Origin of the sequence: Peribacillus simplex (genome assembly GCF_001542915.1) — a bacterium.
Classification (GTDB): domain Bacteria; phylum Bacillota; class Bacilli; order Bacillales; family DSM-1321; genus Peribacillus; species Peribacillus simplex_B.
The window spans coordinates 292,053-348,632 of sequence record NZ_LNNH01000010.1 but is presented as its reverse complement, the minus strand read 5'-3'; the positions used below and the strand labels follow the sequence as shown (position 1 = coordinate 348,632).

The 56,580-nt window shown below is 39.7% G+C and carries 69 protein-coding genes and 3 pseudogenes (1 of these 72 cut by a window edge); 51 read left to right on the top strand and 21 right to left on the bottom strand.

Features of this window, described 5'->3' with window-relative positions:
- Positions 1-499 precede the first annotated feature (499 nt).
- The 8 genes and pseudogenes from AS888_RS04280 (at position 500) to AS888_RS04245 (ending at position 5,643) form a co-directional block, all read left to right on the top strand.
- Positions 500-913, top strand: a complete 414-nt coding sequence (locus AS888_RS04280) for a DUF4279 domain-containing protein (protein WP_061140932.1) — start codon at positions 500-502, stop codon at positions 911-913.
- 134 nt (positions 914-1,047) lie between these two features.
- A pseudogene (locus AS888_RS04275) lies at positions 1,048-1,457 on the top strand (hypothetical protein).
- Between the two features lie 287 nt (positions 1,458-1,744).
- Positions 1,745-2,155, top strand: a complete 411-nt coding sequence (locus AS888_RS04270) for a GNAT family N-acetyltransferase (RefSeq protein ID WP_061140931.1) — start codon at positions 1,745-1,747, stop codon at positions 2,153-2,155.
- Positions 2,156-2,416: 261 nt separating this feature from the next.
- On the top strand, positions 2,417-2,983 hold the full coding sequence (locus tag AS888_RS04265) for a tubby C-terminal domain-like protein (protein ID WP_155645378.1): 567 nt from the start codon (positions 2,417-2,419) through the stop codon (positions 2,981-2,983).
- A gap of 281 nt (positions 2,984-3,264) precedes the next feature.
- Complete coding sequence (locus AS888_RS04260) at positions 3,265-3,753, top strand: RNA polymerase sigma factor (protein WP_061140929.1); 489 nt, start codon at positions 3,265-3,267, stop codon at positions 3,751-3,753.
- A gap of 10 nt (positions 3,754-3,763) precedes the next feature.
- Positions 3,764-4,618: a zf-HC2 domain-containing protein gene (locus tag AS888_RS04255; RefSeq protein ID WP_221408562.1), complete on the top strand. Its 855-nt coding sequence runs from the start codon at positions 3,764-3,766 to the stop codon at positions 4,616-4,618.
- A 151-nt stretch (positions 4,619-4,769) separates the two neighbouring features.
- On the top strand, positions 4,770-4,970 hold the full coding sequence (locus AS888_RS26310) for a chromo domain-containing protein (RefSeq protein WP_061140927.1): 201 nt from the start codon (positions 4,770-4,772) through the stop codon (positions 4,968-4,970).
- Between the two features lie 151 nt (positions 4,971-5,121).
- Positions 5,122-5,643, top strand: coding sequence for an SMI1/KNR4 family protein (locus AS888_RS04245; RefSeq protein WP_061140926.1), 522 nt, complete (start codon positions 5,122-5,124; stop codon positions 5,641-5,643).
- Between the two features lie 245 nt (positions 5,644-5,888).
- On the opposite strand, the gene AS888_RS04240 is transcribed toward AS888_RS04245, so the two are convergent.
- Positions 5,889-6,995 carry a toxin Cry1Ac domain D-VI-related protein gene (locus AS888_RS04240; protein WP_061140925.1) on the bottom strand — a complete coding sequence of 369 codons (1,107 nt, stop codon included), beginning with the start codon at positions 6,993-6,995 and terminating at the stop codon, positions 5,889-5,891.
- Between the two features lie 394 nt (positions 6,996-7,389).
- Between AS888_RS04240 and AS888_RS04235 the strand changes: the two genes are divergently transcribed.
- The 4 genes from AS888_RS04235 (at position 7,390) to AS888_RS04225 (ending at position 10,039) form a co-directional block, all read left to right on the top strand.
- The gene (locus AS888_RS04235) at positions 7,390-7,896 is read left to right on the top strand and encodes a DUF4367 domain-containing protein (RefSeq protein ID WP_260320110.1); all 507 of its coding nucleotides are present in this window, start codon (positions 7,390-7,392) and stop codon (positions 7,894-7,896) included.
- Positions 7,897-8,219: 323 nt separating this feature from the next.
- On the top strand, positions 8,220-8,492 hold the full coding sequence (locus AS888_RS26305) for a hypothetical protein (RefSeq protein ID WP_061140924.1): 273 nt from the start codon (positions 8,220-8,222) through the stop codon (positions 8,490-8,492).
- A 303-nt stretch (positions 8,493-8,795) separates the two neighbouring features.
- Positions 8,796-9,089: a hypothetical protein gene (locus AS888_RS26300; RefSeq protein WP_155645377.1), complete on the top strand. Its 294-nt coding sequence runs from the start codon at positions 8,796-8,798 to the stop codon at positions 9,087-9,089.
- 200 nt (positions 9,090-9,289) lie between these two features.
- Positions 9,290-10,039: a DUF3888 domain-containing protein gene (locus tag AS888_RS04225; RefSeq protein ID WP_061140923.1), complete on the top strand. Its 750-nt coding sequence runs from the start codon at positions 9,290-9,292 to the stop codon at positions 10,037-10,039.
- A 155-nt stretch (positions 10,040-10,194) separates the two neighbouring features.
- On the opposite strand, the gene gerQ is transcribed toward AS888_RS04225, so the two are convergent.
- The 3 genes from gerQ to AS888_RS04210 form a co-directional block, all read right to left on the bottom strand.
- Complete coding sequence (gerQ, locus tag AS888_RS04220; RefSeq protein WP_260320109.1) at positions 10,195-10,632, bottom strand: spore coat protein GerQ; 438 nt, start codon at positions 10,630-10,632, stop codon at positions 10,195-10,197.
- Between the two features lie 52 nt (positions 10,633-10,684).
- Complete coding sequence (locus AS888_RS04215) at positions 10,685-11,161, bottom strand: cell wall hydrolase (RefSeq protein ID WP_061140921.1); 477 nt, start codon at positions 11,159-11,161, stop codon at positions 10,685-10,687.
- 341 nt (positions 11,162-11,502) lie between these two features.
- Entirely contained in the window at positions 11,503-12,183 is a 681-nt protein-coding gene (locus AS888_RS04210) for a TetR/AcrR family transcriptional regulator (protein WP_061140920.1), read from the bottom strand.
- Between the two features lie 138 nt (positions 12,184-12,321).
- Here AS888_RS04210 and AS888_RS04205 point away from each other — a divergent pair, with 138 nt between their 5' ends.
- The 9 genes and pseudogenes from AS888_RS04205 to bla all read left to right on the top strand — a co-directional run bounded on the left by AS888_RS04205 (position 12,322) and on the right by bla (position 20,431).
- A complete protein-coding gene (locus tag AS888_RS04205) occupies positions 12,322-13,674 on the top strand; it encodes an MATE family efflux transporter (protein WP_061140919.1) in 1,353 nt (450 codons plus the stop codon).
- A gap of 407 nt (positions 13,675-14,081) precedes the next feature.
- On the top strand, positions 14,082-14,684 hold the full coding sequence (locus AS888_RS04200) for a hypothetical protein (protein WP_061140918.1): 603 nt from the start codon (positions 14,082-14,084) through the stop codon (positions 14,682-14,684).
- 100 nt (positions 14,685-14,784) lie between these two features.
- Entirely contained in the window at positions 14,785-15,156 is a 372-nt protein-coding gene (locus AS888_RS04195; protein WP_061140917.1) for a nuclear transport factor 2 family protein, read from the top strand.
- 271 nt (positions 15,157-15,427) lie between these two features.
- A pseudogene (locus AS888_RS04190) lies at positions 15,428-15,730 on the top strand (GNAT family N-acetyltransferase); the annotation flags it as partial.
- Between the two features lie 376 nt (positions 15,731-16,106).
- Positions 16,107-16,924, top strand: a pseudogene (locus AS888_RS04185) (alpha/beta fold hydrolase).
- Positions 16,925-16,949: 25 nt separating this feature from the next.
- Entirely contained in the window at positions 16,950-18,161 is a 1,212-nt protein-coding gene (locus AS888_RS04180; RefSeq protein WP_061140916.1) for a SpoIIE family protein phosphatase, read from the top strand.
- Positions 18,162-18,448: 287 nt separating this feature from the next.
- Positions 18,449-18,934, top strand: coding sequence for a helix-turn-helix transcriptional regulator (locus AS888_RS04175; RefSeq protein WP_061140915.1), 486 nt, complete (start codon positions 18,449-18,451; stop codon positions 18,932-18,934).
- Positions 18,931-19,311 carry a hypothetical protein gene (locus AS888_RS04170; protein ID WP_061140914.1) on the top strand — a complete coding sequence of 127 codons (381 nt, stop codon included), beginning with the start codon at positions 18,931-18,933 and terminating at the stop codon, positions 19,309-19,311. The genes AS888_RS04175 and AS888_RS04170 overlap by 4 nt, the downstream gene beginning before the upstream one ends.
- 187 nt (positions 19,312-19,498) lie before the next feature.
- Positions 19,499-20,431, top strand: coding sequence for a class A beta-lactamase (gene bla, locus AS888_RS04165; RefSeq protein WP_061140913.1), 933 nt, complete (start codon positions 19,499-19,501; stop codon positions 20,429-20,431).
- Positions 20,432-20,588: 157 nt separating this feature from the next.
- Here the strand turns inward: bla and AS888_RS04160 are convergent, their stop codons facing one another.
- Positions 20,589-21,056 (bottom strand): hypothetical protein, encoded by a 468-nt coding sequence (locus AS888_RS04160; RefSeq protein ID WP_260320108.1) that lies wholly within the window; start codon positions 21,054-21,056, stop codon positions 20,589-20,591.
- A gap of 160 nt (positions 21,057-21,216) precedes the next feature.
- Between AS888_RS04160 and AS888_RS04155 the strand changes: the two genes are divergently transcribed.
- The 10 genes from AS888_RS04155 (at position 21,217) to AS888_RS04110 (ending at position 26,921) form a co-directional block, all read left to right on the top strand.
- Positions 21,217-21,552, top strand: a complete 336-nt coding sequence (locus tag AS888_RS04155) for a hypothetical protein (protein WP_061140912.1) — start codon at positions 21,217-21,219, stop codon at positions 21,550-21,552.
- A 131-nt stretch (positions 21,553-21,683) separates the two neighbouring features.
- Positions 21,684-21,914 carry a hypothetical protein gene (locus AS888_RS04150; RefSeq protein ID WP_061140911.1) on the top strand — a complete coding sequence of 77 codons (231 nt, stop codon included), beginning with the start codon at positions 21,684-21,686 and terminating at the stop codon, positions 21,912-21,914.
- Position 21,915: 1 nt separating this feature from the next.
- Positions 21,916-22,167, top strand: coding sequence for a hypothetical protein (locus AS888_RS04145; protein WP_061140910.1), 252 nt, complete (start codon positions 21,916-21,918; stop codon positions 22,165-22,167).
- 186 nt (positions 22,168-22,353) lie between these two features.
- Complete coding sequence (locus AS888_RS04140) at positions 22,354-22,869, top strand: VOC family protein (RefSeq protein WP_081092302.1); 516 nt, start codon at positions 22,354-22,356, stop codon at positions 22,867-22,869.
- A gap of 61 nt (positions 22,870-22,930) precedes the next feature.
- The gene (locus AS888_RS04135; protein WP_061140909.1) at positions 22,931-23,749 is read left to right on the top strand and encodes an alpha/beta fold hydrolase; all 819 of its coding nucleotides are present in this window, start codon (positions 22,931-22,933) and stop codon (positions 23,747-23,749) included.
- A 158-nt stretch (positions 23,750-23,907) separates the two neighbouring features.
- Positions 23,908-24,408 carry an RNA polymerase sigma factor gene (locus tag AS888_RS04130; RefSeq protein ID WP_061140908.1) on the top strand — a complete coding sequence of 167 codons (501 nt, stop codon included), beginning with the start codon at positions 23,908-23,910 and terminating at the stop codon, positions 24,406-24,408.
- On the top strand, positions 24,401-25,393 hold the full coding sequence (locus tag AS888_RS04125; protein WP_061140907.1) for an anti sigma factor C-terminal domain-containing protein: 993 nt from the start codon (positions 24,401-24,403) through the stop codon (positions 25,391-25,393). The genes AS888_RS04130 and AS888_RS04125 overlap by 8 nt, the downstream gene beginning before the upstream one ends.
- Before the next feature lie 538 nt (positions 25,394-25,931).
- Positions 25,932-26,114 carry a hypothetical protein gene (locus tag AS888_RS04120; RefSeq protein WP_061140906.1) on the top strand — a complete coding sequence of 61 codons (183 nt, stop codon included), beginning with the start codon at positions 25,932-25,934 and terminating at the stop codon, positions 26,112-26,114.
- Between the two features lie 127 nt (positions 26,115-26,241).
- Complete coding sequence (locus AS888_RS04115; protein ID WP_061140905.1) at positions 26,242-26,526, top strand: hypothetical protein; 285 nt, start codon at positions 26,242-26,244, stop codon at positions 26,524-26,526.
- Between the two features lie 50 nt (positions 26,527-26,576).
- On the top strand, positions 26,577-26,921 hold the full coding sequence (locus AS888_RS04110; RefSeq protein ID WP_061140904.1) for a hypothetical protein: 345 nt from the start codon (positions 26,577-26,579) through the stop codon (positions 26,919-26,921).
- A gap of 163 nt (positions 26,922-27,084) precedes the next feature.
- On the opposite strand, the gene AS888_RS26065 is transcribed toward AS888_RS04110, so the two are convergent.
- Positions 27,085-27,243, bottom strand: a complete 159-nt coding sequence (locus AS888_RS26065; protein WP_185113023.1) for a hypothetical protein — start codon at positions 27,241-27,243, stop codon at positions 27,085-27,087.
- Positions 27,244-27,374: 131 nt separating this feature from the next.
- Between AS888_RS26065 and AS888_RS26295 the strand changes: the two genes are divergently transcribed.
- From AS888_RS26295 to AS888_RS04095, 3 genes are all read left to right on the top strand, one after another.
- Positions 27,375-27,530, top strand: coding sequence for a hypothetical protein (locus tag AS888_RS26295; protein WP_155645376.1), 156 nt, complete (start codon positions 27,375-27,377; stop codon positions 27,528-27,530).
- Between the two features lie 218 nt (positions 27,531-27,748).
- Positions 27,749-27,982 (top strand): hypothetical protein, encoded by a 234-nt coding sequence (locus AS888_RS04100; protein WP_061140902.1) that lies wholly within the window; start codon positions 27,749-27,751, stop codon positions 27,980-27,982.
- Positions 27,983-28,100: 118 nt separating this feature from the next.
- Positions 28,101-28,616: an AAA family ATPase gene (locus AS888_RS04095; RefSeq protein ID WP_061140901.1), complete on the top strand. Its 516-nt coding sequence runs from the start codon at positions 28,101-28,103 to the stop codon at positions 28,614-28,616.
- Between the two features lie 139 nt (positions 28,617-28,755).
- Here AS888_RS04095 and AS888_RS04090 read toward each other — a convergent pair whose 3' ends face one another.
- The 3 genes from AS888_RS04090 to AS888_RS04080 form a co-directional block, all read right to left on the bottom strand.
- The gene (locus tag AS888_RS04090; RefSeq protein WP_061140900.1) at positions 28,756-29,799 is read right to left on the bottom strand and encodes an NAD-dependent formate dehydrogenase; all 1,044 of its coding nucleotides are present in this window, start codon (positions 29,797-29,799) and stop codon (positions 28,756-28,758) included.
- Between the two features lie 160 nt (positions 29,800-29,959).
- Positions 29,960-30,340 carry a Na-translocating system protein MpsC family protein gene (locus tag AS888_RS04085; protein WP_061140899.1) on the bottom strand — a complete coding sequence of 127 codons (381 nt, stop codon included), beginning with the start codon at positions 30,338-30,340 and terminating at the stop codon, positions 29,960-29,962.
- A gap of 208 nt (positions 30,341-30,548) precedes the next feature.
- Positions 30,549-31,247, bottom strand: coding sequence for a Crp/Fnr family transcriptional regulator (locus tag AS888_RS04080; protein WP_061140898.1), 699 nt, complete (start codon positions 31,245-31,247; stop codon positions 30,549-30,551).
- 86 nt (positions 31,248-31,333) lie between these two features.
- Here AS888_RS04080 and AS888_RS04075 point away from each other — a divergent pair, with 86 nt between their 5' ends.
- Both AS888_RS04075 and AS888_RS04070 read left to right on the top strand, forming a co-directional pair.
- The gene (locus AS888_RS04075; RefSeq protein ID WP_061140897.1) at positions 31,334-32,116 is read left to right on the top strand and encodes an HAD-IIB family hydrolase; all 783 of its coding nucleotides are present in this window, start codon (positions 31,334-31,336) and stop codon (positions 32,114-32,116) included.
- Between the two features lie 192 nt (positions 32,117-32,308).
- Complete coding sequence (locus AS888_RS04070; RefSeq protein WP_061140896.1) at positions 32,309-32,953, top strand: LysE family translocator; 645 nt, start codon at positions 32,309-32,311, stop codon at positions 32,951-32,953.
- Between the two features lie 186 nt (positions 32,954-33,139).
- Here AS888_RS04070 and AS888_RS04065 read toward each other — a convergent pair whose 3' ends face one another.
- Positions 33,140-34,246, bottom strand: coding sequence for a DUF1648 domain-containing protein (locus tag AS888_RS04065; RefSeq protein WP_061140895.1), 1,107 nt, complete (start codon positions 34,244-34,246; stop codon positions 33,140-33,142).
- Between the two features lie 5 nt (positions 34,247-34,251).
- The gene (locus AS888_RS04060) at positions 34,252-34,635 is read right to left on the bottom strand and encodes a GntR family transcriptional regulator (protein ID WP_061140894.1); all 384 of its coding nucleotides are present in this window, start codon (positions 34,633-34,635) and stop codon (positions 34,252-34,254) included.
- A gap of 1,058 nt (positions 34,636-35,693) precedes the next feature.
- Between AS888_RS04060 and wrbA the strand changes: the two genes are divergently transcribed.
- The 9 genes from wrbA (at position 35,694) to AS888_RS25495 (ending at position 42,634) form a co-directional block, all read left to right on the top strand.
- Complete coding sequence (gene wrbA / locus AS888_RS04045; protein WP_061140891.1) at positions 35,694-36,305, top strand: NAD(P)H:quinone oxidoreductase; 612 nt, start codon at positions 35,694-35,696, stop codon at positions 36,303-36,305.
- Between the two features lie 363 nt (positions 36,306-36,668).
- Complete coding sequence (locus tag AS888_RS04040; RefSeq protein WP_061141063.1) at positions 36,669-37,409, top strand: class I SAM-dependent methyltransferase; 741 nt, start codon at positions 36,669-36,671, stop codon at positions 37,407-37,409.
- A gap of 31 nt (positions 37,410-37,440) precedes the next feature.
- The gene (locus AS888_RS04035; protein WP_061140890.1) at positions 37,441-37,749 is read left to right on the top strand and encodes a hypothetical protein; all 309 of its coding nucleotides are present in this window, start codon (positions 37,441-37,443) and stop codon (positions 37,747-37,749) included.
- Between the two features lie 75 nt (positions 37,750-37,824).
- Positions 37,825-38,394: a nucleotidyltransferase domain-containing protein gene (locus AS888_RS04030; protein WP_061140889.1), complete on the top strand. Its 570-nt coding sequence runs from the start codon at positions 37,825-37,827 to the stop codon at positions 38,392-38,394.
- Positions 38,395-38,511: 117 nt separating this feature from the next.
- On the top strand, positions 38,512-39,762 hold the full coding sequence (locus tag AS888_RS04025) for an MFS transporter (protein ID WP_061140888.1): 1,251 nt from the start codon (positions 38,512-38,514) through the stop codon (positions 39,760-39,762).
- A gap of 205 nt (positions 39,763-39,967) precedes the next feature.
- Positions 39,968-41,059 carry a GerAB/ArcD/ProY family transporter gene (locus AS888_RS04020; protein ID WP_061140887.1) on the top strand — a complete coding sequence of 364 codons (1,092 nt, stop codon included), beginning with the start codon at positions 39,968-39,970 and terminating at the stop codon, positions 41,057-41,059.
- A gap of 44 nt (positions 41,060-41,103) precedes the next feature.
- The gene (locus AS888_RS25500) at positions 41,104-41,244 is read left to right on the top strand and encodes a hypothetical protein (RefSeq protein WP_155645375.1); all 141 of its coding nucleotides are present in this window, start codon (positions 41,104-41,106) and stop codon (positions 41,242-41,244) included.
- Positions 41,245-41,316: 72 nt separating this feature from the next.
- Positions 41,317-42,351: a stage II sporulation protein D gene (gene spoIID, locus AS888_RS04015; protein WP_061140886.1), complete on the top strand. Its 1,035-nt coding sequence runs from the start codon at positions 41,317-41,319 to the stop codon at positions 42,349-42,351.
- A 109-nt stretch (positions 42,352-42,460) separates the two neighbouring features.
- A complete protein-coding gene (locus tag AS888_RS25495; protein ID WP_155645374.1) occupies positions 42,461-42,634 on the top strand; it encodes a hypothetical protein in 174 nt (57 codons plus the stop codon).
- A gap of 447 nt (positions 42,635-43,081) precedes the next feature.
- On the opposite strand, the gene AS888_RS04010 is transcribed toward AS888_RS25495, so the two are convergent.
- Positions 43,082-43,396 carry a hypothetical protein gene (locus tag AS888_RS04010; RefSeq protein ID WP_061140885.1) on the bottom strand — a complete coding sequence of 105 codons (315 nt, stop codon included), beginning with the start codon at positions 43,394-43,396 and terminating at the stop codon, positions 43,082-43,084.
- 109 nt (positions 43,397-43,505) lie between these two features.
- On the bottom strand, positions 43,506-44,198 hold the full coding sequence (locus AS888_RS04005; protein WP_061140884.1) for an FHA domain-containing protein: 693 nt from the start codon (positions 44,196-44,198) through the stop codon (positions 43,506-43,508).
- Positions 44,199-44,518: 320 nt separating this feature from the next.
- Between AS888_RS04005 and AS888_RS25490 the strand changes: the two genes are divergently transcribed.
- The 3 genes from AS888_RS25490 (at position 44,519) to AS888_RS03995 (ending at position 46,933) form a co-directional block, all read left to right on the top strand.
- On the top strand, positions 44,519-44,668 hold the full coding sequence (locus AS888_RS25490; RefSeq protein ID WP_155645373.1) for a hypothetical protein: 150 nt from the start codon (positions 44,519-44,521) through the stop codon (positions 44,666-44,668).
- Between the two features lie 149 nt (positions 44,669-44,817).
- Positions 44,818-45,225: a hypothetical protein gene (locus tag AS888_RS04000; RefSeq protein ID WP_061140883.1), complete on the top strand. Its 408-nt coding sequence runs from the start codon at positions 44,818-44,820 to the stop codon at positions 45,223-45,225.
- Between the two features lie 244 nt (positions 45,226-45,469).
- Entirely contained in the window at positions 45,470-46,933 is a 1,464-nt protein-coding gene (locus AS888_RS03995) for a protein adenylyltransferase SelO (protein WP_061140882.1), read from the top strand.
- A 64-nt stretch (positions 46,934-46,997) separates the two neighbouring features.
- Here the strand turns inward: AS888_RS03995 and AS888_RS03990 are convergent, their stop codons facing one another.
- Complete coding sequence (locus AS888_RS03990; protein WP_155645391.1) at positions 46,998-47,429, bottom strand: MarR family winged helix-turn-helix transcriptional regulator; 432 nt, start codon at positions 47,427-47,429, stop codon at positions 46,998-47,000.
- Between the two features lie 221 nt (positions 47,430-47,650).
- Between AS888_RS03990 and AS888_RS03985 the strand changes: the two genes are divergently transcribed.
- The 3 genes from AS888_RS03985 (at position 47,651) to AS888_RS03975 (ending at position 50,622) form a co-directional block, all read left to right on the top strand.
- On the top strand, positions 47,651-48,052 hold the full coding sequence (locus AS888_RS03985; protein WP_081092300.1) for a VOC family protein: 402 nt from the start codon (positions 47,651-47,653) through the stop codon (positions 48,050-48,052).
- A gap of 476 nt (positions 48,053-48,528) precedes the next feature.
- Positions 48,529-48,804 (top strand): hypothetical protein, encoded by a 276-nt coding sequence (locus AS888_RS03980; RefSeq protein WP_155645372.1) that lies wholly within the window; start codon positions 48,529-48,531, stop codon positions 48,802-48,804.
- A 39-nt stretch (positions 48,805-48,843) separates the two neighbouring features.
- The gene (locus AS888_RS03975; protein WP_061140879.1) at positions 48,844-50,622 is read left to right on the top strand and encodes an Ig-like domain-containing protein; all 1,779 of its coding nucleotides are present in this window, start codon (positions 48,844-48,846) and stop codon (positions 50,620-50,622) included.
- Between the two features lie 49 nt (positions 50,623-50,671).
- Here the strand turns inward: AS888_RS03975 and AS888_RS03970 are convergent, their stop codons facing one another.
- The 7 genes from AS888_RS03970 to nikC form a co-directional block, all read right to left on the bottom strand.
- Entirely contained in the window at positions 50,672-51,991 is a 1,320-nt protein-coding gene (locus AS888_RS03970) for an SLC5/6 family protein (protein ID WP_155645371.1), read from the bottom strand.
- A 3-nt stretch (positions 51,992-51,994) separates the two neighbouring features.
- Positions 51,995-52,693, bottom strand: coding sequence for a response regulator transcription factor (locus AS888_RS03965; protein ID WP_061140878.1), 699 nt, complete (start codon positions 52,691-52,693; stop codon positions 51,995-51,997).
- Between the two features lie 14 nt (positions 52,694-52,707).
- Complete coding sequence (locus AS888_RS03960) at positions 52,708-53,454, bottom strand: sensor histidine kinase (RefSeq protein ID WP_061140877.1); 747 nt, start codon at positions 53,452-53,454, stop codon at positions 52,708-52,710.
- A gap of 79 nt (positions 53,455-53,533) precedes the next feature.
- Positions 53,534-54,520: an ABC transporter ATP-binding protein gene (locus AS888_RS03955; RefSeq protein ID WP_061140876.1), complete on the bottom strand. Its 987-nt coding sequence runs from the start codon at positions 54,518-54,520 to the stop codon at positions 53,534-53,536.
- Positions 54,520-55,545, bottom strand: a complete 1,026-nt coding sequence (locus AS888_RS03950; RefSeq protein WP_061140875.1) for an ABC transporter ATP-binding protein — start codon at positions 55,543-55,545, stop codon at positions 54,520-54,522. The genes AS888_RS03955 and AS888_RS03950 overlap by 1 nt, the downstream gene beginning before the upstream one ends.
- A gap of 11 nt (positions 55,546-55,556) precedes the next feature.
- The gene (nikB, locus tag AS888_RS03945; RefSeq protein WP_061140874.1) at positions 55,557-56,477 is read right to left on the bottom strand and encodes a nickel ABC transporter permease; all 921 of its coding nucleotides are present in this window, start codon (positions 56,475-56,477) and stop codon (positions 55,557-55,559) included.
- Between the two features lie 12 nt (positions 56,478-56,489).
- A protein-coding gene (gene nikC / locus AS888_RS03940) for a nickel transporter permease (protein WP_061140873.1) crosses the window boundary here: on the bottom strand, positions 56,490-56,580 show its final stretch. Its footprint extends 812 nt past the window's final position; 91 of the gene's 903 nt are visible here — the last part of the coding sequence; its start codon lies beyond the right edge, outside the window — the gene reads right to left on this strand; the stop codon is at positions 56,490-56,492.

The window sequence follows — 56,580 nt, the reverse complement described above, 5'->3', positions numbered from 1 at the left end:
TAAGGCAGCTTTTTTTATGCAACTAAAGGGGCAGGTTAGTTTATAAAGAACTTATATTATTCCAGAGATTGAAGAGGGTTTTTTGTTAAAATTAAAGGATAAAGAATTCGAAAGGATATCTAAGCTAATTATGAAAACAATTCTTATATATTTAGCAGGATTATTAATTTATCTTATATTGATAGCTAATTATGAATCTCGATTTGATAATTCATCTGCCATAATCTCTACTTTAATTTTTATATTTTCAATTTTTGTCATTAGTATTTTAAATAGAATATTTATCAAAAAAAAATAAAAGACTTACTTCAACTAACGGGTGCGTTAGCTGAAGATCAGAGCTGTCTTTAAGGCAGCTTTTTTTTATGGGACTATCGGGGCAGGATAGTTGAAGAAGAAAACCTTGATTGTTCAGGCGTTTATTATTATGTATGATACAAGTAAATAAACACCATTTAAGATAGAAAGAGGATGAAGTATTCTGGATAAAACAAAAGTAATGGCTTACTTTAGTGTATTTGGTGATGAATTTGCTTTGGAGGTTGTAACCGATATTCTTAGTATTGAACCTACAAAAACTTACAAAAAGGGAGATATTATAGAAAAAATTAATAATCCCAATCTTGTATCAACCAAAATTAGACGGAGAAAAGAAACTGTTTGGACTTTAAGCACTGGATATCAGGAATCATACGATATTAACAACCAGTTGAATACAATTCTTAAATCTCTTGAAGGTAAAACGAAAGAATTAAAACAACTAAAGGAGAAATATAGTTTAGAGTTTCTTTTTATGATTGTAATTCAAGTAGAAAATGACGAAAAGCCCGCAATGTATTTACAGAAAAACATTATAGATTTTTCCAGCTTAATTCAAGCAGAAATCCACTTTGATTTATATATATTTAGTTAAGAAAATTATTAGTTTTCTTGTTCAACTATAGGGTGAGCTAGCTGAGGATCAGAGCTGTTTTTAAGGCAGCTTTTTCTTTATGGAACTATCGGGGCAGAATAGTTTAAAAAGGATTATCAAAGGAGTCGGTAAGAATGAATTTAGCTTCATACATTGGCTGTAATATAGAATTACCAATTAACATTGATGAATATTCAGATGATTCTTTTTACATTGGAAGATGTTTTGCAGGAGATAGCGAACTGCAAAATGTAAAAAAAAATCAGTTTACTAACCCTTATGTTTACGAGGTATCAAGTCATTGGGGAATTGAGATTTCGGAATATATGAATCAAGAAACCTGTGCTGAATCAAAAGTAAAACTGTTAGAACTTTGTAAAAGAATGGACAGCTATCTTGAAAAAGGGGATTATTTTGAACTGTATAGCTGTTGGATTGGAGATGAAACTGATAAGCGAGAGGGTGAGATAACTCTCCAAATCAATAACTTTGATATTGACCAGATTAAATACCAGAAAAAACGTTAGTGAGATTTGAAAAATAAAGGCTTCTGTGCTTTAGCTGAAGATCGGAGCTGTCTTTAAGGCAGCTTTTCCTTATGGAACTAAAGGGCAGGTTAGTTCTATAAAAAAAATGAGGACTAATGTGTAAATTTTTTGAAAATTACATGATGGAAGTTAATACCACCTATTTTATTTCTTGTATAATAAAAGAAGTAATATTTCGATATTTTATTCAAAAAAGGCATTATGTTAGTTTAAAAGGAGGTATAAGACAGTGGTGAAATTACGTTTATACTCTTCAAAATAAAATTTTGAGGAGGAAAATATAATGTCCATTATTATTATAGAACAAAAACATATAGAGCAAGATGATTTAAAAAGCCTTTATGATGATGTTGAATGGTATGCATATACGAAAGATTTAAATCAATTACAACAAGCTTTAATTCAATCTTTATATGTTGTATCAGCATGGGAACACAGGAAATTAATCGGTTTAACTCGGGTCGTTGGAGATGGACTGACAATTGTCTATGTTCAAGATATTTTAGTTTTAAATGCATATCAAAATCAAGGCATTGCAACACTTATGATGCAGCATGTTCTTGAAAAATATAAGGATGTACGTCAAAAAGTCCTTTTAACAGAAGAAGCACCTGATGTACGTCACTTCTACGAAAAGAACGGTTTTCAATCTTGTGATAAAGGTGCCCTAGTGGCTTTCGCTAAACTTGATTAGGGGGCGATTAATAGCTATTGCCACCCAAATTAAACAACCTTATTAGGTGCGTTAGCCGAAGATCAGAGCTGTCTTTCAGGCAGCTTTTTCTTATGGAACTATCGGGGCAGGTTAGTTGACAAGAAAAGTGACAACCTAACACGTATATGAAGAAAATTATTTTATATCCGAGGGGCGTTTATGAAAATTTTATCTATCATTATCTCTTCAATTACCGTGTGCTTTAGCGTTAGTATTCTAATTTAAAAAAACGGTAGATTAATGGAAAAACTTCCTTATTATATTCTAAATGAACAAAGGAGAAACAAATTGCCCATTTATTCATACACTGTTCCTGAATTTGTCTCGTATCAAATGAATATGCCTATTCATAACGAGCAAAGAGAATTAGTCTACTTACTAAAAAAAACCCGACACCGTTTTCTGACTCAAATAGCCCATATGTTACTCCGGTATGGTATGCCTTATTGTTACCAAGTTCAAACACAAGATAAAATCCCCATTTATAAAATAGAGTGCTTGTTCACTGGTTTTCGTTATACTTTACTCAATTGCAGTACATCAGAAAAGCTATCAATCAATCAGCACCGTACTCAACTGATTGAAAAGATTCAGACCGTTACTATTAATGGAGATGTATACAGACTTGAGAAAGACTACGCATGTACAGGGGAATTAAAGAAGAACGATGAAACAATTGCTACCATTAGAAATCTCGATAATGTGAGTACCAGCTTAACCAATCGTATTCGCATTGAAGCAATTGATGACAAGACGGCTGCCCTCGCTGCCGTACTGTATCATACATTTATATATTTTGGTGCTTAACAAGAGGTAGAATTGTTTAAAATACTTGTGATGTTTGTTCACTAAAAGTTCGAGTCCTAACGGGTGCGGTAGCTGAAGATCGGAGCTGTCTTTCAGGCAGCTTTTTTCTTACGGAACAAACGGGGCAGCTTAATTCAATAGAGGTTATATTAATTATTATGTTGCATTTTAATACTTTAGCCGCCATTATGTTTGGCGGTTTTCTGTTGCCAAAAAAATTTAAATATTCTCTGTAACGAAATTGACTGGAAACGGATATATAGACGAGAGGAGGAAAAGGCTTGGGGGAACTAGATGAAATTTATAGCAGTTATGCTGAAGAAGTTTTTAAATATCTAATGTGTCTTTGTCACAACGCAGATTTATCAGAAGAACTAACACAAGAAACCTTCTATCAAGCTGTAAAATCCATTGATAGATATAATGGTGAATGTAAAATGTCAGTTTGGCTTTGTCAAATAGCGAAGCACTCCTATTATAAGCATCTTGAACGTAATAAGAAGCAACAAAGACATATACTTCAAGAGGACACAATTCATACTTCTCCTGAAGCTGAACTTATTTATTCCGAAGACAAAATTGCCCTATACCGAATAATACACTTACTTGATGAACCATATAAAGAGGTTTTACTATTGAGAATCTTAGGTGGTCTTAGTTTCAAAGAAATAGGGGAAATTCAGTTAAAAAATGAAAACTGGGCGAGAGTTACTTTTTATAGGGCTAAGATGAAATTAAGGGAAAGGGGTAAGGATAACAATGGACATTAAATGCAATATAGTGAGAGATTTACTTCCATCTTATATCGATCATTTGTGCAGCCAGGATAGTATTCATTATATTGAGGAACATATGGAATCGTGTGAAAAATGTAGAGAAGTATTAGAAAGTATGAAAAATGATGTGGATTTTACCGTTGAGATAGATGAAGTTTATAAAGTGGAAGTAAAAAAACCATTCCAAAAATTAGCCAGATTCTTCAACGGTCAAAAGAAACTGACGAATTATTTACTTCTAACAACATTATTCTCCTTGCTGTTTGGATTCATTTTTCTAATCCATTCAATTATTAAGTTTAATGAACATAGAGAAGAAGTAACTAAGTTGGAAGTAGTAGAACAAGAAAAAGAAGCCATTATGGATGAAGTAATTCATATTCTCGGAGCCTCAACAGAAGTGACGGAAAAAGAAGAAAAACAACTTCTTATCGTATTTAATAAGTATAATAAAAAACTTAATTTGTTAGCTGTTTTTCCAGCAGCAGATTTAAAAGATTGGTTACAGGAAAATGCTTCTGTAAAACAGAAACCTACAACGATCTATCCTATTGAGTACAAGGAAGCTGCCATTGTCATTGGAAATCAGGGAATACTTAGGGAGAATGATTCCATTACCCCTAGTGGTTACGATTTAGGAACTGTTGTGCTGGCGAAAAATCGGTGGGTCATTCAATATGAATATAAAAGTTCGTATGAGAAGACTATTGAGAGACATCACCAAGTAACCCATTACGGACCAAGTACGTGGAGTATTTTTCAGGCACCGATATTATTATTTATTGTATTTAGTGTTCTATTGATGTTTTGGATATTCTTAATGAGACAAAATAAACATCTTAAAGATGTAATGGGATAATATGTACAGTTCTTGTTCTACTAAGAGCTAGTTCTCCAACTGACGCATGCTTTACTTCTTTATAGGGCTGGAACCGCTCCATTTTCGGGCAGTTTAGTTGAAGATGATATCATTAAGGAGTCAAGCGTAATTGGAGTGAAAAGAATACAAAATGGATAAAATAAAACGCTATATAAAATATCGAAAAAAATCATATCTTTTAAATACTGCACTTTTTATTGCAGTTTTCATTGTTGCTATCTTAATATTTGGACCTCCGAGATATTATGCTGTACCGATTTTATCAATGATAATAGGTTTCGGTCTTGTGGAGTTCGTCGGATATAAGGGTTGGAAAAAAGATGAATTTTGAATTAATTATTTTGAGTTAACGGGTGCGTTAGATGAAGATCGGAGCTGTCTCAAAGGCAGTTCTTAATAAAAAAACAAGTAAATAGAACATAAATACAGAACGAAGATTGGAATTGTAAAGAGATACACTTAAAAAAACGGAGATGTTTTTTATGCATAATGTTACAGAAATCTTATTAGGATTAAAAAATAGGTTAGATAGCAGTAATAGACTTTTGATTCAAGCAACACACGGAAATGTTCATTGGACTCGTTTCACATTTAATCCTCCCATCCCAGTTAAAGAATTAGACAGATTGGTCAATAAAGAGAATTTAATCTTACCGGAAGGATATAAAGAATTTCTGCTACTGCATAACGGAGTTTATTTATTCGAAGATGAATATTCAGCTGGAATTGCCCTTTATAAAGCACAAGATATACCTAATCGACTGAAACAATTTCAGTATAATTTTGGTCCGTATTTAACAGAAGATAACAGAGGCTCATATCCAATTGGAAGTTATCCAAACATAGGGGAAATCATGATTAATTATAATTATATCAAAGAAGGAAGAAAGGATTATATGTGGATAGCAGACGACCAAATGAGCAAAATGGGACAGAATACTTTCGAGTCATGGCTTGATAAACTTATCGTTTCACAAGGATCATTTTTTTGGGAGTGGAATTAAATATATAAATCAATGGACCATGAACAGTCTCTTTTTTATCGTTAACATTGCAACCTAGTAATAATATACTTATATAAGTAAAGGAAATATCATATGTTAAGAGATCTACGTCCCACGCAGCATCAAACATGTTTCTAAATTGAAGAAAAGATAATCAAACAAATTGTAAGTATCTTTAGATTTCGCATCATACTCTCCTCTTCCCAATAAAAAAGAGCTATTCCGAAGAATAGCTCTTTTTATTATTAATTCCAAGAATGCCATGTATTACCTTGACCTTCACTATTGTCACTGCCAACATTCCCACTATCCTCATGGTTCCAATCCTTATTTTCTAGATCTTTACCAACTTTATTCCAATCAGTTCCTCCTGCGTTAGATCCATTAGAAGAACTTCCTTTGTTAGAAGAACTATTATTATTAGAGTTAGGAGTACTTGAAGATGACTTATTTTGACTTGGTGTTGTCTTGCTTTGGCTAGATGATGACTTAGTTTCATTTGTCAAAGATTTGTTTTGACTAGGTGTTGACTTGTTTTGATTTGAAGATGAACTTTTTGATCCTGATGATGTACCTGAAGAAACTCCTGCACTACTTGATGAAGAATTTGGAGTTTGACTTGATCCATTAGAAGGTACCGGTCTTGTACTTGAATTAGCACTATTCGCAGTAGCCTTTGATTTCACTGCTTCTGCTGCTTTCCATTGTGCCTCTTTCCGTTTCGCTTCTTCCTTTGCAGCAACTAGCTTGTTGCTCACCTTATCTAATCTTTTTGTTAAATCTGATTTACTGCTTGTATTTTTGATTTTTGCTACAGTTGCCGAAGCACTTTTATATTTATTTTCAGTTGGAGATTTTTCTAATTCACCGACTTGTTTAGTTGCTGTCTTGATATCATTATATTGTCTCTTGGCTTTATCTAAGAGGTCCTTAGACGATTTATGGAAGGATTTATTAAAGGAATATACAGCTTCTGTTTTCTTAGCAGCCTTATCAAATTGTTCCGGCTTTACACCATTAGTTATAGTACCATTATGAATTAAACCGTTAAGAGCCAATTGAAGATCCAGCAATTTTTGAGCTTGATTCACTTTTAACTTTAAAGGCTCTTTGTCCTTATTGTCTGTTACATTATTTACTTTTTTCTTAGCCGATAGGATTTGCTTACCTGTTACACCTTTTTTAAAATTGTTTTTCTCATACAATGATGAAACAGCTTTCTTAGCCTCTTTTAAGTTGGTTACTCTGATTTCTTCCTTTTTTTGCGCTTCTACATGGTTACAGTAACCATAAGCGCCACCGCCTAAAGCCAATGAAAAGGCAAGTGTACCTATAATTATCCCTTTTTTCATACTCTCACCCCTATTTCACCGATTATTTCATTAAAATATTTCCTGAAATTAAAGATATCACAAAACTAAGTAAGAAAATGTAATTATTGAAGTAAAATTAGGTATTTGGTATTATTTATATCTTTTTGAAACATTGAATTTTGGAGAATAACAATACTTTATACTTATTTATGGTGCTCATACGTTATTATGTTTACAGCTGATTTATATAGGAGGCAGCGAATAGCTCCCTATTATTTTAGAGAAAGATATTGACACACCATTAGCTGGTAGTTCATTAACAGGGTTGCTGAAGAAGCATTTACTTTATGCACTATCAAGCAGGTCAGTTTAATAAGCAACATCAAATTGGGAAAACTACCTATATAAAAACCAAACAGGAAGAGGTAGTAAATTGAGATTATTTTTTATACGTTTATTAGTTGTATTTATTCTAATTCAAACCATGCCACTAATAGTTCAAGCAAAAGAAATCAAATATAATCACGATAGTATAACTATTTCTGAAATCAAGAAGAAAGTTGATTTTAAAGTAGTTGTTCCTCACAATATTCCTAATGATTGGACGTTAGAAATAAAAACATACCCTTGGGATGAAAAAGACAAAATCACTAATTTTAGTTTGCACTATATGGATAGCGACGATAAATATTTGCTAATTAGTATTGATCAAAGGAAGGGACCTTTTAAGAAAGAAATGCACATAAACGAAGAGCAGGTAGATATAAACGGTCATAAGGGCTTTTTTGTAGAATGGGGTAATAGTGGTGAGTTAGATGAAAAGGGAGAACTTGTTACTGGTGGTTTACTTCGTTGGAAACAAGAAGGAACTTATGTAGAAATGCATAGCTCACGGGTATCAAGGAATAAAATGTTGAAAGTTGCAAGATCAATGAAATAGTTTAAGAACTAGCGGGTACGTTAACTGAAGATCGAAGCTGTCTTTCAGGCAGCTTTTCTTATGGATATGTGTTTTTTTTCGTCTTTTTAGGAAAACTATTCAAAAATTGATTTATACAACAGGAGGCAGCAATATTGTAAAAACTTATTACCTCATTTTTTATTTTTTGCTTAATAGCCACTGGAGTAGTTTCAAATGCAACAGCAGAGGCGGACAATCTATTTAAAACTCCTATCGTAAAGCAATCTCATCAATGGAAAATCGAATTAAAAAAGGGTGAAGAGACGGCAAAAGATACTAAGAATAATGTTGAAACGTATAATGTGGTTATCACAAATATTGGTGAAGATCTAGATGAAGTTGAATTTAATACTTACAGGAATGAACCAAATACAGAAACAAAATACGGATTAAGTCTTAATGACTTTCAACATGAAAAATTTAAACAGGGACAAGTCTTTGAATTTCAAAATTTCCCTATGTCGGTGAAAGCCAATGAACTTGAATTTGAATTAAGTTGGCACGGAAAACCACACAGTAAAGGAGTTCACGGAAGAAAATACAAGGAAACGTTTATTTTCACGGCTACTAAATAAGAGAAATGAATGGTTGGTGCCCTTTTTACCGCACATCACCTTATAGTACTAAAGCGTGCTTTACCTCATTACTAGGAGCTGATCAGCAGCTCCTTTTCTTATGGGACTAAAGGGGATGTTTAGTTCCATAAGAAAATCGAAAATTGGGGATAATACCTTTAATATTGTTAAAGGAGAGACTTCCAATGAAAACTAAATGGTCTATTTTAATCGTAACTATGCTTATGTTAATAACTGTTAATGTACATGCTCAAACTTCCGAAAAGTATACGGATAATAGCAAGAAACAACTAATCAGTGCAAATGAATTTTATCAAAAGAACGACTTATTATGAATTCAAATCGGCAACCCTAAATATTAGAGAAAAAATTCTGTATAAAGATTTAAAATCAACAGTTAATAAATATGCGGAAAAATATCAAATAGTTAATAGTTACAATAATCCTCACCCACATATTGATCCGAAGAGGCAGGTATATTTTTTTTGTTCTATTAAAGAGAAAAAAGAAAGTTTTGTCCATAAATATTTAATTGTAGATGCTGAGACAAAAGAGCCAATAACTGAAGGAAACGGAGAAAGGTGGTACTACCATTAAAGGTCTATACTCCCCCCTCCAATGAGAAACCCAACGCAGACGGAAGAAACTACTTCATTAAGACCTAAATTCTTAATCACCTAACGAAAGCTTATTTTCTATGCAACAATCGGGCAAGGTTAGTTGAATAAAGAAAGAATCAATATTTTTAAAAACGTATGGGAACAGTAAACCTAAACAATATTAGGATAGGTTATATTATGAATCAATTTTTCTTGGGGCTGTCCATAAGTTTGATACTATTGAGTGTTCAACCTCATATAATTACTTCAGCAGAAACTGAATTACATGATAAATTAATTTATGATACATTATTGACTACACTTGACCCATATATATCGGAAGAAGTGGTTCATTATTATGGCTATTATAAACAGTACGGTTTATTTGATGCCAGGATCATAAAGGTTATTAGGAAAAGTGAAGGTAGTTATAGTTTTACGGTAACGGTTCAGGTAAATACATTTGAACACGCTCATAATCCTCCATATGGCAAAGAAACGATCACTTTTGATGTAAGCCCTTTTGGTGTAAAAGTGATTGATTTTGTTCATAAAGGGGATGAAGAGGAAATGAAAATAAAGGAGTTCTATGAGAAAGTTCTTTCGGATATTCTGCAAACGTTTAATTTAAGGTTGGAATCCTTTTCAAAATATAGTTATGAACAACTGCTATATAAATCAGAAAAACAAAAAGAATACAAAGTTCTTTCAGATATTGTCACCGACATTATCGTTAATGATTTAAACCCTGATATAAAACCACCCTATAAAAATGTGATCGATCCAGTTACTTTCATTAAGGGGACCCAAGGTTATATTTTGTTTAAAAGTCCGGATGGGACGAACATCGTTCTTCAAGTGGCTATGGAAAATGGGATATGGGTGGTCGTGGAAAAGAAAAACAAACAAGGCGAGAAAATGCAAAATGAACTGATTTGGTATATGTAATATCATATTAGGCTAGATCGAAGCTGTCTTTCAGGCAGCTTTTTTGAAACGGTTCATTGAGGCTTCATTGCTTGGGTTTTCGGAATCTAGCAGGTATTTCTTCCACGTAAAAAAAGGTAATTCGGCTGAATTACCTTTTTTGGTGTTCTGCAAGCTCAATCGGTTGTCGTCAAGGACGCCTGGACATTAGGACTAATTTGTGTCTGAGGATAGTTGATTCGTTCGTCGAATTCGACCCAGTCGAGATTTGCCATCAGCAGCAGGAAGCGTTTATCGCTTTCCGGGTCGCTGATGATGATGTGGTCACGCCCAGCCGTTTCTACGCGCCCGCGGTAAATCATTGAATTCCATTTGCTGCTGCCTTGGTAAGTGAAGTAGAAGGTACCGATCTTACCTTTGTTGAAGCGCAGGATGTTTTCCATAAAAGATTCTTCGATCGTGCCAGCCGGTAGTTGCTGCCCCGTCCCCATCGGGACGACTGGGGCGGCATAGGAAGGTCCAGAAGGCATGGTTGCCCGGAAGCCGCCGTATGGTGGTTGCCCGGCGATGCCATTCATCGTGGAAGCTGGATAAAAACCAGGATGATCATTCATTGGATAATAATTAGAGTCTCCGCAAGTCATGAGAAGAATGCTCCTTTTTAATTCAACTATAAAACTCTGGACAATAGCCCGGTACGCCGACATAAAAGCAATGATTCTTGTGTGAAAAATCGAACTGCGTCATGGGCGACCTTGGCATGGTGGCGGTACAGGGTGCTCGGTATTTTTTTCCCGGGCTGGGATTGAAAAACCACAAACTATTTCTGGCCCGCGGGTCACGATACCCATGCAATACATTCCTGGCCCTCTGAAGGTCAGCTTCATTGGGGCGTTGTGTATACAAGGTTCCATTCAAGACGGGCTCGAAGTGAGGAGTTTCAGTTCCGGGTATCGTTTGATAAATCGCATGTCTGATATTGCGCAGTCCTCTGAAGTCAGGGGCACAGTCAGCCTCGACCCGATTGGCCACAACGGTTCCCACCATGTTCATGCCCTGGACTCCCTCACCGCTCGCTTCCGCCTTCATGAGTCTCGCCAACTCCTCCACGTCTCGTGAATTATGTTTTATTCGTCGACCCATTTTCTCGCCCCCCTTCAGCCTATACAGGTAGCTTATTGCCCAAAGCTGGTTTTGGTAACTTGGCTAACAGCCCATTGTTACATGATCCTTGGGCAATTTTTATCGTTTGTAAGCTACTAGATAACTTTAATTAATGAAGGGGTTTTTCATTTGAATGAAAAGATAGCTGGGTGTACGGCAATGTTAGATTCCAACTTCTTATGTACAGTTATTGGCTTTTGGCAAAATGAGAATTTTAATATGGATTCCCTTGAAAATTCACGTTATTTCCCCACGAAGATATACGGTGAACGTCATGGAAAGCGCCCATCCGAAAAAACGACTGAACGTTGTTTTAGATTCTACTTCTCCTGCTCCTGTATCACTTGCTCAATCCCTGCCAGAATCAGCTTCAAACCGAATTCAAACGAACGATCGGACCCCATCAGGTTGAAAAGCCCATCTGTGAACATTCTCCGGAACAGTCCTGCGTCCGACTCGCTCATGGAGTTCAGAAGGCGGGTCACCTCCTCGCCAGGATCCGTTTCCTGGTCCTTCATGATGGCAGAAACATTCCGTTCATGCTGATAATCGTCTAGAACGAAGTAATAGATATAATTCACAAGCGTGGTGACCACTTGCATTTTCTGCTCTTGCTCAAGCGTCGTCGATTCCACGCAAAGCAGCATGCGGTTGGTGAATCGGATGATGTCCGGTTCGTGGGGCAGCGTCATCATCATGAGCTGTGTTGAGCAAGGGTATTGGCTGAGCACACTCCGTACCGTTACCGCAAGGACCGTCAGCTGCTCCTTCCAGTCACCGTCGGAGTGAAACTCCTTCAGGATCATTTTGGATACATGGTTGGCCAGCCGCTGGTAGAGGTCCTGCTTGCTCTTGAAGTACCAGTACAGAGAGGGAGCCTGAATCCCAAGCCGGGTGGCCAAGCGTCTCATGCTGAATTTCTCGATGCCCTCCTCCCCCAGAAGCTCCCATGAAGCTTCTATGATCTTATCCTCCGAAATCTGGGGCTGTTGCTTTTTCATTGATAAGCCTCCTTATAACTAACAGTGTAAGTTTATGATTTACATGGTCATAGGTTTATGATATCATCTAATACTGTAAGGGGCAATCTAACACCGTTAGATTTAAACCTATAATAATGATGAAAGTGGTGACTCCATATGGATTCAGAAAACCTCTATTATTTTGAAAAAGCACCGATAGCAAAAGCCGTAGCCCACTTCGCTGTACCAATGATGCTAGGTACGTCGATGAGTGTCATATATTCGATCTTGAATGCCTATTTCCTTGGTACGCTTCACGATACGGCGATGTTAACGGCACTCGCACTAACCTTGCCGTTATTCGCAATCATCATGGCGCTGGGAAACTTGATTGGCGTAGGCAGCGGTACATTCATCTCGCGTTTGCTTGGAGAGAAAAAATATGATGATGTAAAGCATGTGTCTTCATTCGCCTTTTACAGTAGCTTAGTTCTCGGTCTTATCATGATGGCCGTCGGGCTCCCGCTGATCGATCCAATCGTCCATGGCCTGGGGGCTACGCTTGAATCCTTTGATTTCACGAAGGACTATGTCACGATCATGCTTATCGGTTCGCCATTCGTCGTATTATTCTTTACGCTGGAGAACATCGTGCGCTCGGAGGGGGCGGCAATCACGTCGATGATCGGGATGATTCTCAGTGTTGTCGTAAATATCATTCTCGATGCGTTCGTCATCTTCGTATTTCATTGGGACGTGATCGGCGTTGCGTCTGCTACGGTCATTTCCAACTTGGTTGGGAGTGCATTCTACGCCTTCCATATGGGATATAAAAGCCAATTCTTAACGGTCTCGGTAAAATGGTTCAAGGCTACCAAGGAAATTCTGGGCAATGTATTGAAAATCGGAATTCCTGTCTTTATTATGAGTGTGTTTATGGGAGCCATGTCGCTCATTTTCAACCATTTTCTTGTCGAATACGGGGATCAGGCCGTAGCCGCCTTCGGAATTTCATCCCGTTTATTGCAATTTCCTGAGTTCATTCTGATGGGCTTATGCGAGGGAGTCGTGCCGTTGATTGCCTTCTCTTTCACAGCGAATAAATTACGCATGAAGAATACGATTGGATTTACGATCAAAGCGATCGTGGCGTTGGCAGTCGTGTTCGGCATCATCGTCTACTTGATTTCCGACCACTTAATCGGCTTATTTACCAATGACCCGCAATTAATTGAAATGGGCAGCTACATTCTGCATGTGACGTTTTTATCCTTGTTCATTACCGGAATGACCGCATTGTTTACCGGGATCTTCCAAGCAACTGCGCAAGGAACTGCCGCTTTCATTATGTCAATCATTCAAGGAATCACCCTGATTCCCGTATTGTTTATCGCCAATCAAATGAACGGCTTCCACGGGGTGGTCTGGTCGCTTGTCATAGCGGATGCCGTGGCATTTCTCGTCGGTGCCAGCATGCTGTATGTTCTGCGAACCAAATTGCAGCCCGATTTGTCTGAATTAGTACAGTAAAACACCCATTAAGGAAGGATAAGGGATTCCCCGATATTCTTCCTTTTTTATATATAAGATTGCCGCTCCGTCAACGGAAAAGATGATTCGGGAAATCCTCCCGAGCAGAAGCAAACCCATTGAACATATGCTAAAACGAACAGCGCTTCCCAATAAGGGGAGCGTTTTGTCTTTAATAGGGATCTTGCTTGCTAGGGTAACCAGAATAAAGGGGTATCCATTTTAGGATTTTCGATGATTGCTGTAAGTAAGGAACAAAATAAAAGGATCTTGTTGAACCAACGGGTCTGATAGCGAAGGAGTGGAGCTGTCATATGCCGTTTTTTTACTTTCCATCAATATCCATTATTTGTTAACATAGAGGTAGCTAATGATTTACACTTGAACTAACAATGAGGAGGAGTACCATGAACCGAATGCCATTCGAACAACCAACCGAACATTATGATGAAAGGATTTCTTCGATAGATGAACAGCTTTGCGCATTAGTAAGACAACGGAAGGACATTTCTGCCGACAATCCGGGCGTTCCGCCTGAGGATGCTATTTCCAAATGGGCTTTGAAATATGATCTGTATGAGGATTTATTAAGGTCGTTGTTCTGGTCAATGAGAATGGACGACGTATATAAACCTCGTGTAGAACCGACTGGATTCAGAAAGCACCTATCGGTTTTGAAAATGGTTGAACAAGACGATCAGGTATATTCGGTAACGGTTATTCGACAGTATGAGAATGCTAGTGTTATTCAGCTTCACGTCGATTGGGAGGAAGCGAAGGATGTACCGATGGACGAGCATCATCACAAAAGTTTTGAATTATTTTTAGGGGAACCATATGATTGTTGGCAGGATAGGGCAGGAGGCTCAACAGGACATTATACATACAACTTCATCGTTTCCCCTCCGTTGCCTGACGATATATCAAGCATGGACTTGGTTTTTAAAGAATATCACGAACCCTTTAAGGAAAATCCGACGGGTTCTGAAATTGTTATCCAGATAGAATGATAAACAACGGGTGCGTTACTTCAATAAGGGAGTTGCTTTGGCCGTTCATTTTTTGATGGATTAGGTAGTTTAGCTTGAAGTGAAAAAGGGGGAGCGGAAAATGGGAAGTGAATCTGCGTTATATGAACATTTACTGCAACTGGAAAAAAAGTTGTTAAAACCAGAAATTCGTACATCTCAAAACGAGCTTAACCATATACTTGCAGACCAGTTTTTTGAATTTGGTAGTTCTGGTGAAGTCTTGTACAAAGATGAGGGGATTGCTGAAGAGGGAATAGGTGAGGTAAAGATGACTTTGAGTGATTTTGACATACATCCATTGTCTGAAGAAATTGTGTTAGCCACCTATCGAATATTTAACGAAGTAAAAAAACAACATTCATTGCGAAGTTCCATCTGGAAATTTACAGATGGAAGATGGCAAATGCTTTTTCACCAAGGAACAACGATCGGGGCAGGACAGAAAGTATAATATGATCCAAATGAAAGAATGAATAAACAACAAGTTTGAATTAACATTCCTTATTAAAAGGGTTGCGCGGCAACCTTTTTTTGCGAATCTAAAGGGGCAGAGAGTTCAACAAGGAATTACACTTCATCCTGTGGAAATGACTACTTAACAGGCAATTGCGGATGAAGAAAGAGGGGATTAAATGAACGATCAAGTCATCATAAACATGCCGATATCCAATCATGAAGTCCCTGAATGAAGGGAGCTTGTTGGGTGGGCAAGACGCGATGAAGATTATCCTAGATTGTTCGAGCGATCCAATTTCTGGGCTGGAGTAAGAAACGAAGATAATAAGCTGATAGCATTTGGTTATGTTGCAGGCATGGGATTGGAACATGGCTATATGGAAGACATAATGGTTCACCCTGATTATCAAAAATGGGGGATTGGTGTGAAACTGGTAAGAGAATTATTGAATGAGTCGGAACGGTATGGATTAGAAATCGTTACCTTAACGTATGCCTCCAAACACAAAAACTTTTATGAAACCTCTGGCTTCACTCCCTGCTCAGGCGGGCTGTGGAAAAAGGCGTAACAAGCCGAAAGATGGAATAGCTGAAGAACGGAGCTGTCTTAAAGACAGCTTATTTTTATGCAACTAACGAGGCAGGGTAGTAAGGGATGCTTGGCTACCCACAAGTCAAACAGATATTAAATGGATACCTACACACCCTTCGTTCGATTTTATTTTGGGTTTATGCCCAAAATCTTGAAAAATAAGTATTGATTTGAGCGTCACGGTCTTTCTTCCTATTACTTAATTAGTGGGCATGAAGAGCGATGCCTCTCCCCAATTGGCTATATGGAAGGTGGCTATATGCAGGATTTAGGATGAATCGGGTAATTCTTTAATTCAGGTAAGGTTAGTGTTAACATATAGGAAGCATATCGTCTAAGTGAAGGAGCCAGTTATGAATCCTAATATTATCGTGCGTAACAATGTAAAGGTAAAGGGAAGCGGTACACGACCCATGATATTCGCCCCAGGCTTTGGTTGTGATCAAAATGTCTGGCAATCAGTTGCAAAAGACTTCGAGGATGAATACCAAATTATCCTATTTGACTATGTTGGGTCAGGTCATTCCGGCTTAGAGGCATACAACGTGGAAAGATACAGCTCTCTTGAAGGGTATGCACAAGATGTACTTGATGTTTGTTCCGCATTAGAGCTAAAGGATGCTATTTTTGTTGGACACTCTGTTGGTTGTGTCATTGGCATGCTGGCCTCCATTAAGCACCCTGAATACTTTTCTAAACTTGTTCTGGTAGGGCCTTCGCCTTGCTACCTGAACCTCCCTGATGATTATTACGGAGGATTCGAGAAAGAACAACTTTTCGGATTGATTGATATGATGGAAAAAAATTATATAGGCTGGGCAACCGCCTTTGCGGGAACGGTTATGCAAAATCCCGATCGACCAGAGTTAAAACAGGAGCTGGAGAAGCGTTTTGTTCCACTGATCCCATTATCGCTCGCCAATTTGCAGAGGCCACCTTTTTCGCAGACAACCGTAAAGACTTAGAAAAAGTAACAGTGCCATCACTTATTTTGCAATGTTCTGAAGATGTTATTGCTCCGTCAGCAGTAGGTGAATATATTCATAGACATCTTCCTGATAGTACGTTGAACAGGATGAAAGCAACAGGACACTGTCCGCATATGAGTCATCCCGAGGAGACGATTCTCCTGATCCGTCAATATTTGGATGAGTCTTCGAAGATCGATTGATAGAAAAGGATAGGTGTGGATTTTTGTGAATGAACAATTAAATGAGGCACCTTGCGGATTTTTTACCTTGTCAGAAGAAGATACTATTTTATCCGTTAACCAAACTTTACTTAAAATATTGGGGCATGGTCACGAAGAAATGGAAGGGCAGCATATTAACTTTATCCTTTCAGCTTCGGCTATACTCTTTCATCAGCTATATCTGGTTCCTCTGATTAAGCTGGAAAATCACATTGAGGAAATTTATATATCTTTAAAGTCTGCAGATGGTGAAGAGATACCCGTGTTACTCAACGCTGTCCGAAGAGAGCGGGATGGAAGAACCATTATTGAGTGTGTGGTGATTCTCATGCGAAAAAGAAACGAACTGGAAAATGAGCTTCTATTAGCGAAAAAAGAGGCAATGACAGCTCTACATGCTAAGAATATGGCTTATGCTGATTTAGAGAATGCTCATGAAACGGTGAAAATGCAAAAAGAAAAGCTTATTGAATTGAACGGGAAAAACGAAAAATACAAAATGGAAACAGAAAGAGAAATGGAACTCGCAAAAAAAATCCAAGAGGCGTTATTGCCTGTTCCCATTAGTAATGAACATCTTGAAATTCAAGCCTATTATAAAGGCGCCAATCAACTATCAGGTGATCTTTATGGATTTTACCAAATTGACGCCCACCGATTTGGCCTTATCCTGCTCGATGTGATGGGGCACGGGCTTTCTTCGGCTCTCATAACCATGTCGCTTCATTCCATATTTCAAAGATTGATTCTAAAAGGTTCCGAAGTCGGGGCCGTCATGAAGGAATTAGATGATCTTCTTCATTCTCTATTCAATAACACCAGTGAAACTTCTTATTATTGCACAGCTGTTTACCTTTTAATCGATACGGATAAGAAAGAAATCCGTTATATTAATGCCGGCCATCCTCCCGTAGTTTTACAGGATGTGAACGGAACCCAATATCACCTGCATTCCAATCGTCCTCCACTCGGGATGTTCGAAGGGATAAGTTTTACTACGACTGCCATCACATACAATAAGGACAGCAGCCTGTTCCTTTATACAGATGGAGTGGAAGAACCTCTAGGTTCAGACCAATTATGTTCATTAATAAAGAACCATTCGAAAGCCCCGCTATCGACACTTAAACAGGAAATCATGGAATCCCTTAGAAATGGAAAGAACTTGGATTCATGTAAAGATGACCAATGCTTTATACTGGTTAAACTAAATTAAGTCATTGAGGTGTACGTTAGTTGAAGGTTGTAACTGTCTTGAAGACAGCTTTTTCTTTATGCAAACAGGTCAGGATGGTTCCATCAGGAAAATAAAAAGCATTCTCTGTTGAATGCATTCAGAGTATAGACAAACTTGATGAACTTCGGGTTTGTCTATTTTTTATGCAGCTAGTCGATCAGTTCCTACTAATAAGCTTAAATCATGAATCTCATTTTATACCATTTTTAGCTTGAAAAATTATACTTTTAGTGTAAAATTACACTAAAAAGGGGTTTTTACTACTAATGGAAAGAGAAGAATTCATTCATTTAATTTCAGAAAAAATGAAACTTGTTCGAACTGAGCAAAGTTTTTCTCAAGATAAGATGTGTGAAATACTAGGGATTTCAAAAAAAACATTAGTTCAAATTGAAAAAAGAAGAACAGAAGCCAATTGGACCACCGTTGTGGCATTTTGCGCTTTGTTTAAACATAGCCAATTGCTGATGTCATCGATTGGTGATGATCCAGTTGATTTTGTCCGGCTAATTGCAAGCAAAAATGGCGGGACGCCTAAAGAAAAAACAATGGGCGGTAAGATATGGTGGAAGGAAATGGATTATAGAGGGGATTTCCGATTGCAACAAAACTTGATTAGTAACCATTACCGTATATTGGATCAATACGATTATCGCTGGCATAGTTCTTTTAATAAAGAAGAGAGTGTAAGTCGTTTAATCGAATTACAGGAGTTAGAGACGTTCGAAGGAGAGATAGGGAGGGGGATATGAAGAATAAAATTTTAGTTACATTATTGATGATCAGTATCGGGTTTAATTTGTTTTTATTTGGAAGATGGCTTATTTTTGAACATGCGTATGAACCTTCCAAAAGTGAACAGGTTATTTTAAGTGAAATGGTTCAAAAAACGGTTGAGAGTCAAGATTATAAAAAGATAGCAGAAAAAGAGAACATTATTGCGATGGATGCTAGCCTGGATAAAAATAAAGGGGGAGCATTCCCCTACTATTTTGGTGTAAGTGTCCGTACTGACCAGCAGACCTATCTCTTTTTTTGCAATGATGATCAATGCTCAGAAATGGAAAATGGAGGCTGGACTTACTCTATCTATCAAGATGAAAGTCCACGGCTTCCATTTAAACAATAGGAGAAACCGTTAGTATGAAACGATCGATTTTCCTGCGTTGAATATTTTAAATATTCATCTTTTTATCATGGAGGTATTATAAGCACTACATGTTCATTGTTGCGGATCGTTGATAAAATGACTGTGTTAGTGTTTCCTGCGGAGGAGAACAGATAATAAAAAATTTCTAGAAAGAGGTGTAATTTCAATGAAATCATTGAACCATATTTTTTGTACTTCCACATTCAAAAAAATAGTGCCAGTACTGGTTCTTTCATGCGCAGCGCTTGCGGGTTGTTCAAACCATAACGGGAATGCTGAATTAACTGAACCTAAAAAACAAGAAACGGCCAAGATTCAAAATTTTGCCCAGCTTGAAGAAAAATTTGATGCCAAGCTTGGTATCTTTGCCTTGGATACCGGTACAAACCAAACGGTAACCTATCATCCAGATGAGCGTTTTGCTTATACATCCACTCATAAGGCCCTAGCTGTAGGAGCTCTATTACAACAGAAATCATTGGAAGACCTTAAGCAAAGAATTACCTATACACAGGAGGATCTGGTTAATTATAATCCGATCACAGAGAAGCATGTTGATGCCGGGATGACTCTTAAGGAGCTTTCGGATGCATCTCTTCGATACAGTGACAATACTGCTGGAAACCTTATCCTTAAGCAACTGGGGGGACCGGCTGGATTCAAAAAAGCACTGGAGGAAATGGGTGATGATGTTACCAGCCCTGAGCGGATTGAGCCAGCTTTAAACGAAGTGAATCCTGGTGAAACTCATGATACGAGTACGCCAAGAGCACTTGCTGAAAGTCTTCAGGCTTTTACATTGGGAGATGCACTTCCAAAAGAGAAACGTGAGCTTTTAATAGATTGGATGAAGCGAAATACGACGGGAGATGCGCTAATTCGAGCTGGAGTGCCGAAAGGATGGGAAGTTGCTGATAAGACTGGCGCGGGATCATATGGTACGCGAAATGACATCGCCATCATTTGGCCATCAAAAGGAGACCCTATCGTTCTTGCCGTCCTTTCAAGTCGTGATGAAAAAGATGCCGAGTATAATGACAAGCTTATCGCTGAGGCAACAAAAGAAGTAATACAGGCTCTTAAAGTCAAAAATAAATAGAAAAAGGAATGTACTAAAAAGGGTTACGTGAAGTAGCCCTTTTTTTGTTATACCTATGACGATTGATAAAAAAAGCCAAAACAAAAAAATGACTTCTACATTAAAGTCATTTATTTTGAAGGGTTTCATGGATTTGCATACCTAATATTTCGGCCAATTACTTGGTTTTATTACGCAGTTCGAATGACTCGTCATTGTCATCCCATTTTACATGTATCTTAATCATTTCATCTTTGTTCTTCATTGCTCCATTTACTGAACTTCCACTAGTTGTAAATACTTTTTCACTAGGCGGGGCAGGATAGTCCTCTCTTTTACTTCCTTTACTTGAGCTTGTTTCATAAGAATATTCAAGGTGTTTCATTGAAGATAATTCTTCCAAAGATCCCTTGTATTTTAATGTAAGTACATAGTTATCTTTGCTGGAGTGAGTTGCTTGTCTGCCCTTTTTGCCCCATATTTCGGTTGCTTTATAAGAATATACAGCCTCCCAGTGCTCGCTCTCTCCTGTAAATTGATAATCAATTTTGGTCTTCGTCTCTGATTCGGTACCTTTATCAGTGAAGATGCTACAAGCTGTTAGTGCCATCATGATAACTAGTACAGCGGTCATTTTCTTCTTCATCGTGACTCCCCTTTAAACTTGAGTTTTACCTTAAATTTACCATTAAAAGGAATGTGATGGCAAATGGTGAAAGAGACCGTATCGCAAAAAAAAAGCTGCCCCTTAAGTAAAGGCATTTTTGCTACAATAGGTAGAAATAAGCAGGGAAAGGGAGAAGTGAATGTGTGGAATCCAATTCATTTTAGCTACCACCTATAAAGAAGCGTATAAGGAAGAAACGTTTGTAGAGTTTGAGGAGGGGATACACTCCTATCTTTTAAAAAAGGAAAAGGATTCTGCTAATAAGTTTGGCTTCCTTCTAAATCTTGATATTTATGGGGAAACCATTTTGTATAGAGATGAGATTAAACAATTGATAGGGATATGCGAAGGTTTAATTCATACCTACACAAAGGAGGACAAAGATCAGCAAGTCCGGCGTTTTGCTAAAGATTTAAAATGGCTCTGCATGGAAGCAATACAGCGAAAAAAACATGTATTTGCCATAGGTGATTAGCTTTATGTAGTCTAAATTAGTTGACCCTGTTGAGCAATCGATTCCAGAGGGATTTAAAACAGATAAAGGGTAGGAAAGACTTCAATGAATTGCAGTTTCACTAGCCTGTTGAAAGATGAATGAGGTTTATTGTGAAACCAATGGTTACGATTAACTTCGTTGCAAAGTTATTTATTTTTTTAATGTTTATCTCTTTTAATACATATATATGTTTTTATGCCAAAGACAAAACAGCAGGGATCGTAACTGCGTGTATAGGCATCTTTCTAATGCTGGTCGTGGCAGCTACTGGATTCTTTCTAGAAAAAAAGAAAAGGGATCCGGATATACCATCAGGATCCCAAAAGGGTGAGGGAACATGAAATGAACATAGATATAGGGTTTCTCTTTCTTATTCTCCTATCGATGACAGGATTGATATTTTCCATTAGATATACTAAAGAACAAGATAAAGAGAAGACGGAAGTGATAAGTGGAGCAGGAATCCTCGGTAATTTTATGTATCTTTTGATGAATTTACTGCCATTTAAGGTAAGAAAGGCGATATATATTATGGTGTGCCTTCTTTTGGTCCTTCTGTTTTCCATTGGTTTAGGGGAACTAGCAAAGGAATAGTAATTGCAACTAACTGGTGCTTTGCTGTGGGTTCGGGCTGTCTTTAAGGCAGCTTTTTTTTACGGAAGCAACAGGTGAAGGTTGTTTGTTCGGGTTGGGCTATTTGTTAAATATTTCAATAATGTATAAAATAAGAGCAGGATATTGATGTTAACGTAATCACCTGTAAGATAGGGGCTGGCAATAATGATAAAAGGTATTTTTGAAACTCATATTAACGTTAGGGACTATCAAAGGTCGGCGACATTTTATGAAAAGTTCTTGAACATTATTCCGTTACATGAAGATACTGCTAGAAAGTCAAAATTTTATTGGGTTGGGCAACCAGGAGAGTCGATGCTTGGTATCCGAGAAAACTATCCCAGTTCTTTAGTGCAGCGACAACATTTTGCTTTTAAAGTTAATGTGGAGGATATATCCTCGGCAAAAGAATATTTATCCAAATTAGGCATTCCAACAACAAATTTTCTTGGAGAGAGTTCCGAAACGTTACTAGTCTTTCCATTCATGCCCGCTGTATCTATCTATTTCGAAGATCCAGATGGTCATTCCATTGAATTTATATCGATACTAGATGATCCACCAAGACCTGAATTAGATATGATGACTTGGCCAGAGTGGGAAGAGTTACAGGGTAAAGGCAAAAGAATTTGTCCCGCAGCGCCCGCAGGAGTCTCGCACCTCCGCTTCAATCAGCCTTGAATCGTTTCGTGTTAAAAACAATAATCTTTACGAAAAGAGTCTTAAAGAAAGAAGGAGTAAAATGGCATATTGTAAAGTTCGCCAGGCTGAAATATATTATGAAGATTTAGGGGAAGGTACGCCCATTTTAATGATACATGGTTATACTCCTGACCATCGATTGATGAGCGGGTGTATGGAGCCTATATTGGCTGGGAGGCACGGGTGGCGCCGGATTTATTTGGACCTTCCTGGGATGGGATTAACAAAAGGATACGACGAAATAAGCAGTTCCGATGAAATGCTGAATGCTGTTTCGGATTTCATTCAAGCCGTAATTCCTGACCAAGAGTACGTCATTGCCGGGGAGTCATACGGTGGCTATATAGCTAGGGGCCTTATTGAAAAGCAGCAGAAACGAATACTCGGCGCTGCCTTCATATGTCCGGTCATTTTACCACTTCCAGAAAATCGAACAGTTGAGAAACACGAAATAGTAAAGATGAATCAAAAGTTTATTGAAAGTTTATCAAAGGATCAATTAGAAGATTTCAAGAATCATAACATTGTACTTAATGAATACACATGGTTAAGGTACAACGAAGAAATTCTTAGTGGTTGTAAAATGGGAGATGAAAAGTTTCTAAATAAGGTAAAAAATGAATATGGGTTTTCTTTTAAGATTGATCAGTCTGATTTCAGTAAACCCAGCGTTTTCCTGTTAGGAAGGCAAGACTCTTCGGTTGGATATAAGGATGCTCTTGACCTAGCCGATAAGTATCCGAAAGGAACATTTGCCGTATTGGATAGTGCAGGCCACAATCTGCAAATTGAACAACCACAACTCTTCCCTACGCTAATAAATGAATGGCTGGATAGAGTTGAAGACTTCCATAACTGATACTGAACGAAGCAATGATAAGTTATGGAGATTGTACGTAAACAATAAGGGGGTTGCCTTGGCAGCTCTTTTTTTGTATGGAAAAAAAAACTGAAAATGTGTAAGTAAAATTGTAAACTTTTCTATACGATATACGTCTAGTAGGCAGGAGGACGATGATGGATGACATAACTAAAAATAACGTACTTAATTCGGAGCTTAATATTGTATATAGATACTTGCGGAAGTTGGGCATTTCGCAGGCAGATTCAGAGGATGCTGTTCAGGAAACGGCTTATAAGTATCTGCTTTATTACGATACGATTCAGACTTCCAAGATTCGGAGTTGGCTGATACGCGTATCATTGAATTTTCATTATGATCAGTGCCGAAAGCACCGTCGGTATGACCTCAATTTAAATGAAGAACGTTTAGTGACGGACATAGAAGAGCTTCCAGAGGTGATCTTTCTTGTGAAAGAAAGGAATAAAGAGGTTGGAGATGCCCTTTCAAAGTTAAGGCCACACTTTCAAGAACTTTTGTTATTAAAGTATCAATCAGGCTTATCGTACGAAGAGATAGCGATGTTAATAGAGAAGCCGATCAGTTCCATTAAGACGAATTTATTCAGAGCGAGGAAACGATTAGCGAAGATTTATAAGGAGGAGAATCATGAGTGATAACCATGAATCAAAAAAAGAGGAAGAAATCGACTTTATCAGCACACCTTCCTTGCAAAAGGCCATCAAAAAAACAAGAAGAAGACAGACATTCAAGTATGTGATCATTGCTGTATTTACAACTGTGATTCTGTTGACCATCCTTTTCACAGGCAGTCAATACATCCTCACTAATCGGCTAGAGCATCAGGATAATTATTATGACATGATTCATGGGGCCAATATATCATTTGCGAGTAGCAGCAATAATTATAATTTATTTAGTGTAACAAAAGAAACGACATATCGTAAAAGCATTGGTGACCGTTCAATCGTATGGGATAAAAAGACCGAGAAAATCCCATTGTTCGGAAGGATCGATACGATTGAACGAGGAAGCGGGATGATCGAAGTCAATGTTTTTAACGAAAAAGCGCAACGAATGGTCCGTTACAATGAATTCAATAATGAAAGGAAAATCGATTTTTATTACCCAGGTTTATCCTATGACTATTTACCGATAGAACTTGATACTGCAGTCGGTTTGGACAAAAATAAATTAATTGAAGTGGCCCTTTCCTTTAAGGAGCCAATGACTTTGGCAGAGCTAAGTAAGAAGCTTGGCTATGAAAATGTCAATTGGTTATGGGCCGATACAACAACTGTTGCCCAAATGGACAGAATGACAAAGGAACTGGATTCTGATAGCCTAAAAACTAAGGGAGGTGGCGGAGCCTTCGGATTCGAAGTCCGCCAAGAATACCCTTATTCTAAGGAAAATGGGCAAGGGTTCATACAGACGATGAAGCAACTGAACAAAACAGATAGTCATAAAAGCTCCATTAAAGAAGCGCTGAAGGGAATCAAGGAAAACACACAATCTACAAAAGGGGAAATTCGGTTAAACGGGGCTGTCGTGACCGGTTCGCCAGCGGAGCTTAGACGTTTCCAAAAGCTTGATTTCATCCGTGCCTCCGTCATAGGGGCTACGGTAGATAAGTATTGAAGGCAGAACCATTGATATAAAACTCACCATACACAGATAAAATATAAAATGAAAGGCAGGCAACCTAGAAACCTTAGGTAAGTAAATTCAACTGACAAGTGCGCTGTTCATATACGGGGCTGCTAATGTGGCAGCCTTTTTTCTTCTTGGAATGATAAGGCAGATTAAGGTAAGGGGGAAAAGATGAAGAACTACCGTGCGTTAAACGTATGATCGTTTATCGTATTTTTGGCAGGGACGATCGTTACGATATATCGATACCTCGTTTGGCTGAAAATTAATGGCTTTACTACTGAAAAATATCCTTTTTCAACTTGTTACCCTGTTCAATCACTATTGGATGGTATAATTATACATATCATATTATGGGCAGCTGCAGCAGTGATTAAATGAAAGTGCTGAGATTGATGAGGCTGAATAAATAAGCAGGTCTGTCTTTAAGGCAGCTTATTTAAAAGGGATACGGAGTAGGGTAATTCAACAAGGAGCCGTGAATCTTATGGTGAAATGAAAAAAATGTTTGTTTGGAGGTTATTCAGTGCAAATCATCATTCCGATAGGTCTTACTGTTGTTGGGTTATTCATCCTATATGTGGTTATTGAAACGGCAGTAAGAAAGGGAATCAACCATTCAATCATTGGTCAAATCCTTGAAGAAAAGCATGAAATGAAAAAAGATAAAAAGTCATTTCTGGATAATGATTTAGATAATGATCGTTAAAAGAGGCTGCTGAAGCGGCCTTTTTCTTATTTGGCTGGTTAGCCACATGGAAATACCTTTATATATGATGTAGAATTTTTTTAGCTTATGCTGAACATAAAAATAGAAGCTTAGAGGGTTAGGGTGTATGAATATCACTGATATATTGGTTTTGTCTGTGGTTTTAGGCTTAATGAATGGTTTTAAGGACAAGAGAAATAAAGTTCAAGGTTTTTTCACAATAGCTTTCACCTTCTTCACAACAGGTCTAATCTTCAACATAACAGGCAAACTATTTCTTGATGATTTTTTAGATGAATATTTTTCTAGTGAAGAATATGGGGTATGGTTATTTGGCGGTTTGTTCTTGCTATTCTCCATTTATTTAACGATTAAAGGATTTAGAAAAAAGACCACAAACTCTCTTCATTAATTATCTTTACTAGGCAATGGCGGCAGGAACTTATTTTTAAGGAGGAAAATATGGGCTTGAATCATGAGTTTTATCTTATTTCCAAAACAACCGTTATTAAAGATTTTTGGATACATAGAGAAAGCAGTAACGATGTCATTGAAAGTGTCGTGATACATGATGATGTAATTCAATACATAATGGACTCATTGAAATGGATCCCGAGTCAAAACCCAGCAATGCGAGGGAATCCAAGCGGCAGGGGTATTAACTATCATGGAGTCACCCTTTTTGATAAGCCGTCATCTAAAACTTTAATAGGGATTTTTTCGTCATGGAAAAATCTATTCAAGAACGCAACTGCGAGCTTTGTACTCACTGGTGCATACGTTTATGGCGGTACTTTGAAAAGTTAACCTTAAGCCGAGATGAAGTGATGGCACAATTTGAAAAGATCATTTCAATGTCAGAAGCTTTGGCTAAAGGTGAATTCTTCCTTTATCATTGCGGAATATGATAACTGAGCAATAACGGAAACGAAAAATGAACAGAAAATAAAAAACCACTTGCAGTGGTTTTTTAATCGCGCATGGCCCCGGCTTCACGGGAGGTCATAGCACCTTGTCCTTCGCTTACATCTTTTTGGATTTGTTGTTTTACTTTTTGTGCATCAGTTCCGGAAAATTCCGGTTTCATGATGGAATCGGAATTCCCTTTAGCTTGTTGATCTTGTTTCATATAAGTCCTCCTCATTGCGTAACACGCTTATTATTCACAAGTATACACCGGTTGTATTCCTTGGAGGGATTAACAAATTTTATAATCAAATCTAGAATTTGGTTAATGAAATGAATGGGGCGGTGTGTAAGTTGAGTAATATAGGTATTCCAGGCTTCATTCTAACTATACTTTTCGTATTATTGGTTTTGCTTTTAGTAAGAAAACTAAAGGAACCAAAGAAAGAACTTCAACAAAAAATGGATAAGCTAGAAGAAGAGGTTCGTATATTAAAAAATCAGAAATGATGAGTACCAGGGGCTGATTGGCAGCTCCTTTTCTTTTGCGCAAACGGGCGGAATACCCTTATTAGGGGGGGATTCAGTCTTGAAAATGATGAAAATTATCTTAGCGATAATGATATTCGCCTTATCAGCCTATCAGCTACTGAGTTGAAGAAGGGAAACCTCTTTTTGTCTAGAATATTTCTAAGTAAGAACGGTTGTAATAGTTGGGGAGGGTTCAGATGGATAAAAGAGTTCAATTTGACTTTGAAATCGTGTTTACGAATGGCGGTGGGCTTCAAGGGCAGGAATTCCGCTTGGATATTGAGGGAGATGACATCACAGACCAAGAGTTGGCCCAGTATATTGTAGAGGATATGAGGTTACTGATGGTTGGAGACATTAAGATATTCAATAAAAAAATAATAAATGAAAAACATAAACGAAAGCCTGTTGATGAAAACTCTGGAAAGTGACCGGCTTTTTCAGCTGACAGGCGGGTTAGCTGAATAGTGGAGCTGTCACTAAGGTAGCTTTTTCTTATAATACCATTCGGGGCAGGCTGTGAAAGTTGCCATTAAGGTGGTGGTCTTTTTGAAAGAAAACATTCCAAATAAAATACATATAATCGGTTCAGTTGGCAGTGGAAAAACGACTTTAGCTAGAGAGCTATCCTCAAAGTTGAATATCCCGCTTTACGAATTGGATAATGTCATTTGGAAAAGGTGTGAATCTGGAGATAGTAGAAGAACGGAAGAAGAAAGAGAAGAATATTTCAACACCATCATTCGTTCCGAAACTTGGATGATAGAAGGTGTTCACAATGAAGAGTGGGTGTCAGATGGTTTTCGAAATGCAGAATTGATCATTTTCTTAGACACAGATTATTCCGTGAGGACTTATCGAATAATAAAAAGATTCATTTTACAAAAGCTAGGATTAGAAAGGTCAAATTATACACCCACATTAAAGATATTCTTTAAAATGTTTAAGTGGAATAGATACTTTGAAGAAGTAGGGAAACCAAATTTTTATAATCAATTTGGAATGTACGATGATAAGATATTGGTTGTGACAAATAAGGACGAAATAAAAAATTACTTTAATTAACAGAGTGGAGCTGTCTTTTAGGGAAGCTCCAGTAGAATCATGTTCTTCATTAAGAGGAAGGTCGATATCCATACCAAAATAGTAGAAACAAACAAAAAGACACCGTCCTGAAAGAGAGGGTGTCTGTACATTATGCAGCTTACTTGATTTTGTAGCTTGGGCTGACGATTTCTCCGCCTTCTACAATCAAATCTTCTTGTTTTTGTGCTTTTCCTTCAAAGAAGTTGTCCAGAATGGCTTTTGTACCGATTTCGATACGGTGCTGAGCTTCCAGGGTCATGCCAGAGTAGTGGACAGTCATGGCTTGTTTTGGCATTTGTCTCCAAGGATGATCAGCAGGAGCAGGTTGTGGGTACCAAGTGTCACCAGCGTAACCAGCTAAATGTCCGGATTTCAAGGAATCTACAAGAGCATCCGTTTCAATGATTTTTCCGCGTGCTGTATTAACGATATAGGCATCTTGTTTTGTACGGCTTAAAACATCGCGGTTGAACAGTGTATCCGTTTGCTCGGTCAACGGAGCGTGGATTGTGATGGCGTCACTTGTTTCAACCAATTTGTCGAAAGTTACATATTCCACTCCCAGTTCATCTTCCAAGTCTTCACGACGGTATGGGTCGTTGTAGACCAATTTCACATCGAATGGGCGCAGACGGGCAGCGACACGTTGTCCAATACGTCCGAATCCAAAAATACCAACTGTTTTTCCTTCTAAGTCATGGGCATAAGCACCAACTTTTGGCAGGTTCCACTCTCCATTTACTGCTTGTTCGTGACCGCCTACAAAGTTACGGAGCAAGATCAGGATTTGCATGACAGCATGCTCAGCAACACTAACAACGTTACTTCCCGTTACTTCAGCAACCGTGATATTCCGTGCTGCACAAGCTTCCAAGTCAAAGTGGTCGGAACCTACGCCAGCCGTAAGTGCCATTTTAAGATTTGGAGCACGATCAATTTTCTCTTTTGTCAGGTAAGCAGGGTAGAAAGGGCTGCAAATGAAGATGGACATATCTGCCAAATGCGGCTCCAAAGATTCATTTGCATCGCTCAGTGTAACGAATTCATGACCTTTGCTTGCAAAATATTCATGAAGATTATAAGCTTTCTCAACGTTAAACAAATAGCCTGGAGATGGTTCTGGCAATTCTACTACTGGTGGTAATACTGCTACGATTTTCATATTGTGTTCCTCCTAGGAATAATGTTAGTTTGATTTTGTTGAAAAAATACATATAAAAAACCACCACATTTTGGTTAAGAGGATAGCCTGGGCCAATCCTTTTATCCAAAATGATGGTGGTTAGTTACTAAGCACATACGTACCGTATTCCATCCGCCTGTCATATTGAAAACATATCTTCTGTTCCATCTATGGGTTGTTCAAAAACAAATATAGATACGACTTCATCTTTCTCTAAATCTACATCTGTAATAAGTTTTATAAATTTTGCTCCTACCAGTTGTTCCATATCAGTGGGAGTTAACTCACTGTACAGTTCTTTTATCATGTGTGTACGAGCATGTAAAATCATATTCCGTCCTTCTTCAGACCGTGTGATAAAACTTTCTACCGGACTTAGGCATCCACTCATATGAGCGACAACCCAATTTCTGGTGAATGTTACCTTGATCTTCTCAGGACCTTTTCCAATCTGTTTCTTTCGATAAGCTCGAATGAGATTGGCAAAATTCTGTTCAAGTTTTTGTAAAGATTCACTCATACAGCTCATCCTCGAGGCATGTAATTTTATCTGTATTCGTAAGCATATGTCTTACAAGAAAAATTATATATCATTACTAACCAAATGTAAATAGATATAACTAGATATAACTAGTTATAATTAGTTAATGGATTTTTAGGGTCTGCATATTTTCAGTGGGTAGAAAAGGGTAAAATCAACATATAAATACCCTTCTCCTCTGACAAATCTACTTATATCGAATTCCATTGGACATTTCTTCTAAAACGGTCCAATTTACTATTCGAATCGAATTCTTATCCCTTTCAATCATTTTCTTTTGGGAAAGAGAAAGGATCACTCGATTTAAATGGCGATATGTAGTGCCGAGTAAATCGGCAATTTCTTTAATATTGGATGTCTTAAGCTCGATTCCAAAGTTAGTATCTGGTTCTGGTGCGATTGTGGACAAAAGGTAGCTCGCAAATTTGTTTTCCACAGATGCTAATACATTTACACGAGATGCCGTTGTACAAGTTTGAAGCTTATAGCTTAAGTGTTCTAAAAGGATATGCAAAAATTTTGGGTTATCCATTTCATGTTTTTTTATATAATCAAACTGCAGTCCAATGAACAAGCATTGATCCACTGCCTTAACTTGTGATTGGACGGGAACGTCACGAATTAATTCAATATCGCCAATAATGGAGAATGGGTGGATAAATCTGAGCAAGAGTGACTTTCCAGTTTCGATGCTTGAGGTTATTTTCACTTTTCCTTCCACTAAAAACAACAGCGATTTCATCTCCACTCCTTCTAGCAGAATGATTTCCCCCGGTTCGTATTGCTGCAATGTAAAGGGGAGTTGTTGGGGCTGCCTAAACATTTCTTCAATTGGATATTCCTTTAATTTTGTACCAAGCAGTCTTGGATCATTCATATATTTCATGGAAAACTCCTTTTGGGACATATGTCCTTTTCATTATAAAATAAACTGATATGCTAAGAAAAATAAAAAATTGAGGAGTGGGCATAATGAAATTCGTATTTGATTTAGATGGGACAATTTGTTTTAAAGGTCAGCCTGTTTCTGAAAAAGTCTTAGTTGCATTAGAGAAATTGGTAGCTGGGGGGCATGAAGTTATTTTTGCTTCAGCTAGACCTGTACGCGATTTACTTCCCGTCTTACATGAGCGGTTTCATCAGTTTTCGATGATAGGTGGCAATGGCTCAATGGTTGCATTAAACGGGAAAATCATCTCGACGGTCAGTTTTGATGAAGAAACAATCTCGAATATTGTTCAATTACTACGAGCTCATAGTGTTTCTTATTTGGTAGACGGAGATTGGGATTACGCCTATACAGGGCCAGCTAGCCATCCAATTAAGAATAACCTTGATCCACTAAGGCGTGCTAAAAACATAACATTGGATAAATTACAGTCAATCGTCAAAGTATTGATACTTACTTCGGATAATATGGAAGAAGTCGAAGCACAGCTTAGCAGGATGGATGTTGTTGTTCATTCTCATGGAAATGAGGGAGTGTTAGACATAAGTCCAAAAGGTGTTGATAAGTGGAGCGGGCTGCAACAATTGGGTGTAGAAGAAGGGGAGTATATAGCATTCGGCAATGATGCGAATGATATTGCAATGTTTCAGCATGCCATGTATTCAGTCATGATTGGTGAGAATTTGCAACTTGCCCCACTTTCCTCTGAAAAACTGTCATTATGTGGAGATACAGAAGACCACATAGTGCAAAGGCTTATGGAATTGGGAGAACTGACCTCAATAAATAAGTCTGTAAAAGTTTAAAAACAATCTAAGCCCAAGATGAGGGGTGAAAATTTCTGTAGCTAAAATCGATTTTTTCATATACATATAAGTGTAAATACCAGAATAATGAAACTACATCCGCTTACTATCATGTGTAACGCTGCTATATTCATATTTAATGTACTATAATATAAAAACCATTTTAATAAAAAGTACATAGGGGGTTGAGGGATGCTTGTATTGCTGTTTTCTAGTATCTTACTAGGTCTTTCGATTGCATTGCCGATTGGAACTATTTCAATTGAAATGATTAAACAAGGTTTGAAAAATGGTTTTATGCACGGCTGGAGTGTAGGTCTTGGAGGTATGACCATTGATGTAATCTTGATTATTTTATTGTTCGTTGGATTAGCACCAATTTTAACTATTCCATTCATTCAAGTGCCTTTGTGGATAATAGGTGCCATTGTCTTATTTCACATCGGATATGACAGCATCAAAAACGCCGATCACGAAATCACACTGGTAGGTGAAAAATCGGCAAAATCATTAAAATCTTCGTACAAAAATGGACTGCTTGTGGCCATATCTCCTGGGAACTTAGTTTTTTGGGTAAGTATTTTTGGAACAATCCTGTCAAACTCATTTGATTCGTCAAATATTTTTAATTTTTTCATTGTAAGTGTAGGTATTATCATAGGTATTCTCATACACGACATAGGGTTAATGGCGGTTGTTACAGGTGCTAGAAAATTCTTGAAACCAACATACATTAAACGTGCGTCCATCGTTGCTGGACTGGTTTTAATCGGATTCGGTTGTTATTTTTTATATAAATTTATTGATAGTATCCCAATGATAATGCAGAGAAGTTAGGAATGAAATCAATTTATCATTGACCAAACAACCAAAGCAGATAATTGGTGCTGATGTTGATATATTTAACGCTAATCTTTTAAAAGCATAAGTGTTTTTGTAGAACAAGGGAAGAAAACACCTCAAGTCAAGGTGATTCTCTTTCCCTTTTTCATTTAAAGTCCCTGTTGATTGTATCCTCCAAGATCATATAAAGAATGAAATGAGTAATATCAGCAGTATGGAGACAAGTAAGAATATATAACCGATTGGATTCCCGAAGTTTATGGCCCAGCCGACTCCGAACCGTTTTTCGACGAAAATGGAAGGATCATTTTTGTTCACATAAAAGATGCCTGCCTTCCAGTATTGGTCGTCGTCGACAAAGGTGGTATCCATCGTTTCCTCTTCTTCAGCCGTTACCTGAATGCGAGAGCCGCCTTGACCGACCTTGAAGGCATAGACGGCGGTCACGATTAGCATGATTGAAAGGAAGCCGAGTGGCACCGCTGCCATAAAAGCGGCATTCCCCATTCCGCCTTGAATGATCACCAGCTGTATGAAGCCAAACAGAATGGTGATCAGGACAGTCGTGAAAAACAAAAACCAGCTTGAATATTTACGGAATGCCAGTTGCTGGACTTGTGAAGATTTCTTTTTGGCAGAAGTCAGCTTGATGCCCGAACGTTTTGTCATCACATTTATTCCGAACAACATACCCTGGATGACCAATAGAATAAGCAAAAGGGAGATGGCGGAAAAGGACGTTTTTTGACTGAACGCGTCCGGTTGGCCGTCTATATCCCAATGAGTGGGAATCATGGCGGGCAACTGACTGTATTGGCTTGCTGTATAAACGAGCAGTCCCGCTGTAATGAGCGCGGGAAGGGCAAACATATAGGACGGAAGCATTTCATCTTTGGCATGGCTTGCGAGATCAGCTATCCGAACCGGTTTTAATCCTGCACCCCACTTATGGGTGCGTTTCAATTTCGTTGTTTTTGCATGGAAATATAGATACATGATCATACATAAAAAAAGAATGCCGAACTGGATGGCCAAACCGGCAAAAACGACTTGATCCTCGGAAAGTGTCCGGTTTTTTGCCCAGAGGAAATAGACAATCAAGGCAAGGAAACCGGTAATAAGTATCGTTGCTGAATAAAAGCGTTTATACGAAGAAATCGCTCGTTCCTTCATATGTTGTTCGGGAATGGTAACGCCAAATACAATCGACCCCTTCAATAAGAACGGAATGGCGGATTGCAGCAAAATGATGAAAGCCAGTGTAATAAGAAAAATCGATAATGACATAGGTCTTATTCCTCCTTCATATCTGAAAGTATGGATGAAGCGAGTTGCTGAATGTCCTCGGCATTCATACCCAGCACGATTGCCTCGGCAATAATCGGCTTCAGTTCCTCGACGATCCTCAGACGATGTTCTTGGGAAATGCCATCTCGAATGGATGGATTAATTACGGCTCCGGACTTCGGTACGATGCGGATGATTCCTTTTCTTTCTAGCTCATGGTAAGACTTATTGACTGTGTGCATATTAACCCCAAGGTCAGACGCCAACGATCTGACGGAAGGCAATACATCGCCCCCTTTTAATTGATCGCGTGCGATTAGTTCAATCAGTTGATTGGAAAGCTGCGTATAAATGGGAATATCCGATGAGGTTTCGATTTGGATAAGCATAAGTACCTCCTGACTGTTCTAATTGAAGTATAACACGTTGTTCTATATATTGTATAACAAATCTTCGGCTGGTTTCTGCGGGCTTATTTTCACTTGGGTGGATGATATAAGTGTGTTAGCTACCTTTTATTTATGCACCGGTCTAGTCAAGTTTATTGCGAAATAATGGGTTAATTATCCAAAATATTTGTTGTATTATGGTAGAATTTAAGAAACTAACTTTTTTAAGGGGCTTATCGTGCAAAAGACATTTCTTTTTGTTTCTTATTTGTTATTCCTCGTTCCTCTACTATTCATTGTGAATTTTCTGTTTGATATTGTTACACTCGAAAAAGTGCAAGGGTTGCCTATATTTTTTCCATTGGTAATTGGTCCTATTGGTCTCTTCTTCGCTTTAAAAGCACATTATATTCATAAAGATGTTATGACGTTTGTTTCTATTTTTGTAAATGCATGCTTATTCCTATTTCCCTTTATATATATGATTTTAGGGACAATGATATTTGGTGTTTGAATGATAGATTAGATCCTTTTCTAAAGTTTAAAGCCAGAATACATATCATAAGTCAGAGAGAGGAATCAATTATGAGAAATAAGATGTATAAAGCAGAATATATTCCAATATTGGTAGGGTGCTTGGTAGGGATATTGCTTATGATAGGTATATCCAGTAGACTTTTTCCGATGAAAGAAGTAGTCTCTTTTTTTCTAATGTTATCTTTTCTTTTTGGTTTAAGTTTCGATATCAAAACAGGTGCGTTCAAGAAGAAAGAAACTAAATTCCCGTTTAAATATTTTGTTTGGATTTGTCTATTTTCTTTAGTAAACATTAGCTAAAGCCTATGCTGTAATGAAATCATTTACTTGCAAAAATCTCTTCACATGCAGTCACGACATGTGTTACGAGAGTAAAAGAAATAAAGGCTGGGTATACGTATGTATATAGTACAAGATCATTTCTGGAGAGTGCAGTAAGTTTAATGAAATCCCTTTAGGGCTAAACTTATTATAAGGAAATTACATTTGGATGCAGGCTAATAGAAAAGGAGATGGAATCATTGTCAAACGTTAAAGTAGCAGTGATATTTTACAGTATGGGCGGAACCAATTTCCAATTAGCAAAATGGGCTCAAGAAGGAGCAAAAGAAGCAGGAGCTGAAGTGAAAGTATTAAAAGTACAAGAATTGGCTCCTCAATCGGCTATCGAAGGAAATGAAGCATGGAAAGCAACCGTCGAAGCAACAAAAGACGTACCGGTCGCGTCATCGGCTGACATTGAATGGGCAGATGCCATTATCTTCAGTGTCCCAACGCGCTTTGGGAATGTGGCATCACAAATGAAACAGTTCCTCGATACCCAAGGGGGACTGTGGGCAAGCGGCAAGACAGTGAATAAAGTCGTAAGTGCCATGACTTCGGCGCAAAACCCACATGGCGGTCAAGAAGCTACCTTGTTATCGTTATACACCTCCATGATGCACTGGGGTGCTATCATTGCTCCTCCCGGTTATACGGACCCAGTCCTATTTGGTGCAGGAGGAAACCCATATGGAACAAGCGTAACGGTCGGACAAGATGGCAAAATGATCGAAGATGTTTCAGGTGCCGTAAAACATCAAGCTAAACGTACAGTGACAGTAGCGGAATGGGTCAAAAAAGGAAATCAATGAATGCAATATAAAAAAGTCAATCGCTGATGAACTAAACCCCGGATGACGGACACGCTTAAAAGTGTCCCTTATCCGGGGTTTTTATGTAAGAAATACATGGGATAATAAAGAAAAGTGAATCGGCGGTTAAAATGAAAAATACTATCAGGGGTTGAATGGTAATCCGCTACGGAGGGAGGTTGCTTAGGCAGTTTTTTCTTTTGGAACTATTCGGGAGGTTAGAAGAATATAGGCATGATTCAATCTAAATCTTACCAAAAACAAGAATATAAGTCTATTTCTTTTTTGATAAATATGGAAAAATTATGATAGTGTCAATGAAAAAATCTGTTTATCATAAAAGAAAAGAGGCGATTTTTGTTCATAAAACAAAACATTTATGATCACCCGAAATTCTTCGAGAGCTACCGGAACCTGCGTGAGTCGGAATTGAATTACAATGATTTACTAGAGCAGCCTACCTTAAGAGATATGCTGCCTGAATTAAAGAATAAAAAGGTGTTGGATGTAGGATGTGGTATGGGGGACTTCGCAAAATATTGTGTGAATGAACAGGCTCGAGAGGTTTTAGCAATAGACATTTCAAAGAATATGATAAACGTTGCTCAACAAAGAAACGCTCATGAACGTATTAGCTATGTACATATATCATTAGAAGATCTTCAGATAAGACAGCAGGATTTTGATGTTGCAGTTAGTTCGCTAGCTTTACATTATATAAGGGATTATGATGCTGTCATAAAAAAAATGAACGGTTGTTTGAAAAAAATGGGGGTCTTTCTTTTCTCCATTGAGCATCCGATTGCAACAGCTAGACGAAATATGGATAATTGGATCATTGACAAAGAAAACAATAGATCACATTATGCAGTTGATCATTACCAGGAAGAAGGTGAAAGGCAACAACATTGGTATATAGACGGTGTTGTTAAATATCACCGTACTTTTTCAACACTAATAAATGAACTAATCCTTAATGGCTTTCAGATTGAACAAGTAATCGAGCCTATTCCCGCTGATGAAGCAGCGGATAGTTTACCAAAAATCACGAATGAGTTGAGAAGACCATCTTTTATGATCATAAGGGCAAAGAAAGCTTGGTAATATCGGAGGTTGCTGCGGCAGCCTTTTTCTTATGGAACAAAAGGGCAGTTTGGGTAAAGAAGGAAATCGCGAATGGTCGGGCGAAGTAGTTAGGATAAAAAAATTTAGGATGATTAAATTGAATGAGATTGTAAAAATTAAAGCCCTAAAATTCCCTGATATTCTCCACTATGAATGGGAAGTTATAGATGATAATGAGTTTGAATCAAACAGTATTACCTACCAATATCCCACAGAGTTAAAGATTGCGGCAGTAAAGGCATTGGCAAGGTTAAAAGAAGAAGTTGCCAAGAATAGATTCCCTTTTAATGCAAGCATCATTTCTCATATAAAAAGATAATTCAGGATAGCTAAAAATAATGAAATATCTCACAAAACTTCTAAGCAAAATCAATGGTTAGTCTGGAGGATTTATATGTCATTCGAACAATGTCATAGGATTGCTTCTTTGATGTCAGGATTCAATAAAATGTGGTTCTTTGCAGGTGGTTGGGCAATTGATTTAAGTATCGGCAGAGAAACAAGACAACATCAAGATATAGAGATTGCACTATTTCGGAAGGATCAGTTATATCTGAAGGAGTATCTGAATGAATGGGATTTTAAGAAGGTTGTTAAAGGTACATTCCATAGTTGGAATAATGAGTTTTTAGAGTTACCTATTCACGAAATACACGCTTTACATAAATCAAATGGAGATAGATTAGAAGTGCTTTTAAATGAAGCAACGGATTCTGAGTGGAAATTCAGAAGGGAGTTAACGATTTCCCATCCGCTTATGTCGGTTTGGAGTTATTCTGATACAGGCATTCCTTATCTAAATCCAGAAATTGTCCTTTTATATAAGGTGAAAAACACCAGAGAAAAAGACCATCAAGACTTTATCGCGATAGTAGATAAACTAGATGATCAGCGGAGAAAATGGCTTCGGGGTGCCATACAATTGCACGAACCGGAACATAAATGGCTTCAATTCTTAACATGATATTTCAATGAATGAACAGTGCTAACCTTGATTACCTGGAGCTGATCGGCAGCTCCTTTTTTTGCGGCTAACGGGACAGGTTAGTTGCATTACGATGAATGTTAAAGGGGGGATCATGTGAGTGACAAATTATTAAAGAACCGTCAGTTCCTTATCTTATGGATAGGTAATGCCATCTCTGAATTAGGCGGTGCTTTCGGTGCTTTTTGTAACTCCATTCTTCTATATCAACTGACGAATTCGCCGATGGCATTGGGGAGCATGTGGCTTTTGTATTTCTTGCCATCCCTTATCCTGCAATTGTTCATTGGTCCGTTTATTGATAAATGGAGCCGTAAGTGGTTAATGATCGTTTCTCAATGGACCAGGGGGGTGATTTTCTTGATTCCACTTGTTTCCTTGGCAGTTGGAAATCTCCAACCTTGGCATATTTTCGTCGTCCAAATAATAGCAGGCTTAATAACCCCCATTTATACACCTGCTAATCAAGCCATTACACCTACTATCATTCCTAAAGACCAATTAAGTGCGGCCAATGCTTATAAAGATGGAACCGTTAGGCTGATGACATTCTCTGCACCATTTTTGGGCGGAGTCGTTATAGAGCATACAGGCGTAATACCGTCCCTGATTTTTGTTTGTGGACTGCTTATCATGAGTGGAACTCTTTTGTTTTTCATCCAGGAGGTAAGGACGGTTCAACATGTACGAAAGTCTTGGCTGGAACAATTTATGGAAGGAATATCTTATTTCTTTAAACAACCGGTTATTGTTTGGTTAGGAATCTTTTTGGCCTTCGTTCAATTTGGAGTGGGGGTCACAATGGTTGTAAACCTTCCTTATGTCACAAAGGAATTATCGGGCAGTTATGCAGAGTACGGATATTTTATGGCAAGCTTCCCATTAGGCTATGTAATGGGTACGATCTTTGCCGGTAATATCAATAATAAAAGGCGCAGAGTTTTAATGCTGGGAGCATTAGTTATAGGGGGCTTAACATTCATTTCATTAGGTTTTAACCATAGTATCGCCTTTGCGTTAATCACCGAGGTAATTGCCGGAATAGCCATGGCTTTTTTTGGTGTTCATAACATAACCATTTTTCAGCAAACTGTGCCAAATGAATTAATGGGTAAAGTATCCGCTGTCCGGCTTTTCATTATCAGAGGTGTTATGCCATTAGGCGTGCTCACCGGTAGTTTTTTGAGTGAAGTTTGGGGAATACGGCCACTATACTTTTTAATCGGGTCCATTATTTGTACCGTATCTTTACTAGGGGTGATACTTCCTTACTTTAAGATCATCGATCATTCTTTCATAGGTGAAAACATTCCGTGTTCTCGAAAAGATCATAAGGATATGCACTAATGTGATTTGCTGAAAATTCCCTGGAGAACAAACTAACATCGTATGTATCGGAAAGACCTTTCAACTAACGCGGCGATGTTGGCAGCGTCCTTTGTGTCCATCTTTCAATCGGATTATGAGCCATAAATTAATTTCCTGAATAACCATCTATACTAAAAGCCAAGATAATAACATTAGAAATTGGTAAGACAAATGAGGGTCCTATATGAACCAAGCTACTGTTAATGTTAAGTATAAGGTATCGCCATTTTATGTGTTTTTTTTAATGCATGGCATGCAAACTGGATTAGGGGCGTTGAGCTTTCAAAGGGAATTGGCGAAGTTCACAGGAACGGATGGATGGATCTCCATATTGCTGGCGGGATTGATCATTCACCTAATAATTTGGCTCATATATAAGATTTTCAAAATGGTTCCAGGTGATATCATTAACGCCAACCATCATGTATTCGGCAAATGGGTTGGCAGTTTCTTCAGCCTGTTGTTCATTTTGTACTTTTTTATATTGGGGATGACGATCATCGTCGGATATATACGTGTCATACATGTTTGGATGTTCGATGATGTCCCTGCCTGGGCAATGGCTGCGGTGTTCCTCATCCTGATTTATTATGTAATTTCCGGGGGATTCCGAACCGTTACAGGAATTACTTTTATAACAGTAATCGTTTCATATTGGCTTTTGTTTTTCCCTTTTTATGGTATTAGGTATTCGGATTTCACGGGAGTGCTTCCTATATTCAATCATACCTTTCTGGACATTCTGAAAGGAACCAAAAGTATCTCCTTAACGATGCTTGGTTTTGAAATGCTGCTGATGTATTATCCGTTCATAAAAAAAGCAGAAACATCACAAAAGTTTGCCCATGGAGGAGCATTAACCACTACTTTGCTGGCTTTAACCGTCTATTTCGTTTCAATCGCCTTTTATCCACTCAAGCTGCTTACCCTTACCCTATGGCCAACCTTAACCCTGACCAGCATTATTGAATTGCCCTTCATTCAGCGGTTCGAGTACATAACCATTTCTTGGTGGGCCATCATTATCATCCCCAATATGGTCATTCCCTTGTGGGCTGCCAGCAGGGGGATCAAGCGCTTATTCAATGTCCAGCAAAAATATCCCTTATGGATCATGTCCATCATCATCGTCCTGGTCAACATCCTTTATTACGATATCGATTTATTGTATATACTAAACAAAATAATCAATCCTTACAGCGTCGGCTTCATTGTTTTATATATACCGCTCCTATTTGTTTTATTAAAAACAAAGAAATTATTAAAGCGCTCTTAAACGGGAGTTCTTAAGGGTGTGAGGAAGATATTAGAAGGAAAGTGATGGAACAAATTCTTTTAGCTGCCTTGTTGGCAGCTTTTCTTTATGGCCGTTTTCGCATCCTTCTGCAGTGGAAGATCACTTATCTTACCAGGGAATGGTTGGTTCGGAAGATGAAGTCCGAACGGTGGTTCAACAAGTAGGAAACAATGGGTAATATATGATGTGGTTTATTCATACCCTGTTTAAAATGCTTTTTTTATTAAGGAGGACGGATGAATAAATTCCAGCCATTGATGTGGATTATGTTTACGACGATGATTGTCATATTAGTAGTGCCTTCCATTTTGGTAGTTTCCTTTTCAAATCATGCAAAAAAGAACCTGGATGCATCAACAAAGCAGGATGTGAGTGAATCGACGTACACGAAAGAAAATTCGTCTGAGCCATCCACCGACGTTTCGGTTTATAGGACAAAAACGAAAGTGATTGAGCATATTCCTTTGGAAGAATACGTGGTAGGTGTCGTTGCTTCAGAAATGCCAGTTACTTTTGAAATGGAAGCATTAAAGGCTCAATCATTAGCTGCTAGAACTTTTTTAGTTCAACAGATGATTTCCGATTCGAAAATTAATTTACCGGACGGTACGGATATCACCGATAATATTCAATACCACCAAGTCTTTAAAAACAAGAAAGAGCTAGCTAATGAATGGGGAAAGGATTATCAATCAAATATTTCTAAAGTTCAAAAAGCGGTCGATGCCACAAAAGGTCAAATTATAACCTTTGATGAGAAACCAATCGATGCATCTTTCTTTTCGACCAGCAATGGATATACGGAGAATTCCGAGGATTACTGGGGGAATGAAACCCCATATCTAAAAAGCGTTGAAAGTCCCTGGGACATCAAATCTCCAAAGTTCCAATACCAAACGGCAATTCAAGTATCCAAATTTGAAGAGCTGCTGGGAATTAAATTGAATAATGATGTCAATATCGGTAAGGTTATTTCAAAATCAACTGGGAATCGCATAAAGCTTATCGAAATTAATGACAAGAGATATAGTGGGAAAACCATCAGGGATAAGCTGAAACTCCAATCATCCGATTTCACGATTAAAAGAGAGGGCAGTGAGGTTATTATTTACACGAAAGGTAATGGCCACGGTGTAGGCATGAGCCAATATGGGGCAAACGGATTGGCTCAAGAGGGGAAGAGTTATAAAGATATCGTTCATTATTATTATCAGGATATAACCATTTCTTCAGTTGAACCCTTTATGAATAAAATGTATGTGAAAAAGTGAAATATCCCTCCATTATTTCCTGTAAAACTTAAAGGTTAGGGCTGTGACGAGCAGCTCTTTTTGTTATAGAATAAAAGGCAGAATGATTGAGGCAGTACGTTAGTAAATCATGAAAGATAAAGAGGATATAAAAGTGGCAAGAGGGAAAAGAAAAGCAAAGAAAGGTTTTTTCAAGGGCATAATGGATGAAATTCTCGATTCAATCTTAGCTGAATTGGTTTTTACTATCTTGACTTTCATTCCAAAAATGATCATCCGTTTAGTAAAGCGTGTAATTGATTGAATCGGAGGCATTTCCAATAAGAATGGCTAATGGTAAAATAAGTTAGAGGTGATGATGTTGACTAGTATTGAACGTTATATATCTGACTTTATGATTTCCTTGCTTTTTCTGGTTTTTGGTATGGTTTTTTTGAATATCTACACCAATGCCCTGCCTTCCATAATACTTTTTGGTTACTTTTTTCTGCATTATCTCATCAGGGGCCTTTATCGCTTATTTAAAGATAAGAAACAGGGCAGTTTAAACTCATGAAATATACAAAACAGGGTCTGATTTTTTCAAGGTTGTGTCCACTCCATAATAAGCAGGAGCTGCGGGTGCGGCCCTTTTTCTTATGTCCTGAAAATCATTAGGTTAAATGGCGGGATCAAAAAAATGGGGCATTGCCCAACATGTATCTCCTTCCAATACAAGAGCATCCACATAAGCGGATGCCCGACTTGGTCATCATTTTTGATTTTCATGGTATATTCTAGCCGAGAGCATAATTTCCTCATGTATATCCTTGAACCATTCAAAAGGCGAGTAGTTTGCGATTGCGCATTTTGGTAAAGAACCTACTTCAGTTTTGCTGATGCTCAATTGGGTGATAGTATCAGCGGTAATGACAGGTCCTTTATCAATAATCCTGTTATCCTTGTATGTCTTTACAAGGAACTCGAATGCATGATAGGCTTCATCTTCGGTTTCATAATCAAAAGAACGATGTTCCCCATTTTCCATGATTTCTAAAACATATAACGTTCTATTCTTAACCTCCACTTACTCACCTCCTTTTTTAAGAATATATATTCAATAAAAGGGGAAAATTTCCTTTAAAATAAAAAGCACCCATTGAATGGATGCTTTTCATTACATGATTCTTGAATCATTAGAGGTCCGAGAGGTTGATGGAGAGTATCGATTCCATATAATATCCTTTTTGGATGACGGCTTTAATGGCAAAGTGGCCATTTATCCGCTTCCGCACCCTGTAGAGGAGGGAGGCGATTTCTTCAGCTGATACAATTTGCTCAGGATCACCATTTCTTTCGGGCCAAACATGCTGGACGATCATTTCCTTTGAAATGAGATTGTCCAAGTTCTCATGAAGCAGCTTAAAGCAAATGAATTCCTTCGTGGGCATTTTAATGGGTGCTTCTTCATTGATGGTTACGGTCTGAAGATGTTCATTGATGGTCACGGTTCGGTGCATATCTGGATTCACCGGAGTGAAATCACGTGTTAAATCGTTGTCGATCGATATCATGAATTCAATCAATCCATTAATTAAAGCAATGGCATCACCCGGTTCAATGGCGCAGGGCTGACCAGGGACCAATCGCATCTGGTTCACGGATGTCCCGTGCTTGCTCGCCAAATCCTCGATGAAAAGCTTTCCTTCCAACAGATAAATACGGCAATGTTCCCTGGAAACGAAGTCATTATAAAGCTTGAAATCAGCTTTCGAGTGCTGGGTTGCACGTCCAATCAACAAACTTTTCCCTTCATATACATAGGCGAATTCCTCGGTTTGACCTTTATGCAAGGTTCTCAGGACTACCTTGAAAGTTTTATTGAACATTTCCTTCATATCCCCTTAAAAGTCTGAATATTTACTATATTTTCATGGACTTATCATTTTAGCTACATGGCTATTTAGTGGTTGCAATCCTATAATTATAAATTATCAGACGCATACATCCTAACGAAAAATGAAAAAAATCAGAATTAGGCACGAAGACACACCCAGTAAATAAACGTTGTTGAAGCGGGAAAGCATCATTCGCTGCAAGCCAAACGGAAAAATGAAACAGCGAAGTGTTTAATTCAGGTACCCCATCGCAAATGCGGCCGGGAGGATGGTACTGCGTTCAAAACGCATTCAAAAGGAGTTGACCAAAGATGAGTATGTGGAGAGACAGAATCAATGCCTACAGTATCCTGCTGATGATCATTAGCATGATGGTTTACATCATTTATCCCCAGCCCCTTACCCTCGGTCTGTACTGCACATTTGGCATTGCCTTCATCACCCTGGCTATCCTGAATTGAGTCTAGCGGGGGATGTGAGAAGGACGTTGAAATTAATACCGGAAGTGACGCCGGTTAAAAAATATAAATTAGGCCTACCGGATTAGCGGTAGGTTTTTTTTGAGGATTATTAAAGGGCAGGAGGTATTCGTTATGAAAAAATACTGGTAGTGATCGGTACTTTCTTACTGCTTGGATTAATCATGATTCTTTATACAGGAACAAAGAAAATGGCTACCGACGGAATAGAAGTGAATACAACCTATTTACAAGACTCAAAGGTTTTGGTAGCTGCTATGAGTATCGCTGGCAATATTCGTGAAGAGAAAACGCTTGATATACAAACTTTTTTAAAAGAAAACAATACCATTTCAATAAAGGATGAGCAAACTGATGGTGAAATGGAATGTATAGTAAGAGATTCAAAGGGGGAAAAGGTATTCTCTGAAGTGATGAAGGGAGATGCCATTCGTTCATTTAAATCATTGTCCGGAGAAGGAAGCATCAAACTGGTCTTAAATAGTGGGAAACAACATGCAATGGTCATTATAAATGGGGATGGGCCTGATTTTGAATAGCTGATATCATTGCGTACCAGCATTAAAGCATATGTTCCATTTGCAGAAATTAGGGGATTCATGAACGAGCATAGGGTCGTCACCCATACTTAAAATGAGCCATTTTCATATGGAAACGGTATAATAAATTGGCAGAAGCAGACATTAAAAATGACTGCATTCTTTGGTTTAAGTATGGTATATAGCTGAAATGATGAGCGAACGAGCATTCATACAAAACGACAAAACGAGAAAAGGAGAAGCCATGACTAAGAGTAATGAAACAGGATGGAATTTAGACAATAGTTATGCCCGTCTTCCGGAAAAGTTTTTCACGAGCACGAAGCCGACTCCTGTAAGCTCACCTGAGTTGGTCATCCTCAATGAACCGTTGGCAGCATCGCTTAATCTGGACGTTGAGGCATTGAAGGGTGAAGCTGGTGTGGCGGTGTTTGCCGGAAACGAGACACCTGAAGGCGGATCGCCTCTTGCTCAAGCGTATGCGGGGCATCAATTCGGTCATTTCAACATGTTAGGGGACGGCCGGGCCATCCTGCTAGGCGAGCAGATCCTTCCTCAAGGCGGAAGGGTCGATATCCAGCTCAAGGGTCCGGGAAGAACGCCGTATTCGCGCGGGGGCGATGGGCGTGCGGCACTGGGGCCGATGCTGCGGGAGTATATCATCAGCGAGGCGATGCATGCACTTGGCATTCCGACGACCCGAAGTCTGGCAGTGGTTACAACCGGCGAATCAATCATTCGGGAAACAAGGCTGCCCGGGGCCATCATGACCCGTGTCGCTGCGAGTCATCTGCGCGTCGGCACCTTTCAGTTCGCGGCGAAATGGGGCACGATCGACGAGCTCAGGACGCTTGCCGATTATGCGATAAAGCGGCATTATCCCGATGTAGAAGCAGGGGAGAACCGGTATCTTTCACTGTTCGAGGAAGTGATCGAACGTCAGGCAAGGCTTATTGCCCAATGGCAGCTGGTTGGCTTCATTCATGGGGTGATGAACACCGACAACATGACGATTAGCGGAGAAACGATCGATTACGGCCCATGTGCCTTCATGGACGCTTATGATCCGGCAACGGTTTTCAGCTCCATTGACACCCAAGGCCGTTATGCCTATGGCAATCAACCGGTAATTGGCGGCTGGAATCTTGCGCGGTTCGCAGAATCCCTGTTGCCGTTGCTGCATGAAGACCTGGACTCGGCAGTCGAGCTGGCACAGGAGAAGATTTCGGCTTTTAAAGAGCTGCATCACGCCCACTGGCTGGCGGGGATGCGAGCGAAATTGGGGCTGTATAATGAAGAAACACAGGATGAAGCGTTAATCAACGGCCTCCTCAGCATGATGAAGAAACATGGCGCCGATTATACGAACACATTCCGCGCGCTAACGTTTGATAAATTGGAGGATACGGTCCTTTTTGGGGCACCGGAATACGTTCAATGGCATGAGCTCTGGCAGGCCAGACTGGGCAGGCAGCAGGAATCGAAAGCCTCAGCGAGCCAGCTGATGCAAAGCAGCAACCCGGCGGTGATCCCGAGGAACCACCGGGTCGAAGAGGCACTCTCAGCTGCCGTGGAAAAAGGAGACTACAGCGTGATGCAGCGGCTGTTGGATGTTCTCTCAAACCCTTACGAGCACTCCGCCAAGCAAGCCGAATACACCACATTGCCTGTTTCATCAACGCCCTATCGGACTTTTTGCGGGACTTGAGATCAGGTGAAAAAAAGACGGTATCCCGAGGTTTCGGGATACCGTCTTTTCATATGGCTGCGTATCATTTAGGTCCTTGTTTATTCGAGCTGAGCTGCTGAATCTGGTCATCGAGGACAGAACTTGCTTTACCCAAAAACGTGGTGATGAGCTCCAGCTCTTCCGGCGTGTAGCTGGAAACGAGCTTAACCATTTCATTATGAAGCGGTAGATACGTGTTGTACACTTCTTCTTTATCTTCATATTCGGGTACGATGATCACCCTGCGCCGGTCATTGGGATCATTTTGCCTGCGGACGTATCCGAATTTTTCAAGCCGATCGACCAATGCCGTTATGCTGCCAGTGGTGAGGCCGGTTTTTTTGGCAAGTTCTCCGGCAGTGATCGGACCGGTTTCGCGCAGGATATCAACGGAGATGAAATCATGATTATACAGTCCAAGCGAGGTGGCGACATTTTGCTGATATAAAATCGTTCGGGTCCCTAGACCCCGCATGGCCGAGACGAAATATTGCTGTGAATCTGTCGTTGGGACTTGATGTGGGTTTGACAAAAGTGAATCCTCCTTTTAATATAAATATATATCTTGATGACAAAGATGTTTAATTGTCGAGATAATGAATGTTCGTTTATTCTTTATGCATTCATTCTAACGAAACATTTCACATGTTGTAAAGGAAGCATCCTAAATCAAAAGCAGAAAGCGAGGGAACGATATTGAAAATCAATCATCTGAATTTAACGGTAACGGATGTCCCTGCAACGCGAAACTTTTTGGAAACGTATTTTGGTTTAACCTGTATCGGAAGCAAAGGATCGGGTTTTGCGGCCATGTTCGATGACGATGGATTCCTGCTGAACTTAATGAAGGGCAAGGATGCACATTATCCAAAAACATTCCATATAGGTTTCCCCCAGAAAAACAAGCAGCAGGTGGATGAGGTAAATCGAAGACTGACAGCGGATGGATACGAGGCGGGGCTGCCGAAACATGAACATGCCTACACCTTTTATGTTTCTGCACCAGGCGGATTCCTCGTCGAAGTTTACTGCCCAATAGCTAAGGAAGAAGCAACAGGACCATCCACAGTCGGCAGTTTGGAACGTCCTACAAGTTAGCCAGAAGGCCGTTGAAAGCTGTTCATGCATGAAGCCAATAATGAGCTTCCCCGATTCGAAGTGGCCGTGTATCCACATCAATCGGGGAAGCTTGTCTTTTTTTAGAAAGCAAAACACCCTGAATGAGTAGGAAGCCTAATCGAGATTAAAGCGACCAAATCAAGAGCCAGCTGCTGAATTCGTGAGTAAAAGTGTCGAATTCGCGAATAAAGTACCGAAATTCGCGAGTAAAAGGGCTAAATTCGCGAATAAAGTGCCAAAACTCGCGGATAAACCGAGGAAACTCAAGGTTAAAGCGACCAAATTAAGAGCCAATCACTGATTTGGCTAGAAAACAGAAAATTCTTCTAAATATTTTTAAGTATTATCCATACAATTCCAGTGAATTATTGCATAATGAAATTATTGAATTTGCTGTCGATATACTTATAGGATGACTTAAAGAAAAATTAATGAAGAAGGATGGTTCACTTTTTATGAAGAGAAATATAATTATCAAGATGATTCTCGTGATGATACTATCGCTTTCGATTGGTTTGGGCAGTAGTACGGTACAAGCTGCAGGTACTGATTCAATAAGTGATGGGACTTATACAGCTGGGGAGGGAATATCCGCTGGCTTAACTGAATTCAGTATTACAAGAGGGACCGCAATCATTACTATTACGAGGGATACGAACGAAATAATTAATGAAACGCTCAGTGATGATGGATACATGCCTACACGATTTACGGTACGCTTGAAAGCTTGAGACAAAATAGAAAGCAATCTATATGATGGTGCTTCCACTATGGACGTCCGGCAAATCCCGAAAGTAGACTTGAGAAACATATCCGCTGGTTATTATGAGATAGGCACCGATATTCCTGCAGGCACGTATGCATTGGATATTGACCGCCCTTCGGATGACTATGATGTGGCGTATATAAATATTTTGGATGACCGATATAACCGAAAAGATTCTCTTAACCTCTTCAACGAAGAAGATCCTTATGAGTATAGGGCTTCGGAGGGAGAAAAAATCTACATTTCTTCATTGGTCGGTACGATGAGTTTTAAAGAAAAGATCCTAGTTCCGAAAAGTATCACGTTGAGTAAGCCTAGTCTGTCCCTGTTAGTGAGCCAAACCGCACAATTAAAGGCTACGGTGTATCCGAACAGTGCCATTAATAAAAGTGTTAGTTGGACTGTCGGTGATCCCCGAATTGCGACAGTAGATGTGAAAGGAAATGTAAAAGCACTTAAAGCTGGCAGGACAACAATCACAGCTACTGCCGATGGTGATGCATCCATTAAAAAAAGCATCGAAGTTACAGTGACGAATATTGTTCCTACTAGTTTGAAATTAAGTAAATCAGCGTTAAACATCTCAAATAACCAAACGATTAAAGTAACTGCGACAGTAGCTCCAGGCAATGCAGCGAATAAAACGATTTTATGGAAAAGCTCGAATTCCAGAGTCGCTAAAGTCGATTCAAAAGGCAATATAAAAGGATTGGAAAATGGATCGGCGACCATAACGGCGACTGCCAAAGAGAACACGAAGGTCATGAAAACCGTTGCCGTAAAGGTTTCCACAAAAACGGTGAAGGTGAATAAATCAAGCTTGTCTATCATGGCAGGCAAGACAGGAGCCCTGACTGCGTCCGTGTCACCCTCTGATAGCACGGACAAAACGGTGAAGTGGAAATCCGCTAATACCAAAATCGCCACCGTTGATAGCAAAGGGAAGGTCACCGGCAAACTAAAAGGGACGACCACCGTCACGGCAAGCGTTAAAGGGGCAAAGGATGCTAAGGTGAAGGTCACCATTACAGCCCCGGTCATGGAAAAATCAATTAAAGTGAACAAGACTTCCGCCACTTTGTTAAAAGGTAAAACATTGGCCTTATCCGCAACTGTTAGTCCAAGCAATACAACGAATAAAACGGTGAAGTGGAAATCGTCCCATACAAAAATAGCGAAGGTCGATAGTAAAGGGAAAGTGACCGCTGTGGGAGTTGGAACGGCCAAAATTACGGCGACTACTGTAAATGGAAAATCAAGCGTCACCACGATTTATGTACCTTATAGTAAAAGTTTAAGTGCAGGAAAATGGAAGGCAGGCAAAAATTTGCCGGCAGGACGTTATAAAATCACGACAAAATCGGGCAGCGGCAATTTATTTATCGCGGATAATAGCTACGATCGCTATGTAAATGAAATCCTATCAAATGAAGATGATGGTTATAGTGTAACGGCTGTTACAACGGATATTAAATCGGGGGACAGTATTGAAATAGCTGGACTGGACAGTGTACAGTTCACCAAAGTATCCCATGTTAAATCGAATACCCTGCATGCTGGATACTGGACAGTAGGCAAAGATATAGCAGCGGGAAGATATAAAATAACGACACCAAGTTCAGCAGGAAATTTATTCATTTACAGGGGAGACCATTTACTTGTAAATGAAATCCTCTCCAATGAACGTGATGATTACATGGTAACAAGTGTAACGACCACGCTGAAAAATGGAGATCGCATTAATATTTCCGGCTTGAATAAGGTGGATTTCACTAAAAAATAGCATTCCAGCAGAGGAAAAAAGCTGTCGACATCATGTCGGCAGCTTTTTTTTAATCTTTGCGAAGCTCCCATTTATTCCGGATGAAGCTATAGATCATGCATGCGACGATGATCGTGAAGGATGTTAAACCGCTGAACCAAATGCTTTGAAATTCACTTGCATAAGGCTGGATGATGTAGGAGGCAGCGATGGCCAAGACCGCACTTATCGGAATGTAATTGGCGACTTTCCCTTTGCTGAACACGATCACCAGGATGGGGGCGAGCAAGGCCGAATAGATATTCCCGGAATAAAATAAAAGCTCCAATAGGTTTGGGGAATATAAGAGTGTAGCCATGAATATCAATACGCCGATACTGATTGATAGAAGGTAGGCCATCCTTATTTTTTGCTGGTCGGTCGTTCTGTCCTGGAAGGGATCGATCATATTGGCGACAATCAGGCTGACCAAGGCATGCAGGCAGGCTCCGAATGTTGACGTGATTGCACTGAAGGCACAAAGCACGAACAGGATGAAAAAAAATGGCGTCGTGATCTTGTTTGCCAGCCCCTCTAAAATGGAGTGGATATCAGTGAAGCCGCCAGTGAAGATCACCATGATGAACAGTGATGAAAATGAGAGCGGGAATATGAGCCATATCAGGCCGGACAAGGAAAAGGTTAAGGGAACCTTTTTCAGTTCGATCATGAACAAACGCTGCCATGATGTCAGATCAAAGAAAAATTGGCCGAATCCGACGAGCAGTCCGGCAAAAATGAAACTCCATAAATCATATTTATTGATCACGAGCATATAGGGATGATACAGGCGGATTCCATCATAAACGGGCTGGATGCCTTCTTTTACGAAAAAATATAAAGGAATCAAGATGACGGCGGCAAACATGAAAACGACTTGAAAGGCGGCGAAACGATGAATGAGCTTCAACCCGCCGAAGCCTGCAAAAAGAACACAAAAAACGAAAAAGAAAAATAAACCGACATACAGCGGTGTATCGAAAAGGAATTGACAGAGGGTGGAGGCGGCCATTCCCTGAATGAATAAAATGTGTAAGCTGGTTATGACCAGGATGACCAGCAAGATCCAATATCCCAGTGGATGCAGCCTCGTTTTTAAATAGTCGCCCATGGTCAATCCCACCGGAAAATCCTGCCGAACCCGCTTGCCGATGAAGCTAAACATGAACAGGGCGATCGCCCCCATTATCGCGTAGCCGATTCCTCCGAACACGCCATACTTCACCATGGACTCAGGAGAGGATAATATGGTGGTTCCCGTCACCCAGCGTGCCAGGAGGGAGATGATTCCTAAGCCCATTCCGATTTGGATCGGGCCTTGTACGTATTCTTGAAATGTCCGTGTTCGCAATGGTCATTTTCCTTTCTCGCGGAACTCCTTCGGTGTAATTCCCTCTATTTTACGGAATAACGTGCTGAAATAATGCTGACTGTTGAAACCGGAGTGTTCAGCTACATCCGAGATGCTCCAGTTCGTGTTAGTGGTTAACGCCCTTTTAGCGGCTTCGATTCGATAGTGCATTAAATATTCGGAAAAGGAGGTGCCGACCTCTTCATGGAATTTCCTGCTCAAATAAGTCGGGTTCGTATGTACTTCACGGGCGATGTCCGAAAGCGAGATTTTGTCCGCATAATTTTCATGAATGAATGATAGCGAATGATGGATCAGGCTTGAATAGTTTTGGGTTACCCCGCTTTCTTGATACTTGGATAGCACTTTATGCAATTCACTTTCAATCACCGGTTTCGTTAAGTAATCAACAACCCCGATCCTGATGGATTGCTGGGCATAGTCGAAGCTTTGATGGGCGGTAACCATGATGATTTCCACATCTTTATTGAGTGCCCGCAGATCTTCACCGAATTCAAGGCCCGATCTCCCTGGAAGGTTAATGTCCAGGAAAGCGAGGTTGATTTTGTGATTCTGGTTGAGGGTAAGGGCTTGAACAGCATCAGCGGCTTTATGGAACTTCCAAAAAGGGAATATCGATTGGATCATATATTCCATTTGTTCAAGGACCAGTGGTTCGTCATCAACTAATAATACATTCATTCCGGTGCCTCCTTCTATTTCGTATCAAAAACAAGTGGCCAGGACACCTCCACCTTTGTGCCCGATTCATCAGAAGCTATCGTTAAATGTGCACGAGTGCTGAAATACAAGTGTAGGCGTTTTTGGATATTGTCCAGGCCATGTCCGCCATCCTCATCAGCGGAAGTGGCGTTTCCGATGCACCCATTATCCTTCACGACGAGATACATCGTCTCCGATTCCAAATGGAATTGAATATGAAGAAGGGCTGCCCCGACCTTTTTTTCCAAGCCGTGCTTGAACGAATTCTCCACTAATGTTTGCAGGATGAAAGGGGGCACCAGTGCGATGGTTAAGTGGTCAGGGCACGACATGTCGATCTTAAGCCGATCTCCAAAGCGAATGCTTTGGATGTCGAGATAATGCTGCGTGTACTGAATTTCCTGGGCAAGGGGAATCAATGGCTCGGAAGCTTTGTATTTGAATTTCAGGAATTGCGAAAAAGCCTCCAGGGCTCGGATCAATTCGGCCTTCCTGTCCAGGCGGGCCAAGCCCAATATGACATTCAGGGTATTGAAGAGAAAGTGTGGCTGGATTTGCTGGTTCAGCTTGTTATATTGCGCTTCCTGCAGGGCTTGCTCCAGCCGGATCTCTTTGTTTTTATTTTCAAGCAGGTCGATTCTCTTTTCGAATATGAATAGAAATAAAAGAGCGATAGCCCCCATGATGGGAGCTAAAATGAAGAGCATGATAATTATGGTGAATCCCTCGTAACTTAGCATGGAGAACCTCTGCTGGTTATATTTTTGAATTATTTTGTCTATGAGTATCTTACTAAAGACTTCTGCGGAAATCTACAATTTATGACACAATGTGACAAGCCACTTGATGATTTTGTGTTGATCTTTTCAATTCCGGTGCCTTCGTTTTGCAGATGTCCATGACAAACGGGCACCGTGTATGAAAACGGCAGCCGTTCGGAGGGTCGATCGGCGAGGGGACATCACCCGTCAATAGGATCCGTTCCCTTTCCTGCACGGGATTCGGTACAGGGATCGCAGACAGCAAGGCCCTTGTATAAGGGTGCTGAGGCTGTTCGAATATCGACTTTTTGTCGGCGATTTCGACGATCTTTCCTAGATACATCACCATGACGCGATCCGAGATATGGCGCACGACCCCTAAGTCATGCGATATGAAAAGAAAGGTAAGTTCGAATTGCCGTTGCAATTTTTTTAATAGATTCAGCACCTGCGCCTGAATGGAGACATCGAGTGCAGATACCGCTTCATCGCAAATGATCAATTTAGGATCTACGGCAAGTGCCCGTGCAATCCCGATCCGCTGCCTTTGACCGCCGCTGAATTCATGTGGGTATCTTTCCAGTGATTCAGGTCTCAGGCCGACATGTCCCAATAATTCCTCAATCCTGCCCCGGCGATTTTCTTTAGGCACTACATTTTGAATCGCTAAGGCTTCTCCGAGAATTTGCCCGATCGTCTGTCTAGGATTGAGGGAGGCGAAGGGATCCTGAAAGATGACCTGCAAATCCTTCCTCGTACGCCTCATATCCTTTTTTCCTAAACGTAAAAGGTCCTTGCCCTGAAAGTGTATCTGCCCGCTTGTAGGTTGATCCAATCGAAGGATGGCCCGTCCGGTTGTCGATTTACCACAGCCGGATTCACCGACTATACTTAACGTTTCCCCCTGATAAATATGGAAGCTGATGTCGTCGACGGCCTTTACATGGTTAACGGTCCTTCCGAAAAAACCACCCTTGATCGGGAAATATTGCTTCAATTGATCTACTTTAAGCAAAACCTTCTTGTCTTCCACCGTTGCTCCCATCATTGAACCCCCACTTTCTCTTCCGCTTCATATTCTTTTTCCCATTGCGGGGTATACATCCAACAGCTGACCAATGTGTCGGGTCCGATTGATTCGAGATCCGGTACGGCTTGTTCGCAAATGCTCTTCGCATGTGCACAACGGGGTGCGAAGCTGCAGCCCTTGGGCATATCATACGGACTTGGAACGGTCCCGGGGATGGTGGTCAATTCCTCCTGATCCAAGTCGAGGCGAGGAAGGGAGTTCAATAATCCGATGGTGTAAGGATGTTTAGGGTTGGTGAAAATTTCTTTCGCCAAGGTGTATTCAACCATTTTTCCGGCATACATCACCGCCACCTTATCGCATGTTTCATACACGACACCTAAATCATGCGTGATTAAAATCACAGCCGTTCCGAAATCCTTTTGCAGCGATTTTATCAGTTCCAGGATTTGCGCTTGGATCGTCACGTCAAGCGCCGTCGTAGGCTCATCCGCTATCAATACCTCAGGGTGGCAGGCAAGTGCCATCGCAATCATGACCCTTTGCCTCATTCCGCCGCTCAGTTCATGCGGTTCCTGCTTTGCCCTTTTTTCAGGGGAAGGGATTCCGACAAGCCGAAGCATGTCGACCGCTTTGTTCCACGCTTCTTTTTTTCCAAGCTTTTGGTGAAGCCGGATGGCTTCTGCAATTTGTTCGCCCGCTGAATATACCGGATTCAATGAAGTCATCGGTTCCTGGAAGATCATCGAAATTTCGTTTCCGCGAATCGACCGCATTTGTTTTTCGGTTTTGGCAAGCAGGTCCTCTCCTTTAAAAAGGATGCTGCCGCCGGTGATTTTACCGGGAGGGGATGGAATTAACCTTAACAGGGATAAGGAGGTGATGCTTTTCCCGCTTCCTGATTCCCCTACGATTCCAAGCGTTTCTCCTTTGTTCAGGGTGAAGCTGATTCCATTCACGGCTTTGCTTGTTCCTTCGTCTGTGAAAAAGTGAGTTTGTAAATTTTTAACTTCCAGGATTTTTTCATCAAACTGTTTCATCACGTACCTCCTTAGTTTAGGTCTATTCGCTTGTTAAAGTATCGATAGAGGACATCGACAGCCAAATTCATGAATACGAAGATGACGGAGGCGATAAGGACACCGCCTTGGACCATCGGCAAATCCCTCGTTCTGATGGCATCCACGATCAATCGTCCAAGTCCGTTGATGGCAAATACGGATTCGGTCAATACGGTGCCGCCAAGGAGTGCACCGAACTGGAGGCCAACGACCGTAATGACGGGGATCAGCGCATTTTTCAGCCCGTGCTTATAAATGATGACATGCTCCTTCAATCCTTTTGCTTTCGCGGTACGAATGTAGTCCTGACGAACGACCTCAAGCATGCTTGACCTGGTCATCCGGGCGACAATCGCCGCTCCGCCGGCACCAAGGGTTATCGCAGGCAGGATCATATGCCTGAAGGTCCCCCAGCCTGAAACGGGAAACCAATGAAGATTGACGGAAAAAAAGTAGATGAGCATCAGCCCTAACCAAAAACTAGGCAGGGAGATTCCTAATAAAGCAACGATCATGATGGAAATGTCGGCTGCAGAATATTGCTTGGTTGCCGAGATGATTCCGGCCACCATTCCAAACACGACGGTGATGAAAATACTGGCAAGTGCGAGTTCAAGGGTAATTGGCAAGCGGACCATAATCTCGTCCAGAACAGGGCGGCTGCTCCGGAGGGATTCGCCGAAATCGCCTTGTACGGCATGAATCACATAATCAACGTACTGATAGATGATGGGGCGGTCCAAACCAAGCTGGTGCCTGATCATTTCTATCGTTTCTTTTGTCGCACCTTCACCTGCAAGCAGGGTTGCCGGGTCACCGGGAACCATCTGCATGATGAGGAAGACGACTAAACTTACTCCTAACAATACCGGTATCGTTTGCAAAATGCGCCGGACGATGAATACGAACATGTTCTCTCCTCCTTATTTTTTCATTCTTGGGTCCAGGGCGTCCCTCAACCCATCCCCGAAGACATTGAAGCCAAGTACAAGTGTGGATATGGCAATGCCCGGA

Coding starts and splice junctions, on each gene's coding strand:
- AS888_RS04280 (WP_061140932.1), top strand. CDS start 500: ATGGCTTACTTTAGTGTATTTGGTGATGAATTTGCTTTGGAGGTTGTA.
- AS888_RS04270 (WP_061140931.1), top strand. CDS start 1,745: ATGTCCATTATTATTATAGAACAAAAACATATAGAGCAAGATGATTTA.
- AS888_RS04265 (WP_155645378.1), top strand. CDS start 2,417: ATGGAAAAACTTCCTTATTATATTCTAAATGAACAAAGGAGAAACAAA.
- AS888_RS26310 (WP_061140927.1), top strand. CDS start 4,770: ATGGATAAAATAAAACGCTATATAAAATATCGAAAAAAATCATATCTT.
- AS888_RS04245 (WP_061140926.1), top strand. CDS start 5,122: ATGCATAATGTTACAGAAATCTTATTAGGATTAAAAAATAGGTTAGAT.
- AS888_RS04240 (WP_061140925.1), bottom strand. CDS start 6,995: ATGAAAAAAGGGATAATTATAGGTACACTTGCCTTTTCATTGGCTTTA.
- AS888_RS26300 (WP_155645377.1), top strand. CDS start 8,796: ATGAATTTTATCAAAAGAACGACTTATTATGAATTCAAATCGGCAACC.
- AS888_RS04225 (WP_061140923.1), top strand. CDS start 9,290: ATGAATCAATTTTTCTTGGGGCTGTCCATAAGTTTGATACTATTGAGT.
- gerQ (WP_260320109.1), bottom strand. CDS start 10,632: ATGAATGATCATCCTGGTTTTTATCCAGCTTCCACGATGAATGGCATC.
- AS888_RS04215 (WP_061140921.1), bottom strand. CDS start 11,161: ATGGGTCGACGAATAAAACATAATTCACGAGACGTGGAGGAGTTGGCG.
- AS888_RS04210 (WP_061140920.1), bottom strand. CDS start 12,183: ATGAAAAAGCAACAGCCCCAGATTTCGGAGGATAAGATCATAGAAGCT.
- AS888_RS04205 (WP_061140919.1), top strand. CDS start 12,322: ATGGATTCAGAAAACCTCTATTATTTTGAAAAAGCACCGATAGCAAAA.
- AS888_RS04200 (WP_061140918.1), top strand. CDS start 14,082: ATGAACCGAATGCCATTCGAACAACCAACCGAACATTATGATGAAAGG.
- AS888_RS04195 (WP_061140917.1), top strand. CDS start 14,785: ATGGGAAGTGAATCTGCGTTATATGAACATTTACTGCAACTGGAAAAA.
- AS888_RS04175 (WP_061140915.1), top strand. CDS start 18,449: ATGGAAAGAGAAGAATTCATTCATTTAATTTCAGAAAAAATGAAACTT.
- AS888_RS04170 (WP_061140914.1), top strand. CDS start 18,931: ATGAAGAATAAAATTTTAGTTACATTATTGATGATCAGTATCGGGTTT.
- bla (WP_061140913.1), top strand. CDS start 19,499: ATGAAATCATTGAACCATATTTTTTGTACTTCCACATTCAAAAAAATA.
- AS888_RS04160 (WP_260320108.1), bottom strand. CDS start 21,056: ATGAAGAAGAAAATGACCGCTGTACTAGTTATCATGATGGCACTAACA.
- AS888_RS04155 (WP_061140912.1), top strand. CDS start 21,217: ATGTGTGGAATCCAATTCATTTTAGCTACCACCTATAAAGAAGCGTAT.
- AS888_RS04145 (WP_061140910.1), top strand. CDS start 21,916: ATGAACATAGATATAGGGTTTCTCTTTCTTATTCTCCTATCGATGACA.
- AS888_RS04140 (WP_081092302.1), top strand. CDS start 22,354: ATGATAAAAGGTATTTTTGAAACTCATATTAACGTTAGGGACTATCAA.
- AS888_RS04135 (WP_061140909.1), top strand. CDS start 22,931: ATGGCATATTGTAAAGTTCGCCAGGCTGAAATATATTATGAAGATTTA.
- AS888_RS04130 (WP_061140908.1), top strand. CDS start 23,908: ATGGATGACATAACTAAAAATAACGTACTTAATTCGGAGCTTAATATT.
- AS888_RS04125 (WP_061140907.1), top strand. CDS start 24,401: ATGAGTGATAACCATGAATCAAAAAAAGAGGAAGAAATCGACTTTATC.
- AS888_RS04115 (WP_061140905.1), top strand. CDS start 26,242: ATGAATATCACTGATATATTGGTTTTGTCTGTGGTTTTAGGCTTAATG.
- AS888_RS04110 (WP_061140904.1), top strand. CDS start 26,577: ATGGGCTTGAATCATGAGTTTTATCTTATTTCCAAAACAACCGTTATT.
- AS888_RS26065 (WP_185113023.1), bottom strand. CDS start 27,243: ATGAAACAAGATCAACAAGCTAAAGGGAATTCCGATTCCATCATGAAA.
- AS888_RS04100 (WP_061140902.1), top strand. CDS start 27,749: ATGGATAAAAGAGTTCAATTTGACTTTGAAATCGTGTTTACGAATGGC.
- AS888_RS04090 (WP_061140900.1), bottom strand. CDS start 29,799: ATGAAAATCGTAGCAGTATTACCACCAGTAGTAGAATTGCCAGAACCA.
- AS888_RS04085 (WP_061140899.1), bottom strand. CDS start 30,340: ATGAGTGAATCTTTACAAAAACTTGAACAGAATTTTGCCAATCTCATT.
- AS888_RS04080 (WP_061140898.1), bottom strand. CDS start 31,247: ATGAAATATATGAATGATCCAAGACTGCTTGGTACAAAATTAAAGGAA.
- AS888_RS04075 (WP_061140897.1), top strand. CDS start 31,334: ATGAAATTCGTATTTGATTTAGATGGGACAATTTGTTTTAAAGGTCAG.
- AS888_RS04070 (WP_061140896.1), top strand. CDS start 32,309: ATGCTTGTATTGCTGTTTTCTAGTATCTTACTAGGTCTTTCGATTGCA.
- AS888_RS04065 (WP_061140895.1), bottom strand. CDS start 34,246: ATGTCATTATCGATTTTTCTTATTACACTGGCTTTCATCATTTTGCTG.
- AS888_RS04060 (WP_061140894.1), bottom strand. CDS start 34,635: ATGCTTATCCAAATCGAAACCTCATCGGATATTCCCATTTATACGCAG.
- AS888_RS04035 (WP_061140890.1), top strand. CDS start 37,441: ATGGAACAAAAGGGCAGTTTGGGTAAAGAAGGAAATCGCGAATGGTCG.
- AS888_RS04030 (WP_061140889.1), top strand. CDS start 37,825: ATGTCATTCGAACAATGTCATAGGATTGCTTCTTTGATGTCAGGATTC.
- AS888_RS04020 (WP_061140887.1), top strand. CDS start 39,968: ATGAACCAAGCTACTGTTAATGTTAAGTATAAGGTATCGCCATTTTAT.
- AS888_RS25500 (WP_155645375.1), top strand. CDS start 41,104: ATGGAACAAATTCTTTTAGCTGCCTTGTTGGCAGCTTTTCTTTATGGC.
- spoIID (WP_061140886.1), top strand. CDS start 41,317: ATGAATAAATTCCAGCCATTGATGTGGATTATGTTTACGACGATGATT.
- AS888_RS25495 (WP_155645374.1), top strand. CDS start 42,461: ATGAAAGATAAAGAGGATATAAAAGTGGCAAGAGGGAAAAGAAAAGCA.
- AS888_RS04005 (WP_061140884.1), bottom strand. CDS start 44,198: ATGTTCAATAAAACTTTCAAGGTAGTCCTGAGAACCTTGCATAAAGGT.
- AS888_RS25490 (WP_155645373.1), top strand. CDS start 44,519: ATGAGTATGTGGAGAGACAGAATCAATGCCTACAGTATCCTGCTGATG.
- AS888_RS03995 (WP_061140882.1), top strand. CDS start 45,470: ATGACTAAGAGTAATGAAACAGGATGGAATTTAGACAATAGTTATGCC.
- AS888_RS03990 (WP_155645391.1), bottom strand. CDS start 47,429: ATGCGGGGTCTAGGGACCCGAACGATTTTATATCAGCAAAATGTCGCC.
- AS888_RS03980 (WP_155645372.1), top strand. CDS start 48,529: ATGAAGAGAAATATAATTATCAAGATGATTCTCGTGATGATACTATCG.
- AS888_RS03975 (WP_061140879.1), top strand. CDS start 48,844: ATGGACGTCCGGCAAATCCCGAAAGTAGACTTGAGAAACATATCCGCT.
- AS888_RS03965 (WP_061140878.1), bottom strand. CDS start 52,693: ATGAATGTATTATTAGTTGATGACGAACCACTGGTCCTTGAACAAATG.
- AS888_RS03960 (WP_061140877.1), bottom strand. CDS start 53,454: ATGCTAAGTTACGAGGGATTCACCATAATTATCATGCTCTTCATTTTA.
- AS888_RS03955 (WP_061140876.1), bottom strand. CDS start 54,520: ATGGGAGCAACGGTGGAAGACAAGAAGGTTTTGCTTAAAGTAGATCAA.
- AS888_RS03950 (WP_061140875.1), bottom strand. CDS start 55,545: ATGAAACAGTTTGATGAAAAAATCCTGGAAGTTAAAAATTTACAAACT.
- nikB (WP_061140874.1), bottom strand. CDS start 56,477: ATGTTCGTATTCATCGTCCGGCGCATTTTGCAAACGATACCGGTATTG.